General features: G+C 63.1%; 49 protein-coding genes and 1 pseudogene (1 of these 50 only partly in view). 12 read left to right on the forward strand and 38 right to left on the reverse strand.

Going from position 1 to position 49873, the window contains the following annotated elements:
- The 7 genes from QUH67_RS34565 to nifH all read right to left on the reverse strand — a co-directional run.
- Nucleotides 1-185, reverse strand: partial view of a NifX-associated nitrogen fixation protein gene (locus QUH67_RS34565; protein ID WP_300944561.1) — the beginning only. The gene continues 286 nt to the left of window position 1, outside the view; the window shows 185 of its 471 coding nt (coding positions 1-185); the start codon lies at nt 183-185; the stop codon falls past the left edge of the window.
- 8 nt (nt 186-193) lie between these two features.
- Nucleotides 194-589 (reverse strand): nitrogen fixation protein NifX, encoded by a 396-nt coding sequence (gene nifX / locus QUH67_RS34570; protein WP_300944563.1) that lies wholly within the window; start codon nt 587-589, stop codon nt 194-196.
- 26 nt (nt 590-615) lie between these two features.
- On the reverse strand, nt 616-2004 hold the full coding sequence (nifN, locus tag QUH67_RS34575) for a nitrogenase iron-molybdenum cofactor biosynthesis protein NifN (RefSeq protein WP_300944565.1): 1389 nt from the start codon (nt 2002-2004) through the stop codon (nt 616-618).
- Between the two features lie 9 nt (nt 2005-2013).
- The gene (gene nifE / locus QUH67_RS34580) at nt 2014-3699 is read right to left on the reverse strand and encodes a nitrogenase iron-molybdenum cofactor biosynthesis protein NifE (RefSeq protein WP_300944567.1); all 1686 of its coding nucleotides are present in this window, start codon (nt 3697-3699) and stop codon (nt 2014-2016) included.
- 127 nt (nt 3700-3826) lie between these two features.
- The gene (gene nifK, locus QUH67_RS34585) at nt 3827-5386 is read right to left on the reverse strand and encodes a nitrogenase molybdenum-iron protein subunit beta (RefSeq protein WP_300944569.1); all 1560 of its coding nucleotides are present in this window, start codon (nt 5384-5386) and stop codon (nt 3827-3829) included.
- 91 nt (nt 5387-5477) lie between these two features.
- Nucleotides 5478-6980 carry a nitrogenase molybdenum-iron protein alpha chain gene (gene nifD, locus QUH67_RS34590; RefSeq protein ID WP_300944571.1) on the reverse strand — a complete coding sequence of 501 codons (1503 nt, stop codon included), beginning with the start codon at nt 6978-6980 and terminating at the stop codon, nt 5478-5480.
- Nucleotides 6981-7062: 82 nt separating this feature from the next.
- The gene (gene nifH / locus QUH67_RS34595; protein WP_300944573.1) at nt 7063-7965 is read right to left on the reverse strand and encodes a nitrogenase iron protein; all 903 of its coding nucleotides are present in this window, start codon (nt 7963-7965) and stop codon (nt 7063-7065) included.
- 425 nt (nt 7966-8390) lie between these two features.
- Here nifH and QUH67_RS34600 point away from each other — a divergent pair, with 425 nt between their 5' ends.
- Together QUH67_RS34600 and QUH67_RS34605 are read left to right on the forward strand one after the other, a co-directional pair.
- Nucleotides 8391-8834: a response regulator gene (locus QUH67_RS34600; protein WP_300944575.1), complete on the forward strand. Its 444-nt coding sequence runs from the start codon at nt 8391-8393 to the stop codon at nt 8832-8834.
- 56 nt (nt 8835-8890) lie between these two features.
- Nucleotides 8891-9367, forward strand: coding sequence for a SufE family protein (locus QUH67_RS34605; RefSeq protein WP_300944577.1), 477 nt, complete (start codon nt 8891-8893; stop codon nt 9365-9367).
- Here the strand turns inward: QUH67_RS34605 and QUH67_RS34610 are convergent.
- The 8 genes from QUH67_RS34610 to QUH67_RS34645 form a co-directional block, all read right to left on the reverse strand.
- Nucleotides 9360-9698 carry a nitrogen fixation protein NifZ gene (locus tag QUH67_RS34610; RefSeq protein ID WP_300944579.1) on the reverse strand — a complete coding sequence of 113 codons (339 nt, stop codon included), beginning with the start codon at nt 9696-9698 and terminating at the stop codon, nt 9360-9362. The genes QUH67_RS34605 and QUH67_RS34610 overlap by 8 nt on opposite strands.
- Nucleotides 9695-10936, reverse strand: coding sequence for a cysteine desulfurase (locus QUH67_RS34615; RefSeq protein ID WP_300944582.1), 1242 nt, complete (start codon nt 10934-10936; stop codon nt 9695-9697). The genes QUH67_RS34610 and QUH67_RS34615 overlap by 4 nt, the downstream gene beginning before the upstream one ends.
- Before the next feature lie 4 nt (nt 10937-10940).
- Nucleotides 10941-12272 carry a Fe-S cluster assembly protein SufD gene (gene sufD / locus QUH67_RS34620; RefSeq protein WP_300944583.1) on the reverse strand — a complete coding sequence of 444 codons (1332 nt, stop codon included), beginning with the start codon at nt 12270-12272 and terminating at the stop codon, nt 10941-10943.
- Nucleotides 12273-12277: 5 nt separating this feature from the next.
- Nucleotides 12278-13036 (reverse strand): Fe-S cluster assembly ATPase SufC, encoded by a 759-nt coding sequence (gene sufC, locus QUH67_RS34625; protein ID WP_300944584.1) that lies wholly within the window; start codon nt 13034-13036, stop codon nt 12278-12280.
- 37 nt (nt 13037-13073) lie between these two features.
- Nucleotides 13074-14570, reverse strand: coding sequence for a Fe-S cluster assembly protein SufB (gene sufB / locus QUH67_RS34630; protein ID WP_300944585.1), 1497 nt, complete (start codon nt 14568-14570; stop codon nt 13074-13076).
- A gap of 219 nt (nt 14571-14789) precedes the next feature.
- Nucleotides 14790-14984, reverse strand: coding sequence for a 4Fe-4S binding protein (locus tag QUH67_RS34635; RefSeq protein WP_212423320.1), 195 nt, complete (start codon nt 14982-14984; stop codon nt 14790-14792).
- Nucleotides 14985-15137: 153 nt separating this feature from the next.
- Entirely contained in the window at nt 15138-16883 is a 1746-nt protein-coding gene (nifA, locus tag QUH67_RS34640) for a nif-specific transcriptional activator NifA (protein WP_300944586.1), read from the reverse strand.
- A gap of 307 nt (nt 16884-17190) precedes the next feature.
- On the reverse strand, nt 17191-17955 hold the full coding sequence (locus tag QUH67_RS34645) for an SDR family NAD(P)-dependent oxidoreductase (RefSeq protein ID WP_407080499.1): 765 nt from the start codon (nt 17953-17955) through the stop codon (nt 17191-17193).
- Nucleotides 17956-18395: 440 nt separating this feature from the next.
- On the opposite strand from QUH67_RS34645, the gene QUH67_RS34650 reads away from it, so the two are divergent.
- Nucleotides 18396-18623 carry an FmdB family zinc ribbon protein gene (locus QUH67_RS34650; protein ID WP_300944587.1) on the forward strand — a complete coding sequence of 76 codons (228 nt, stop codon included), beginning with the start codon at nt 18396-18398 and terminating at the stop codon, nt 18621-18623.
- 161 nt (nt 18624-18784) lie between these two features.
- Entirely contained in the window at nt 18785-19654 is an 870-nt protein-coding gene (locus tag QUH67_RS34655; RefSeq protein ID WP_300944588.1) for a formate/nitrite transporter family protein, read from the forward strand.
- 22 nt (nt 19655-19676) lie between these two features.
- Here the strand turns inward: QUH67_RS34655 and QUH67_RS34660 are convergent, their stop codons facing one another.
- The 3 genes from QUH67_RS34660 to QUH67_RS34670 all read right to left on the reverse strand — a co-directional run bounded on the left by QUH67_RS34660 (nt 19677) and on the right by QUH67_RS34670 (nt 22004).
- Nucleotides 19677-20510 (reverse strand): creatininase family protein, encoded by an 834-nt coding sequence (locus QUH67_RS34660; protein WP_300944589.1) that lies wholly within the window; start codon nt 20508-20510, stop codon nt 19677-19679.
- 300 nt (nt 20511-20810) lie between these two features.
- Nucleotides 20811-21020 (reverse strand): hypothetical protein, encoded by a 210-nt coding sequence (locus QUH67_RS34665; protein ID WP_300944590.1) that lies wholly within the window; start codon nt 21018-21020, stop codon nt 20811-20813.
- Between the two features lie 468 nt (nt 21021-21488).
- Entirely contained in the window at nt 21489-22004 is a 516-nt protein-coding gene (locus QUH67_RS34670; RefSeq protein WP_300944591.1) for a copper chaperone PCu(A)C, read from the reverse strand.
- 384 nt (nt 22005-22388) lie between these two features.
- On the opposite strand from QUH67_RS34670, the gene QUH67_RS34675 reads away from it, so the two are divergent.
- Both QUH67_RS34675 and QUH67_RS34680 read left to right on the forward strand, forming a co-directional pair.
- Entirely contained in the window at nt 22389-23498 is a 1110-nt protein-coding gene (locus QUH67_RS34675; RefSeq protein ID WP_300944592.1) for a transporter, read from the forward strand.
- A 201-nt stretch (nt 23499-23699) separates the two neighbouring features.
- Nucleotides 23700-24020: a hypothetical protein gene (locus tag QUH67_RS34680; RefSeq protein ID WP_300944593.1), complete on the forward strand. Its 321-nt coding sequence runs from the start codon at nt 23700-23702 to the stop codon at nt 24018-24020.
- Nucleotides 24021-24094: 74 nt separating this feature from the next.
- On the opposite strand, the gene QUH67_RS34685 is transcribed toward QUH67_RS34680, so the two are convergent.
- The 14 genes from QUH67_RS34685 to QUH67_RS34750 all read right to left on the reverse strand — a co-directional run bounded on the left by QUH67_RS34685 (nt 24095) and on the right by QUH67_RS34750 (nt 37338).
- Nucleotides 24095-24736 (reverse strand): aspartate/glutamate racemase family protein, encoded by a 642-nt coding sequence (locus QUH67_RS34685; RefSeq protein ID WP_300944594.1) that lies wholly within the window; start codon nt 24734-24736, stop codon nt 24095-24097.
- Between the two features lie 253 nt (nt 24737-24989).
- Nucleotides 24990-27113, reverse strand: a complete 2124-nt coding sequence (locus QUH67_RS34690) for a methyl-accepting chemotaxis protein (RefSeq protein ID WP_300944595.1) — start codon at nt 27111-27113, stop codon at nt 24990-24992.
- Nucleotides 27114-27143: 30 nt separating this feature from the next.
- A complete protein-coding gene (dctP, locus tag QUH67_RS34695; RefSeq protein WP_300944596.1) occupies nt 27144-28199 on the reverse strand; it encodes a TRAP transporter substrate-binding protein DctP in 1056 nt (351 codons plus the stop codon).
- A 287-nt stretch (nt 28200-28486) separates the two neighbouring features.
- Nucleotides 28487-29311, reverse strand: coding sequence for a phosphodiesterase (locus QUH67_RS34700; protein ID WP_300944597.1), 825 nt, complete (start codon nt 29309-29311; stop codon nt 28487-28489).
- On the reverse strand, nt 29308-30132 hold the full coding sequence (locus QUH67_RS34705; protein ID WP_300944598.1) for a phosphodiesterase: 825 nt from the start codon (nt 30130-30132) through the stop codon (nt 29308-29310). The genes QUH67_RS34700 and QUH67_RS34705 overlap by 4 nt, the downstream gene beginning before the upstream one ends.
- A gap of 74 nt (nt 30133-30206) precedes the next feature.
- Nucleotides 30207-31481 carry an ABC transporter substrate-binding protein gene (locus QUH67_RS34710; protein ID WP_300944599.1) on the reverse strand — a complete coding sequence of 425 codons (1275 nt, stop codon included), beginning with the start codon at nt 31479-31481 and terminating at the stop codon, nt 30207-30209.
- 29 nt (nt 31482-31510) lie between these two features.
- Nucleotides 31511-32347, reverse strand: coding sequence for a carbohydrate ABC transporter permease (locus QUH67_RS34715; protein WP_300944600.1), 837 nt, complete (start codon nt 32345-32347; stop codon nt 31511-31513).
- Nucleotides 32344-33288, reverse strand: coding sequence for a carbohydrate ABC transporter permease (locus QUH67_RS34720; RefSeq protein WP_300944601.1), 945 nt, complete (start codon nt 33286-33288; stop codon nt 32344-32346). Before QUH67_RS34720 ends, QUH67_RS34715 begins: the two co-directional genes overlap by 4 nt.
- Complete coding sequence (locus QUH67_RS34725; protein ID WP_300944602.1) at nt 33281-34438, reverse strand: ABC transporter ATP-binding protein; 1158 nt, start codon at nt 34436-34438, stop codon at nt 33281-33283. The genes QUH67_RS34720 and QUH67_RS34725 overlap by 8 nt, the downstream gene beginning before the upstream one ends.
- Before the next feature lie 132 nt (nt 34439-34570).
- Nucleotides 34571-34927: a DUF1428 domain-containing protein gene (locus QUH67_RS34730; RefSeq protein WP_300944603.1), complete on the reverse strand. Its 357-nt coding sequence runs from the start codon at nt 34925-34927 to the stop codon at nt 34571-34573.
- Between the two features lie 121 nt (nt 34928-35048).
- Nucleotides 35049-35390 carry an SRPBCC family protein gene (locus QUH67_RS34735; RefSeq protein ID WP_300944604.1) on the reverse strand — a complete coding sequence of 114 codons (342 nt, stop codon included), beginning with the start codon at nt 35388-35390 and terminating at the stop codon, nt 35049-35051.
- Entirely contained in the window at nt 35390-35872 is a 483-nt protein-coding gene (locus tag QUH67_RS34740) for an ArsR/SmtB family transcription factor (protein WP_300944605.1), read from the reverse strand. The genes QUH67_RS34735 and QUH67_RS34740 overlap by 1 nt, the downstream gene beginning before the upstream one ends.
- A gap of 139 nt (nt 35873-36011) precedes the next feature.
- Nucleotides 36012-36275, reverse strand: a complete 264-nt coding sequence (locus QUH67_RS34745; protein WP_407080386.1) for a DUF3551 domain-containing protein — start codon at nt 36273-36275, stop codon at nt 36012-36014.
- A gap of 85 nt (nt 36276-36360) precedes the next feature.
- On the reverse strand, nt 36361-37338 hold the full coding sequence (locus QUH67_RS34750; RefSeq protein ID WP_300944606.1) for a Bug family tripartite tricarboxylate transporter substrate binding protein: 978 nt from the start codon (nt 37336-37338) through the stop codon (nt 36361-36363).
- A gap of 150 nt (nt 37339-37488) precedes the next feature.
- Between QUH67_RS34750 and QUH67_RS34755 the strand changes: the two genes are divergently transcribed.
- Both QUH67_RS34755 and QUH67_RS34760 read left to right on the forward strand, forming a co-directional pair.
- Complete coding sequence (locus tag QUH67_RS34755) at nt 37489-37908, forward strand: VOC family protein (RefSeq protein ID WP_300944607.1); 420 nt, start codon at nt 37489-37491, stop codon at nt 37906-37908.
- Between the two features lie 203 nt (nt 37909-38111).
- Nucleotides 38112-39692 (forward strand): AMP-binding protein, encoded by a 1581-nt coding sequence (locus QUH67_RS34760; RefSeq protein WP_300944608.1) that lies wholly within the window; start codon nt 38112-38114, stop codon nt 39690-39692.
- A 107-nt stretch (nt 39693-39799) separates the two neighbouring features.
- Here the strand turns inward: QUH67_RS34760 and QUH67_RS34765 are convergent.
- Nucleotides 39800-41085: pseudogene (locus QUH67_RS34765) on the reverse strand (cytochrome P450).
- 149 nt (nt 41086-41234) lie between these two features.
- Nucleotides 41235-42332, reverse strand: coding sequence for an HD-GYP domain-containing protein (locus QUH67_RS34775; protein ID WP_300944611.1), 1098 nt, complete (start codon nt 42330-42332; stop codon nt 41235-41237).
- A gap of 326 nt (nt 42333-42658) precedes the next feature.
- On the opposite strand from QUH67_RS34775, the gene QUH67_RS34780 reads away from it, so the two are divergent.
- Genes QUH67_RS34780 through QUH67_RS34790 form a run of 3 tightly spaced genes read left to right on the forward strand, consistent with a single transcriptional unit; the run spans nt 42659 to nt 44516 of the window.
- Nucleotides 42659-43447 carry an alpha/beta fold hydrolase gene (locus QUH67_RS34780; protein WP_300944612.1) on the forward strand — a complete coding sequence of 263 codons (789 nt, stop codon included), beginning with the start codon at nt 42659-42661 and terminating at the stop codon, nt 43445-43447.
- Nucleotides 43441-43788 carry a hypothetical protein gene (locus tag QUH67_RS34785; RefSeq protein ID WP_407080500.1) on the forward strand — a complete coding sequence of 116 codons (348 nt, stop codon included), beginning with the start codon at nt 43441-43443 and terminating at the stop codon, nt 43786-43788. The genes QUH67_RS34780 and QUH67_RS34785 overlap by 7 nt, the downstream gene beginning before the upstream one ends.
- A 53-nt stretch (nt 43789-43841) precedes the next feature.
- On the forward strand, nt 43842-44516 hold the full coding sequence (locus tag QUH67_RS34790) for a dienelactone hydrolase family protein (RefSeq protein ID WP_300944614.1): 675 nt from the start codon (nt 43842-43844) through the stop codon (nt 44514-44516).
- Between the two features lie 140 nt (nt 44517-44656).
- Here the strand turns inward: QUH67_RS34790 and QUH67_RS34795 are convergent, their stop codons facing one another.
- The 4 genes from QUH67_RS34795 to QUH67_RS34810 all read right to left on the reverse strand — a co-directional run bounded on the left by QUH67_RS34795 (nt 44657) and on the right by QUH67_RS34810 (nt 48034).
- Nucleotides 44657-45661: a Bug family tripartite tricarboxylate transporter substrate binding protein gene (locus tag QUH67_RS34795; protein WP_300944615.1), complete on the reverse strand. Its 1005-nt coding sequence runs from the start codon at nt 45659-45661 to the stop codon at nt 44657-44659.
- Between the two features lie 392 nt (nt 45662-46053).
- Entirely contained in the window at nt 46054-46788 is a 735-nt protein-coding gene (locus tag QUH67_RS34800) for a polysaccharide biosynthesis/export family protein (protein ID WP_300948286.1), read from the reverse strand.
- Nucleotides 46789-46932: 144 nt separating this feature from the next.
- The gene (gene msrA / locus QUH67_RS34805; protein ID WP_300944616.1) at nt 46933-47589 is read right to left on the reverse strand and encodes a peptide-methionine (S)-S-oxide reductase MsrA; all 657 of its coding nucleotides are present in this window, start codon (nt 47587-47589) and stop codon (nt 46933-46935) included.
- A 127-nt stretch (nt 47590-47716) separates the two neighbouring features.
- Nucleotides 47717-48034 carry a hypothetical protein gene (locus QUH67_RS34810; protein ID WP_300944617.1) on the reverse strand — a complete coding sequence of 106 codons (318 nt, stop codon included), beginning with the start codon at nt 48032-48034 and terminating at the stop codon, nt 47717-47719.
- A 390-nt stretch (nt 48035-48424) separates the two neighbouring features.
- Here QUH67_RS34810 and rpsT point away from each other — a divergent pair, with 390 nt between their 5' ends.
- Nucleotides 48425-48691 carry a 30S ribosomal protein S20 gene (gene rpsT, locus QUH67_RS34815; RefSeq protein ID WP_300944618.1) on the forward strand — a complete coding sequence of 89 codons (267 nt, stop codon included), beginning with the start codon at nt 48425-48427 and terminating at the stop codon, nt 48689-48691.
- Nucleotides 48692-49873: the final 1182 nt, after the last annotated feature.

Here is a 49873-nt window from a genome sequence, read left to right on the forward strand (position 1 = left end):
TCGCCGATGATCGGCAGCGCCCGGCGGGCCTCCTTGTCCAGGATGTAGGGCTCGAGCAGCGTGAGGTCACTCTTGCCCTCCCAGGCACCGTGGGTGTCCTGGGCCCGCCATATCTTGATGAGTTCCTTGACAAACGGCGCCTCCGCCGCGGGCGTTGGTTCGAGCACTGCTGCAGCGTCTGACATGATGATTCCTATTCTTCAAAATCGAGGGTTCGTTCCTGGTCCTTCAACAGCGCCTTGCGTAACCAGGGCGGCGGCGTGCCTTTCAGCACGTCTTCGAGCTTGGCCAGGAGGTCGGTGATCTCTTCGGGTTGATTGACCTTCATCGGGTGGATGTTATTCGCCACCACCCTCGCCGCGCCGGAGCCGCCGATGGCGGCGACATAGAGAATGGCGCAGTCCTTGATCGCATCTATTTTGGGCGCGAGCTTGTCCTCATTGCCGTCTTCCTTGAGATCGCCCTCGAACTGAACGGCTTCGAGGAAGCGGTGCCCCTGCGGACCGATTTCATAGATCGCGATATTCTTCGCCCAGCCGAAATGAGCATCGACGCGCTTCAGGTCCTGGGTGGCGAATGCGATTTTCATGACGTCGTCCTTCTTTAATGCTGTCGTCAATGCAGCGAAGCTACGGGAGCCTCGCCATCGGCTCCTGTGTCCGCAATCCGCCAGGTATCGGGGGTCGGCTGGCGATGATCCTCGTGGTCGGCAATAACGAGGTTGGCGATGTTAAAGATCAGATCGCGGGTACCGCGATAGCCGACCGAGAGTTGATGTCCCGCGCCCACCCGGTCGAACATCGGAAACCCCGCGCGGTGGAACGGAATCTTCAACCGTTCCGCAGCCTGGCGGCCGTGCGAGTGGGTGATGAGCAGATCGCAGCCGCGGTCTTTGGCGAGGTTTTCGAGATCTTCGAGATCGCCGATCAGCACTTCCTCGATCTTGACCCGTTCCAGCACCGGCGACTGGGTTGTCGTCACCGCCACCGTCACCTTGGCCCCCATCTCGTGCAGCATGCTCGATAGATCGAACAGGAGATCCGGCTCCGCGCCGATCGCCAGCTTCCGGCCGCCGATATGGAAATGCGCATCGAGCATCGCGTCGGCCAGTTGTCCGCGCTGGCGCCGGTATTTCGACGGCACCGGCCGGCCGCTGATTTCGCTCAGAAACACGATGAACTCGTCATTGGGACCGAGGCCACAGAGGCGCTCAAAGACCCTGAACGGCGCTCCGGTCTTCTTCTCCATCGCTTCGGCGGCGGGCCGCATCTGCGCGCCGATCGCGATGGTCCAGGCCGCCTGGCCCATCGCCGCCACTTCGTCGACGCTGATGCCGCCGATCGTCGTCGGCACGAACTCGTCAGGAATATGCCCGTCGAGCGAACCGGCGAGATCGGGGAGGAACGAAGGTTCGAGCGCGAAATCCTCCATGATCGTCCTGATCTCATCGATGTCGCCCGGCGTGAGATGACAGCCGGGGAGCACATTGACGCGGCTGGGATCGCGGCGGGCAGCGGTCGTCGGCGCCTCCACCAGCACCTCCACCATGCGCGCCACCGTCTTCTCCCAGCCGTCCTGGAACGCATCCTTGAAATCGGGTGTCGCGACATAGACCATCGGGAGTGAGGCGAGCTCCGGATGCTTTTGCCGGATCAGCCTGATGTAACCCTCGACATCGTCCCCCTTGGTTTCCGTGACCCCGGTCGAGCAGATCCCGATAATCTCCGGCTTGGTCCGCTTGTGGATGTTGAGAATAGCCTGCTCGACATTCTCATAACCGCCGAGCACGGTCGCGACTTCACTCATCGCCGTCGTCTGCAGCGGCACGGCTTCCTTGAAATGCCGCACGAACAGGGTCAGTCCGAACGAAGTGCAACCTTGCGACCCGTGCAGCAGCGGCATCGATCCGCGCAGTCCGAGGAAAGCGAATGCCCCGCCGATCGGCTGGCTCATCTTGAGCGGGTTGACGGCGCAGGCCTTCTTTCCGACGGTGACGATCGCCATGGCGCGGCCCTACTCTGCGGCCTGCAGGACAGGCGCGACCGGTTCTGCCGCTGCCGTCGCCGCAGCCAGGATATCCTCGATCCGGACGGAGCACGCCCCGCAGCCGCCGGAAGCATTGGTGTGCTGCTTCACTCCCTCCGTCGTCGTCAAACCATGCGCGGCGATCGCATCCTCGATGGTCCCGAGGTCGACCGTCTTGCAATGGCAGATCTTCCTGGCGCGGCGGGCGTTTTCTGCAGCCACCGGATCGGCGGCCAGCGCGGCCGCCTCGGCGTCCATTTGCGCCATCGCCTTGGCCTGCCAGCTCTTCGCGCCAGTCTCCCAGGGCGCTGGTTGCCGGAGCTGCTCCCACACCGGATTATAAAGCGCCTTGTCGATTTCCTCGACCAGCTTCACCATGCCGACATAGCCCATATAGGCATGGCTGCGCTCCTGGTTGATATCGAGCCAGGGCATGCCTGCCTTCAGGGCGACGAATTGCGACTTGCCGCCCGAGAGCATGATGTCGGCCTTGGCATCCTTCATCATCTTGTACATTTCGCGCGGCGTCATATCGTCGATCATGTGGGCGTCCTGGCCCATCAGCTCCTTGATCCGCTCCTTGTCCTCCCTGGTCGATTTCTTGACGCTGGTCCCGACCAGTTCGAGCCCGGCTTCCTGCAAGGCTGCCACCACCGACCACGACTTGACGCCGCCGGTGATCAGCAGAACTTTCTTGCCCTTGAAGCGCGGCTTGTAGGGTTCGATGGCGGCCCAGGCCTTGGCCTCCTCGCGCGCGATCACCGCTTCCGTTCTCGCCATCAGCTCGTCAGGCGCACCGCGTTCGATCAGCATCCGCGCGATTTCCCGCAGCGAATCGCTGGAATCCTCGATGCCGTAGAACGAGCCTTCGAAGAACGGAATGCCGTAGCGCTCCTCCATCTTGCGGGCCACGTTGATCATGGCCTTGGAGCACACCATCATCGCCGCGCGCGCACGATGCGAATAGGCTACCTCGCGATATTTGCCATCGCCCGAGATGCAGGACAGGATCCGGATGCCGAGTTCATCGAGCAGCGGCTTCACCTGCCACAATTCGCCGGAAAGATTGTATTCGCCGATGATGTTGAGGTCATAGGGCGTGGTGAAATCCGGCTCCTGCGTGCCGATCACATGTTCGAGCAGGGCTTCGCCGGCCAGCTTGTTGCCGAGATTCTTCGGTCCGACGAAGCCGGGCGAATTGACCGGGATGACCGGCTTGCCGAATTTCTGGCTGGCCGCCTTGCAGACCGCGTTGATGTCATCGCCGATCATGGCGGGAACGCAGGTCTGATAGACAAAGACGGCCGGCGGATCGTACTTCTCGATGATTTCCTTGACCGCCTTGTAAAGCCGCTTCTCGCCGCCGAACACGACGTCGGTCTCGTTGATGTCGGTGGTGAATCCCGTGCGCCAGAGGTTGGAGCCGGACGACCTGGCGCCGCGGTTGTCCCAAGAGTTTCCTTCGCAGGCGATCGGGCCATGAACGAGATGGGCGACATCGGTCAGGGGCTGCAGCGCAATCTTGGCACCGTCAAAGGCGCAGCCGCCGGCGGCGCCGCCGGGCTGCAGCTGCTTGGTGCAGCCCTTCTTTCGTTCGGCCTCGGATTTATTGCCGTTCTTGCCGCAGCCCGGCTCGTTGAAGACATCCTGGATTGTTGCCGACAGCGAACTCATTTGTCTCTCCTTTTGACAGACCGACTTGCCCAAGGACCGAAAGCGACTCTTTGCCTTCGGTAGATCCACCCCGCCGCGCGTCCCGAGATCCGAAGTGCGGCGGCGAGGCAGTTGTTCCGACCATCCCTTAGCGGATGATGTCGAAGCTGAAGTCGGTCTTCGCAGGAACGTTGGTGTTGCGGTCGATTTCGTCGAAGATCTTGTCGAGGATCCACACCAGCACGTTCATCCCGCCCTGATAGCCCCAGACCGGATAGCGGTGATGATGATGGCGATCGAAAATCGGGAAGCCGATCCGGATCAGCGGCGTGCCGGTGTCGCGTTCCAGGTACTTGCCGTAGGTGTTGCCGATCACGAAGTCGACCGGCTCGGTGAACAGCAGCGAACGCATATGCCAGAGGTCCTTGCCCGGATAGACGTGGCAATTCTGGCCGAACGGCGAGCTGTCGAACACCGCCTGGACTTTTTCAGCCCATTGCTTGGTACCGTTGGTCGCCAGCACATGCGTAGGCTCGGCGCCGAGTTCGAGCAGGAATGCCGCGAGCCCGATGCAGAGGTCCGGATCGCCATAGATCGCGAACTTCTTGCCGTGAATATGCGCGCTCGAATCCGCCATGGCGTCGACCAGCCGGCCGCGTTCGCGCGCCAGTTCCTCCGGGATCGCCTTGCCGGAAATCCGAGACAGCGCCATGATGAATTCGTCGGTCGCCGTCACCCCGATCGGGTGATTGAACGACACCACTTCCTGGCCGTGGGCGGCGATCAGCGGCAGCGTCTTCTCGGTGGAATAATGCTGCATCGAGATCGTCGCCTTGGCGTGGATCGCGTTGGCCGCATCCTCCAGCGTAGTTCCGCCGTCATACATGCGGAATTCGCCATCGGTCGGCGTGTCGAACACGTCGCTGTTGTCGGCGAGAATGGTGTACTCGATCCCCATCGTCTCGAAGATGCGCTTGACCTCGCGGGTATTGCCGACGGTGTAGCCGTCGAATCCACCGATGAAGTTGATCTTCTCGTTCGGCTGCCGTTCCAGCTTGGGTGCCGTTCCGGCCTTGCCGTCCCAGAAATGCTCGATGATGCCCTTCAGGGCGTTATCGTAGCCGGTGACGTGGCTTCCGACGAAAGCGGGCGTATGCGCGAACGGGACGTCGTACTCATTGGGGACGGACCCCTTCTCCTTCGCCGTCTTGATGAAGGCGTTGAGGTCGTCGCCGATGACCTCCGCCATGCAGGTGGTGGAGACGGCGATCATCTTGGGCTTGTACATGCTGTAGGTGTTGGCGAGGCCATCGATCATGTTGTTGAGGCCGCCGAACACCGCGGCGTCCTCCGTCATCGACGACGACACGCAGGAGCTCGGCTCCTTGAAATGCCGCGACAAATGGCTGCGATAATAGGCGACGCAGCCCTGCGATCCGTGGACGAAGGGGATGGTGCCTTCGAAACCCACGGCGGCGAATACCGCGCCGAGCGGCTGGCAGGCCTTGGCGGGGTTCACGGTAAGCGCTTCCCGCGCAAAATTCTTCTCGCGATATTCGGGGGTCTTGGCCCACTCGCGAATGCGCTCCACTTCCGCGGGATCGCGCGGGTTCTCGAACATCTTCTTCTTGTTCGCCAGCATCTGCTGGTATTCCGGGCCTCGGAACAGCTCGAAGTGATCGAGCACGTGGTCTGCATTCTGCGTCATGGTGGCACCCTTTCCAAAATTCGTGTGTCGATCCTTGTGTCGATCCTTGGCTCGCCGGCTCTCCCGATCGGGGAGAGCCGGCGCAAGCCGGTTACTCCGCCGCCATCAGCGCGGGCTTCGGCGCGGCCTTCCAGGGCGGCGTGGCCTTCTTCCAGATCGGCGAGTTGATGGCCATGTCCATGTCACGGGCGAAGATCGCGAAGCCGTCATAGCCGTGGTAGGGGCCGGAGTAGTCCCAGGAGTGCATCTGCCGGAACGGCACTCCCATCTTCTGGAACACGTACTTCTCCTTGATGCCCGAACCAACCAGGTCCGGCTGCACCTTCTCGACGAACTTCTCGAACTCGTATCCGGTCACGTCGTCATAGATCAGCGTGCCGTCCTTGACGTAGTGCTGGGCGGTGCGCTGATAGTCGTCGTTGTGGCCGAACTCGTAGCCGGTGCCGACCACTTCCATGCCGAGGTCTTCGTAAGCGCCGATCACGTGGCGCGGCCGGAGTCCGCCGACGAACAGCATCACGGTCTTGCCTTCGAGGCGCGGCCGGTACCGTGCGATCACCGCATCCATCAGCGGCTGATACTTGGCGATGACGCGCTCGGCGCCTTCCTTGATCTTGTCGTCGAAGAAGCCGGCGATCTTGCGCAGCGACTCCGCGATCTTGCTTGGTCCGAAGAAGTTGTACTCGCACCACGGAATACCGTACTTCTCTTCCATGTGGCGCGAGATGTAGTTCATCGAGCGGTAGCAGTGCAGCACGTTGAGCTTGGCCTTCGGTGTCGCTTCCAGCTCGGCGAGCGAGCCGTCGCCGGACCACTGGGCGATCACGCGCAGGCCCATCTCCTCGAGCAGGATGCGGGACGACCAGGCGTCACCACCGATATTGTAATCGCCGATGATCGCCACGTCGTACGGCGTGGGCTCGAATTTCGGCGGCGCATCCGGCGCGATCTTGTCGAACACCCAGTCGCGGATCGAGTCGTTGGCGATGTGGTGGCCGAGCGATTGCGATACGCCGCGGAAGCCTTCGCAGCGGACCGGGACGATGGTCTTGCCTTCGTACTCCTTCGATTTCTGCTTGGACACCGCCTCGATGTCGTCGCCGATCAGTCCGATCGGGCATTCCGACTGCACGGTGATGCCGTTATTGAGCGGGAACAGCTCCTGGATTTCGTCCATGATCTTGGCGAGCTTCTTGTCGCCGCCGAACACGATGTCCTTTTCCTGGAAATCCGAGGTGAACTGCATGGTCACGAAGGTGTCGATCCCGGTCGTGCCGATGTAGTAGTTGCGGCGCGCCGCCCAGGAGTATTGGCCGCAACCCACCGGGCCGTGGCTGATATGGATCATGTCCTTGATCGGGCCCCACACCACGCCCTTGGAGCCGGCATAGGCGCAGCCGCGGATCGTCATCACGCCGGGAACCGACTTGATGTTCGACTTCACGCCGCAGTCCGATTTGCCGGCTTCATGCACGTTGAGATGCTTGGCGCGGCGCTTGGCGGTCTTCTCCGGATAGACCTTCAATACTTCTTCGATCAGTTCCTTGTTGCGAGCCTTGATCTCTGCAACGCTCTGCGTCTGGGCTAAACTCATTTCGGTTTTCCTCGCGTTGTCTGTTTGCGATGCTTGGGTCCGGTCCCTCGCAGGAGGGACAGGACAATGGCGATTGGCGAACTCAGGCCGCGGCGATCGCCGCTTCGGCGGCGAGTTCGGCGGCGGTCTTGCCGACGATGGCCTCGTCGACCGGCTTCATGATGCCGTGCTCCATCAGCATGTCTTCGAGTTCGTCCATGGTGATCGGCGTCGGGATGATGCCCTTGCCGCCATTGTTGTGGATCTTCTCGGCAAGGCTGCGGTAGTGACCGGCCTGCACCGAGTCCGGCGCGTATTCCAGCACCGTCATGCGGCGCAGCTCGGCGTGCTGCACGATGTTGTCGCGCGGCACGAAGTAGATCAGCTGGGTGCCGAGCTTCTTGGCCATCGCTTCCGCCAGCTCGAGTTCCTTGTCGGTCTGGCGCTCGTTGCAGACCAGGCCGCCGAGGCGCACGCCGCCGGAATTGGCGTATTTCAGAATGCCCTTGGAGATGTTGTTGGCGGCGTACATCGCCATCATCTCACCCGACATCACGATGTAGATTTCCTGCGCCTTGTTCTCGCGGATCGGCATCGCAAAGCCGCCGCAGACGACGTCGCCGAGCACGTCGTAGGAGACGTAGTCGATGTCTTCATAGGCGCCGTTTTCCTCGAGGAAGTTGATCGAGGTGATGACGCCGCGGCCGGCGCAGCCGACGCCCGGCTCCGGACCGCCGGACTCCACGCAGCGGATGTCGCGATAGCCGACCTTCATGACCTCTTCGATCTCGAGGTCTTCGACGCTGCCGGCGGCCGCCGCCAGGCTGAGGATCGTGTCCTGCGCCTTGGCGTGCAGGATCAGGCGGGTCGAGTCCGCCTTGGGATCGCAGCCGACGATCAGGATCCTGTGACCCATCTCGGCCAGCGCCGCGAGCGTATTCTGCGAGGTCGTCGACTTGCCGATGCCGCCTTTGCCGTAAAACGCGATCTGTCGTAGTGCAGCCATTTTGTTCTCCTCGGAACCTGATTGCCGTTTTGCCGATACACAAGCCGCGCAGCTCGATCTCGATAGATCCTCGTTGCGCGGCGCGGTTACGGACTTGGCACTTCCACTTTGGAGGGCGTGCAGTCAGCAACCATCGCCTTGCACAAGCATGGTTTGCAACGACTGTGCCAGCGCCCGTCGGCGACGGAATTTTCATTGATTCTAAATACATACCGGGGCCGCACAGGCGGCGGCAGACTTGTTGTAAACCCGACATCGCTGCGCTTCACCTGACGTCGGAAGCCGTGGCTGTCTCAAACGAAACAAGTATGCGGTCTGCCGGCACCGTAATGAGCGCCCCTCGCGCCAAAGCGGACGTCCGCACCATGCGGCACCGCGGTACGACGTTTGCTTGGGAGAACCAAACCAGGTCAGCGAGGACGAAGATGCCGATCGATTTGAAGCCTTTGCTCCCGGAGCAAGACGACATCATTTTCGTGGTGGAAGACGATGAGGTCATTCGCTCGGCGCTGCACTTCATCCTGGATGACCGGAACGAGACTCACTCATTTGCGAGCCTTGACCAGGCCATTGCCAAGGCCGCGAGCAGGAATCCGAATGCGATCCTGCTTGGGATCGGTATGGTGCAGCACAACGGAGAACGAGTTTTGGCCGAGATCGTCATGCGGTTGCCCGGCACAAGGATCCTGATCGTGGCCGATTCCGTCAATGACCCCATCGCCGTTGCGAGCCTGAAATGGGGGGCTCACGACGTGCTCGGAAAGCCCATCAGCTTCGATTCCGTCCGCCGCAAGGTCGATGCCTTGCTCGGACCTCAAGAGCTCTCACCGACCTTGCTGGGATTGCTGCCGTTGTCGGCTGCATGGTGAAAACGCACAGGCGCAGGCAAGGACGCAGTACGACAAACAACAGAGGTCGCGACCCCATGGACCACTCATCTACTGATATTCCGCCGATCGATGACATCATCGACAACTTCGCATTGCTGGACGAGTGGGACGACCGATATCGCTACGTCATCGAACTCGGCCGCGGCATGAGCCCGCTGCCCGAGCTCGACCGCACCGAGGCGAACAAGGTTCAGGGTTGCGCAAGCCAGGTATGGTTGGCAACGGCGATGGGTTTCGATGACGACCGACCTGTGCTCACCTTCCGCGGCGACAGCGATGCTCACATCGTCCGTGGACTGGTGGCGATCCTGCTCGCGACCGTCTCCGGCAGGCAGGCCACCGAGATCCTGGCGACTGACCCGATTGCCCTGTTCGATCGTCTGGGACTGCGCGAACACCTGACGCCGCAGCGTTCGAACGGGTTTCGGTCCATGGTCGAGCGCATCCGCGCCGACGCCCGGCAGGCGCTGTCAGATGCCCCTCCGGCCAATCGGCTTCGGGCGGTCAGCTGACCCCTCGCGGCGCGGCCCTCACCATCTCCCGGCCCCGCATGATGACGACGGCCGCACGGTTGAAAAATTCGACCGTGTAGTAGATTTCTCCCAGAAAGCTCCAGCTTTCGCGGACCATGCCGGTATCGCCCTGGTGGACCAATGTCTCGCCGATATCCCGGTGAGGATAGATGCCGTCATTTGTGATCTGCGTCAGCGAACGCACCGCGTCGCCGCGCTTGAATTCGTGTTTACCCGGAACGCCCGGGGCTCGGCCAACCTGTCGCCGGCGGGCGTCGTGGACGACACGGCCAATGGTGACAGGCCTTGAATGGGGAGTTGGGTGGTTCATGCGAAGAACTCCTGCGCCTTGGCGAGAGCACGCGCCAGAACATCGACCTCGTCGTGGGTGTTATAGAGAGCGAACGACGCCCGGCAGGTCGCCGTGACGCCGAAGCGTTCCAGCAGCGGCATGGCACAATGTGTCCCTGCCCGCACTGCAACGCCGGCGCGATCGATGACGGTCGCGAAATCATGCGCGTGAGCGCTCTTCATTTCAAACGATATAATGGCGCCCTTTTCGGCCGCCGTTCCGATGATGCGCAGCGAGTTGATCTCACGCAGTTTTTCTTGCGCATAGGACAGCAGCGAGGCTTCATGCGCCCTGATCCGGCTCTTGCCGATCGAATTGATATAGTCGATCGCCGCACCAAGCCCGATCGCCTGCACGATCGGCGGCGTTCCGGCCTCGAACCGGTGCGGCGGCGCGCCGTAGGTGACGTTATCCCGGTGGACCTCGCGGATCATCTCGCCGCCACCGTTGAATGGCGGCATGGTCGCCAGATGTTCGTGCTTGCCATAAAGCGCGCCGATGCCGGTCGGCCCGTACAGTTTGTGGCCGGTGACAACGTAGAAATCGCAATCGATATCCCGGACGTCGACATCCATGTGAACGGAAGACTGCGCGCCGTCGACGAGCACGGGAATTCCCCGTGCGTGCGCGATCCGCACCACTTCCTTGACCGGCACGACGGTGCCGAGCACATTCGACATCTGCGTGATCGCGACCATCTTGGTGCGTTCGGTCAGCAGCTTCTCGAATTCGTCAATCAGGAAATTGCCGTCGTCGTCCACCGGCGCCCATTTGATCACCGCACCCTGGCGTTCGCGCAAGAAATGCCAGGGAACGATGTTGGCATGGTGCTCCATGATGGAGAGTACGATTTCATCGCCCGGCCCGATGCGCGCGCGCCCGAATGTCTGGGCAACCAGGTTGATCGCCTCGGTCGCGCCCCGGGTGAAGACGATCTCGTCGCTACGACCGGCATTCAGGAATCCGGCAACCTTTTCCCGGGCACCTTCGTAACCTTCCGTTGCGGCGTTGGCGAGGTAATGCAGCCCGCGATGAACGTTTGAGTATTCGGATGTGTAGGCCTGGGTCAGCCGATCCAGAACGGCCCTCGGCTTCTGGGCCGAAGCGGCATTGTCGAAATAGACCAGCGGCTTGCCGTAGACCTGCATTCCGAGGATCGGGAAATCCTCGCGAACCCGGCCGACGTCATAGCTGCCATTGCTTACCGCCGGGTGCATCGCATCATCCCCGCTGGCCAAGCCAGGCCGCCGTGGCGTCTATCAGCGCATCACGGATGCCCTCATGCGCGACCGCCTCGACGACTTCGGCGGCGAACGCCTGAATCAGCAGCGCCTCCGCCTGCTTGTCGGGAATGCCGCGGGCCATGAGGTAAAATTTGAGCTGATCGTCGAGCGTGCCCGCCGTGGCGCCGTGGCCGCACTGGACATCGTCGGCGAAGATCTCCAGCTCGGGCTTGCAGTCGGCCTCCGCTCTGTCAGACAGCAGCAACGCACGAGACATCATCTTCGCATCCGTCTGCTGCGCCTGCGGCCGAACGGTGATCTTGCCCTGAAACACGGCGCGCGCCTTATCGTCGACCACCGCCTTGAAGACTTCGCGGCTCTGGCTGCCAGCGACAGCGTGATCGACGACAAGCGTGTTATCCGCATGTTCCCCGCCGGCCAGCAGGCTGAGGCCACGTAAATTGGCTTCGATGCCTTCCCCCGCCAGCAGCACGAACAGCTGGTTGCGGACGACAGCTCCACCTGCCGTGAAAGCCAGTTCATTGAATTTCGCTCGCGCGCCAATGTTGGCCAGGAGCGTTGCCAGGTGGATGGCGAGGTCCCCCTCGCGCGTCATCTTGATGTGATCGACCTGAGCTTCATCGCCAACCACGACCTGGAGCACCGTGTTGACCTGATAGTCCAGTTGATCGCGGCCCTCGTGGGTCTCGACGAGGATCGCGCGGGCGCCTCCGCCGACCACAACCAGCGACCGCGTGACCATGGCCGCCGGCATTGGTCCCGTATTGACGAAGACGAGGTGCACCGGCCGCTCGATCGTGGCACCAGGCGAAACCGTAATCACGACGCCATCGCCGGCCAGCGCCGTGTTGAGCGCCAGTGCCGGGTCGTCGGCAGGGACCGTCGTGCCAAGGCCTTGCGACAGCAAGGGTTCGTCCTCGGCCAACGCTTCGGCCATCGGCCGAATGGTGAGGCCTGGTTCGAGATTGGCGAGGTCGGACATATCCTTCGCAAACGAGCCGTTCAGAATGACCAGCCGCCTGAAGCCAAGTGCGGCGAACACGCCGCCCGCATCTCGCGCCATCGCCCTTGCCTTGACATCGGGCGGAGCCGCAAGCGGCTTGGCATCCCGCATCAATCGCCGCAGGTCGGTGTACCGCCAGGCCTCAACGCGCGGGTGCGGCAGCCCGGCCACTGCAAAATGATTGAAGGCTGCGGCACGCACCGCCGCGACATCGCTGCCGCCCGGCAAGCCCTGCCGGGAGGTGGTGTAAACATCGACCAGGCCAAGCTCGGCCTGAGTCCTGACGGGGCGAATTCCAGCGTTCATGATCGTCAGGCCGCTTCGTTCTGATATTGCGCGTAGCCGGTCGCTTCGAGCTCAAGCGCGAGCTCCTTGCCGCCGGTTCGCACGATGCGGCCGGCCGATAGCACATGGACGACGTCCGGCACGATATAGTCCAGCAGCCGCTGGTAATGCGTGATCACGATCATCCCGCGCTCGCTCGATCGAAGCTGGTTGACGCCGTTGGCAACGATCTTCAGCGCGTCGATGTCGAGGCCGGAATCGGTCTCATCGAGCACGCAGAGCAGCGGTTCCAGAAGCGCCATCTGCAGCGTCTCGTTTCGCTTCTTCTCGCCTCCGGAGAACCCGACGTTGAGCGGCCGGCGCAGCATCTCGGCGTCGATGCCGAGCTTCCGGGCAATCTCGCGGACGCGCTTGAGCAGTTCCGGCGAAGTCAACTCCTCTTCACCACGCTTGCGGCGTTGCGCGTTCAACGCGGTCCGCAGGAATGTGACGGTAGCGACACCCGGGATTTCCAATGGATACTGGAAGGCAAGAAAGACGCCCTTGGCGGCACGTTCGTCCGGGCTCATCGCGAGCAGGTCCTCGCCCCTGAACAGAACTTCGCCACCGGTAATCTCGTAGCCGGGCTTTCCCGCCAGCACGTAAGAGAGTGTCGATTTGCCGGCCCCGTTCGGGCCCATGATGGCGTGGACCTCGCCGGCATTCACGGCAAGATCGAGGCCGTTGAGGATCTTACGTCCGCCGATTTCGGCCTGCAGGTTGCGGATCTCGAGCAGTGGCGTCATCGCAAATTGCCTCCGTTGCCTGTTTGAACCGACACCATCACCCGACGCTGCCTTCCAGCGATATCGAGATCAGCTTCTGCGCTTCCACCGCAAACTCCATCGGCAGTTGCTGCAGCACATCTTTCACAAAGCCGTTGACGACGAGGCCGACGGCTTCTTCCTGGCTGAGACCGCGCTGGATGCAGTAGAACAGCACGTCCTCGGAGATCTTGGACGTCGTCGCCTCGTGCTCGAACTGCGCCGTCGAGTTCTTCGCCTCGACATAGGGCACGGTGTGCGCGCCGCACTTGTCGCCGATCAGCAGCGAGTCGCAGGCGGTGAAGTTGCGTGCGCCGGTCGCCTTGCGATGCGCGGTGACAAGGCCGCGATAGGTGTTTTGCGACACCCCCGCGGCGATGCCCTTGGAGATGATCCGGCTGGTCGTGTTCTTGCCGAGATGGATCATCTTGGTGCCGCTATCGACCTGCTGGTGACCGTTCGAGATCGCGATCGAGTAGAACTCGCCGCGCGAATTGTCGCCGCGCAAAATGCAGCTCGGATATTTCCAGGTGATCGCCGAACCGGTCTCGACCTGGGTCCAGGAGATCTTTGAATTGTTGCCGCGGCAGTCGCCACGCTTGGTGACGAAATTGTAGATGCCGCCGACGCCTTCGGAATTGCCGGGATACCAGTTCTGCACCGTCGAATACTTGATCTCGGCGTCGTCGAGCGTGACGAGTTCGACCACGGCAGCATGCAACTGATTCTCGTCGCGCTGCGGCGCGGTGCAGCCTTCGAGATAGCTGACATAGGCGCCCTTGTCGGCGATGATCAGCGTGCGCTCGAATTGTCCGGTGTTGCGCTCGTTGATGCGGAAATAGGTCGACAATTCCATCGGGCAGCGCACGCCCGGCGGCACGTAGACGAACGAGCCGTCGGAAAACACCGCCGAGTTCAACGTCGCGAAGTAATTGTCCGAGGTCGGCACGACCGTGCCGAGATACTTCTGCACCAGTTCGGGGTGCTCGCGGATGGCTTCCGAGATCGGCATGAAGATGACGCCGGCGGCCTTCAATTCCTTCTGGAACGTGGTGGCGACGGAAACGGAGTCGAACACGGCATCGACCGCGATGCGTCGTTCGCCAGGGGCGCCTTCGCCCTCCTTGCGCACCACGCCTTCCAGCATCTCGACCTCCCGCAGGGGGATGCCGAGCTTCTCATAGGTCTTGAGGATCTCCGGATCGATCTCGTCCAGCGAGCCGATCTGCTTCTTCGGCTTCGGTGCGGAGTAATAGTAGAGATCCTGGTAGTCGATCGCGGGATAGTTCACGCGGGCCCACGCCGGCTCGCTCATGGTCAGCCAGCGGCGATACGCCTCCAGCCGCCATTCCAGCATCCATGCCGGTTCGTTCTTTTTTGCGGAGATGAAGCGGACGGTGTCTTCCGACAGCCCCTTGGGAGCCTTGTCGGACTCAATGTCGGTAACGAACCCGTATTTGTATTGCTCAACGTCGACGCTCCGGACCCTTTCAACGGTCTCCTGTACGGCTGCCATTCGTCACTCCACTCGCGGATCGGCTGCCAGATCGGCATGCCAACGCGTCCTCAATTCCGAAGCATCAACCGGGCGCGCCCTCGCGACGACGCGCGCAATCACCTGCCGAACCCGCCGATCTTCACCCGCGACAAGCGCAAGCAGAAGCTCGCCCATGCGGGAAAATAACTCGCCGGTTGTCCTGGCAGTGCTGCCAATGTTTGCCATCGCTGCGGTCCTTTACGCGGGCACGCAGGTGTTTTCGACCGGGCACACCACGGCGCATTGCGGCGTGTCGAAATGCCCGACACATTCGGTGCATTTCTTCGGATCGATGATGTACATGTCGTTCTTGAGACGGATGGCGGCGTTGGGACACTCGAATTCACACGCGCCACATACCGTGCATTGTGAGGCAATGATCTTGTAGGCCATCTCGTGACTCCCGCGCGTCGATGCCGGACGAGATATCCCTTTCAAGCGCCGTGCCAGAAGTCAGTCCCTTGATTTACAACCGTTATTCGCAGTTGTAGGGGATCGCTGTCCTGTCGCTCCCACGACAGCCTGTCGCAACTGCGACAGTCACGTTTAGAGGTGCTTGACCTCGATGCCATGCTTCTTCAACGCATAGCCGATCTGGCGGGGCGTCAGGCCCAAGATGCGCGCGGCCTTGGCCTGAACCCAGCCGGATTTCTCCATCGCCGCGATGAAGCGATCGCGCTCGCTCATCTGTCCCCAATTCGCCTCCACCGAAGCGGCGGGCGCTGGCGCGGGGTCGGAGTCCGGCTGACTTGGCGGCGTGCTGGCGTTCGTCGCCCCGCCTTTGGGTACGGCCGGCAACACCGGCAGCGGGATCGCGGGCCGCAACCGCGCCGGCGCGACTTCCGAACTCCCCTTCCAGAGCATCGCAGACAGGCACTCGTTCCGGCGACAGGCAAAATCGTCCATCGCGATCGATGGACCATGCGCCAGCGTCGCGGTGCGCTGAACGCAGTTCTCCAGCTCGCGTACGTTGCCAGGAAAGCCGCAGCCCATGAGCACTTCCAGCGCGGTCGCGTCGAAGGTCAGGGTTCGGCCATTCTCGCCGTTGAAGCGCTTGAGGAATTCACCGGCAAGCTGCGGGATATCGCTACGCCGCTCACGCAGCGGCGGCATCAAAATCGGCACGACGCTGATACGATAATAGAGGTCGGCGCGAAACTCCTTGCGAGCCACCGCTTCCTCGAGATTCCGGTTGGTCGCCGCAACGACCCGCACGTCGACCTTGATCGTATGGTTGCCGCCGACACGTTCGAATTCCTGCTCCTGAAGTACGCGCAGAAGCTTGGCCTGGAAGGCGGGAGAAATTTCGCCGATCTCATCGAGGAACAGCGTACCCTTGTCGGCGAGTTCGAAGCGTCCCTTGCGCGCGTTGAGCGCGCCGGTAAATGCTCCCTTTTCGTGGCCGAACAGCTCGGACTCGAGGACGGATTCCGGCAATGCGGCACAGTTGATCTTGATGAAAGGACCCTTGGCGCGCGGCGACAACTCGTGAATCGCCTTGGCAATCAGCTCCTTGCCGGTGCCGGATTCGCCGCGCACCAACACGGTCGAATTGGATTTGGCGACGATCGTAATCTGCTCGAGCAGCGAACGGAGAGCAGGACTGTCTCCGACGATCCCCTTGATGTGGACTCTCTTGCGCTCCCGCGCCGGCTTCAGCTCCGACAGCTCCTTCTGCAGACGGTAGCTCTCGGCCATCAGGCGGTCGCGGTCGCGCGAGACGACGCGGTAAAGCTGAACGGTCTGTCCGATCAGATTGGCTATCATGGTGAGAAAGCGCACGTCGGTATCGAGCCTGAACACCGACCGGCCGTCCCAGATGCGATCGATGGTCAACGTCCCGACGACCTTCGCGCCGATCCGGATCGGCACGCCGATGAACGAGACCCTGACATCACCGTCAGCTCCGAGCGCAGTCGCGTCCGTCTTGAACAGCGGATGGGTAAGGACGTCCTCGGCGACCAGCGGAACGGCGGTCGCGACAATCTGACCGATCGCCGTTTCCGGCAAGCGAGCCCGGTAGCGCTCGTCGGCTCCCTCGTGCCAGCCAACGCCGACGGTGACATCCGGCACATCGTCATCGGCCAGCAGTGAGATGACGCCATGGCGCATCTGCAGGAAGGACGATAGAACGTTGAGGACGTTCGATAGCGTGGTTTCCAGTCTGTTTGGCGCGTTAAGTAGCTTGGAAATCTCGTAGATTCCAGTGAGCGCGATGTCACTCAGGGGAATCAGCGGCGGCTTGGGCTGCGCCTCTAAGCCTTCAACAACGGACGCATCGGCATGGGCCATGATGATCTCTCCATCGTCCTGGACTTCCCCCGCCGACTTTTCTGAAGGTTTGCTGATATCCTGTCCCATCTTCGTTCAATTGTCGTGCTCAAGTTCAACGCACCGGCGCGGAACTTATCGGCGCGAGTTGCACACTTTTTTCCCGCCACGGGCCTGCGGCCCATCCCCCGCAGTTGCCGGCGACCGGGCGGTCGCGGCCGTTGTTGCAGCACCTGCACTGATCTGCATCAGACCGGCAAGGCTAAGCTGACGACACCGCGGCGTCCCGGCACGCCGCTTTTTGAAGCCCGAGGACGCACCCGAGGGATCAGACGTGCTGTCCGCCATTAATCTTGATTTCCTCACCGGTGACGTAGCTGGCCGCGTCCGAGCACAGAAAGAAGATCACCTTGGCGACCTCGTCGGGCGATCCGATCCGGCCCATGGGTATGACAGGGGCAAGCCGAGCCTCGGTCTCCGGTGACAGAATGTCAGTCCTGATTTCGCCTGGTGCGATGGCGTTCACCCGGACGCCGTGCGGCGCGAAATCGTGTGCCATCTCCCTAGTGAGGCAGGCAAGGGCCGCTTTCGAAGTTGCATAAGCCGTCCCGGCAAAGGGATGCACACGCGAACCGACGATCGAGGTGACATTGACGACGGTGCCGGAGCCGTCCTTCAACTCGTCGAACAGACCGCGGGCGAGCAGGATCGGCGCCAGAAAGTTGACATGGAAGACATTCATCCAGGTATCAACGGGGGTCGTCAGCGACGTGAGACGGCCACCCTCGACGTTCTTCGGGGAAAGGGCCGCATTGTTGACCAGTGCATGCAGCGGCATCCCGCCGAGACGCGCCTTGATCTCGGCGAGTGCCTGCGGCATGGCGCGGTGATTGCCGAGGTCAACCTCAACGTGATCGTTCGACCCCGCATCCCATGGGCACCGGTTGCCGTCGAACGGCTGACGCGAGCAGGTGATGATCCGCCAGCCCGCTTCCGAGAACAACTTCACTGTTGCGTGTCCGATACCGCGCGAGGCGCCGGTCAGAACCATGGTCTTTTGCCCGGCGGAAGGCCGCACGATTTCCGAAGGCATGCCGGGAAAAGGACAGAGCACAGCGTTCTCCAGCGCCTGTCCTATTCGGATCGTCGTACAGGCTCGATATTTCTCGGGTCAGTCGTCACAGCAAGGCCGCGCCAATCGTAGCGTAGCGTCGACTGTTCTCCGACACTTGCGGGGTTTGCACGATCCGGGCCAACCGATCGAGATCGGACTTCCGAAGGCGAAGTCGCCCGATCGGATCGGGGCACGAACCAATTTTACGGACCGAAGCCGGTGAATGTCGATCTTCCGACAAACCTGTCATGTTCGATACAAGCCGAGCCAGCATCAGACGCATCAACCGTCGCTGATATGCGCAACCGGATTGGTCCGGTTCCTGCACTGTCGCCTTCAACGAAAGTTCCAGACGAACATGCACTGGGCGAGCCGATCACGTCATTGACCAGACCGGTCCGCTGAACGGAAGCACCGCGATGCCGCTGTATGGTTACCATTGCGCAAAGTGCGATGAGGATATCGAATTGCTGATCGGCGCTTCCGAAACACCCGTCTGCCCAACGTGCGGCGGCGTGGACCTGGCGCGGCTGGTGTCGCGCACCGCCCCGGAACCCAAGAGCCGCAGGCTCGCAACGTCGGCGCGGGCGCGGGCGGCGCGCGAGGGGCACCTGAGCAATTACAGTCGCTCCGAACGCGGACGCTGATGGTCGCGGGCTTCCGCCGGCTTGACCCGAATCAAGTCGCGCCGCCGAGGCCGCCTTATCATGATCGGCGTCGACCACACGGAAGGGGCAATCATGGCTGGGGCCGCACCCAAACTGACCGTCGAAAACGCTTCTGACGAACCGGCCGTCACACCCTGGATATGACACGGACGCGCGAGGATTCGCCGAAGACGCCTGACCTTGCCACGCCGCTGCCGCCGGAGATGGCGTTGGCCTGTGAGGCCGCCGGCGCCGCCAAGGCCGGACGAGATGCCATCGGCCTCGTCATATTGGGATTGCTCGCGGGCGCCTTCATCGCCCTCGGCGCGGTCTTCATGACCGTGGTGTTGACGGGCGCCGGCGATTTGCCATGGGGGATTGCGCGTCTGGCGGCCGGACTGGTCTTCTCGCTCGGTCTGGTGCTGGTGATCGTCGGCGGGGCGGAGTTGTTCACCGGCGATTCCCTGATGATCGTTGCCTTTGCCAGCCGACGAATCACGCTTCGTGCCCTGCTTCGCGCGTGGTCATTGGTCTATATCGGGAATATCGCCGGCGCGATCGGCACCGTCGCGCTGGTGTTCCTCGCCGGGCATCACGAATTTGCCAGCGGCGCGGTCGGCAAGACGGCACTTGCGATCGCAACCGCCAAAGCAGCGCTGCCCACGGTTCAGCTGTTCTTCCTCGCCGTGCTGTGCAACGTGCTGGTCTGCCTCGCGGTATGGATGTCATTCGGCGCGCGCAGCGTGGCCGACAAGGTGTTGGTCATCGTCCCGCCGATCACGGCCTTCGTTGCCGCCGGGTTCGAACACTCCATCGCGAATCTCTATCTGCTGCCTTACGGCCTTGCCATCAAGGCATGGGCCGGCGCAGCGTTCTGGACATCGATCGGGCAGACACCGGCGGCGTTTCCGGGGCTCGGCGTCGCGGCGGTGCTGCACAACATTGCCGTAGCCACCATCGGCAATCTGGTCGGCGGCAGCCTCATGGTGGGCGGTGTTTACTGGTTCGTCTACCTGCGGCCCCGTCGATAGCGCGTACGCACGCGCCGCGCCGTCATTCCGCCTTGCCTGCCGTGGTCTCCTGCCCGCGGCCCGCCCGCCAGACCGGATCGGGGCGCGACCACAGCACCGGGTCGCGGATCGCTTCGGCCAAGGCCTCGGCCTGCACGGCCAGGAAGCGCGCGCCTTTTTCGGCCGTGGCGGTGCGCGGGTCACCCCAGGTGCCGGTGACCGGCGCGCGTTCGGAGAACGAGTAGAAGCGGGAGAAGCCCGCCGGCGCATGGACTGGCGCCGGCGCCTGCTGCATCGCCTCGTCGAGCTTGTGCGACTTCACGATGTCGTTCGCGATCGCCATCATGACCGAGGTCTCGCCCTCGCAGGCATGTTTTGGCGCGGTGTCGGACTCGAAGATCGCGGCGATCTTTGCCGGCGACAGGAACCACGGCGTCGTCGCGACGATCGGAAGATCATAGGCCACCGCGAGTTCGCGCGACGCCACGGCGAGCGGATCGATGTTGCCGCCATGGCCGTTGACGATCAGCAGGCGGGCAAAGCCCAGCGCGCGCAGCGAGCGGACGATGCTTTCAAGGATGGCGCGATAGGCGGCGTAATCGACGCTGATGGTGCCGCCGAACGGCAGATGATGCTCGCTCAAGCCGAGCCACAGGCCGGGCAGTACGGCGACCGGCACGGCATCCGGCCCCTCGGCCACCAGCCGGGCGGCCGCAATCGACGCCGCGCTGGCGCTGGCGGTATCGGTGATGACGGGCAGATGCGGGCCATGCTGCTCCAGCGATCCCGCGGGCAGGATCGCCAGCGCCCCCTTCCGCGCAGCGATCTCGCGCAGGTCCGGCGCGGTCATCCGTGCCCATTCGACTTCAATGCCCATGACGATCTCCCGAACCGATTGGATGGAGAACGTTTAGCATAGGCCGCCGCGGCGCACGGATGCGCCCGGATACAAAATATCGAAAACAACCCCATGCAAAGTAGAAAAGAGCACAGCCAGAACTTGCTCTCATAGGTTGAGCTTGGCGATGCTAGACGGTCCGTCATCACGGACCAGACGGGCCCCATCGGGCTGGCGACCCTGCAGGCGAAGGCGCGCAGATGGACCGTTGGTCCCGTCCTGCGCCGCCATGCTTAACAAGCTGTTGGTGCCTCCGTTTCCGGCGGCACCGCCATGACTTCACGCGGCGCAGCCAGCCCCGTTGCCGGAAGCGGCAGAACGGAAACCTTCAAAATAGGCTTCCAGTTCGGCCACGGCGCGATGCTCCCACTCCCTGGCTTGCGCCAGCAGCGAGTTACTGGAAACCGGCCGGAAGGCCGCGGTCTGGCGATACAGCGACGCAATGGTGCGGTAGCGGCGGACGTTTTCCATGATGGCCAAGCTGCTCATGTTCGAAATCTCCCCATTTCTTTTCCCGGGAGCGAACTTGCGTCAGAACGATTTTCGATTCGTTAGCGGAGCCGGGAGAGCGAACGTGTGGTTTCCGAACCCTTGACGGCGCCACCTCCGCGAGCGGACACGGCGCTGCGCTTCTTCTTAGGCGAAGCCGCTCCAATCAATCGCCGGTGCGCGCGGCCTGCGGCGAAGCCGGAGCATTCCCGCTTGAGCAGACGATGCTCGACGGGAAAAACTCTCCATCGAGCGCCCAGGCGGGAAGCATCGTGCGGGCGCCAAACGCCAAGGCGATCCCCAGAAGCGATGCGCATGCCAGCGTGGCCGCGAACGGCCACGACGCTCGCCGCTGTTGCGAAGAAGATGGCAGGCCGGCTGCCGCGATCGCTGACGTCTGGGTCGAGTTGGTCACTGGTCAGGATTCCGGCTGGAGAATGATGCATGCGAGCATGGCAACCGCCGGCCTTAGTGATGCTTGTGCGCGCCGGCCACACCGCTGACCGCCGCGCCGGGATTTTCCTCGACGTTGTAAACGACCTCGACCGGTCCAGCCTTCTCGAACACCAGCGTGCCCTTGATCTTCTGGCCGAGCTGCAGCGGCTGCTTGAGGCCGAGCATCACGATACGAAGCGCGCCGGGCTTGAGTTCGATCGTCTTGCCGGGCTTGATCTCGATGCCGTTCGCGACCGGACGCGTCTTGGCCATGCCGTCGACTTCGACGATCTCGTGGATCTCGATCTGGCCGGCCGCCTGCGATGTGCCGCTGATCAGGCGATCGGCGGTCTTGCCCTTGTTGGTGATGGTGAGGTAGCCGCCGGCGATGTTGGCGTCCGCCGGGGTCGGGCGCGACCAGGGGTGGCCGATGTCGATAGCGCCTGCCTTGAACTCGTGCGCACCGGCACCGGTGGTAATGAGCACGGCGACTGCGACAAAAATGGCCGCCGTAATAAACACAAAGATATCTCTGGCGATGGTTGTCATATTTGTCCTACTCCGACACACGCTGGACAGTCAGCTATGTAGAGAAACAATCGGACGCGATTACGGCCGGCCGTCGCCGCGATTGCGGCTGGCGCCGGACCTGATTGCGGCCGAGACCCCCAGCGTGAGCGGCGCCGGTCGCGCAACCTCAAATCGCTGCTACGCCGCCCTTGCCACTCGCTCACCACGCGCCGGCCACATCGTCGCCGCGCTCGCAAGGACGGCTTCGCTTTTTCGCTTTGCTTCCGTCGCGAGCGGGCCGCGCTTCTCGCACGATCCAGTCAATCTCGCGCCTGATTGCGATGGCTAATCGTCAAGCTTAATCGAATGGGGGCGTATGTGCGTGCGTATCTGAAGCGGCCCGCGGCCGGCATTTTTTCTTCCATGATTGTTCTTCTGGCGATGCCTGCGAAAGCGCATCACCCCGGCGGCGGCGGCAATACCGGCAGCGGCGGCCCCATCAACACCATCTCGGCCGACACGCTTGCCGAAGGCATGGTGGCGGCCTCGATCCGCTACGAATTCATCCGCCTCGGCCAGCTCAACGACACCGATCTGCTCGCCGCGGCGAACCGCGGCGTGCATGCGCATTCGATGCGCTCGATCGAAGCCGCCTCGCTTTCGGTGGCCTATGGCGTCACTAACGACTTCACCGTCGGCGTGCGCGCCGCCGGCATCCGCCGCTCCGACATTCGCGAGCCCGGCGGCATGGATGACATGCTGAGCGGCGGCCACATGGGCATGATGAGCTCGAACGACATGAGCGGGCTGATGAGCCCCGACGGCATCAACCGCCGCGGCAATTCGGCGGGCTTCGGCGACGTCACCATGCTCGGGCAATACCGCTTCCACAACAACGCGCAGAACGGAACGTCGGCCGCCGTGCTGTTCGGCTTCAAGGCCCCGACCGGCTCTACCAGTCAGCGCGACGCCTTCGGCAATTTGTTCAACGCCGAATTCCAGCCGGGCTCGGGCTCGTGGGACGGCCTGCTCGGCGCCGCCTTCACCAAGCGCACCGGCCGCTGGTCGTTCGACGTGAGCGCCCTGTATTACCTGATCACCAACGGCACCCAGAACACCAATCTCGGCGACCGCCTCCTGTTCGGCGCCGCGGTGTCGTATCGCCTGGTCGGCGCCATCGGCTCGGCGAAAGAGATCGAACTGCACGAATACTGCATGCAGCCGCGCAACCAGTTGCAAGAGCACTGCCTTTATCACGCCAACCACGACCACAGCGACATGAAGAAGACGCCCTATACGCTCGACCTGGTGCTCGAGCTTAACGGCGAGTGGCACGACAAACAGCGGATCGCCGGCATTCCCGATCCGAACTCAGGCGGCACCACGGTCTATCTGTCGCCCGGCGTCCGCGTCGGCTTCGATCGCTTTTCGGGCTTTGTCTCCGTCGGCGTTCCCGTGCTCAACGAGCACAACGGCGTTCAGTCCAAGCCGGATTTTCGCGTGCTGACGGGGATCGGCGCCCGGCTGAACTGAGGGCGGCATCCGTCGTCCGTCCGGAGGGACCGGCTTTGCCGGTCCCGTCATTGACGCATGGTTGGTCTTGCTAACCTTAGCAAACAATGGCGCTTGAAATGGCCGCGCCGCGACGACACAATGGCGTTTGTCTTTCAAACATGACGCGCCGATGATCCCCCGCACCGTACGGATGGCATGGTGCGGTAAGAGTGATCCATTATGGCTGAAGCCGATCTCGACGTCGTCATCCGACAAATCGCAAAAGCGCAGAACAAGACCCTGATGGCCGCGGTCAAGAAGCGGCGCGACCAGATCATGGCCCGCGCGGCCAAGGCCAAGGACAAGGAGGCCCGCGACCAGTTCCGGCTGATCGCCAGGAGCACCATGGAGCTCGGCTCGGCAGCGGCCAAGCGGCTACATAACTCGGCGCAAAACACCGCCGATAGTTACCTCCGGGCGATGCGGAATGCGGCGGAGGAAGCGGCGGCGGCGGCGAAGAGGAAGCCGGTCAAGAAGGCCGCAAAGACCAAAGAAACGTAGCTTGCGTCATGCTCTCCCGATCCGTCGAGCTTTGATGACGATCGCGCACGCGGCGAACCAGCGAAGTAACTAGACTAGGCGCTCGCAACCCCCAGCAACCTCATCAGCTTCTGCACCGCGCTGTCGGGCGTGGTGAGGACCGGTCGTCCGGTCGCCGCGGCGACCGCTTCCGCCGCCGGGGCCAGGCTGTACTGGGCGAGCGCGATGAGGTCGCAGCCGCGCAGATCCTTTGACGCTTCCACCACCAGGCGGTCGTGCGTGGCGCGGTCGCCGCGGTCGAGTGCGGCCATCGCGCCTTCCGCCAGTTTCGGCACAAGTTCTATTCCCGGCGGGAACTCCGGCGGCATCGAGGCCAGCGTCGGCGCGAAGGTCGACAGCAGGCCGATCTTGCCGCCGCGGGCGGCGGCCTGCTCGATCATCGCCTCGTTGGGCTTGAGCACCGGCATCGGCGCGTGGGCGCGCGCGACCGCCTCGATGCACGGGCCGAAAGCCGAACAGGTGAACAGGATCGCATCCGCCCCGGTGCCGGCCGCGTAGCGGCCGAGCTGAAGGAAACGCCCGGTCATGGCGTCGGTCAGCCTGCCGTCGCGCGCGAGATCGGCCGACAGGCTGTCATCAACCAGGTTCATCAGGCGGGCCTGCGGCCAGAGCCGGGCAAAGGAGGTTTCGATCGGAGCAATCGAATGTTTCAGGGCGTGGATCAGGGCAATGCGCATGCGCGCGACAGTCTCGCCATGGCGCGGCGGTGTCAACCCGGCGCGCCCCGCGACCCGCCGGCACCGCAGACGGCGGCATAGTACCCGGAATCACAGATCTGTATTGCGGCCATCCTTCGAGACGGCCGCTTGGCGGCCTCCTCAGGATGAGGTCTGACTCGTTGAAACACAACAACCTCATGCTGAGCAGCGAGCAACGCGAGCGTCTCGAAGCATGGGCAGCAAGCGACTCACGCATCTCCCATAGCCGGTACTACGCCGCCTTGATGCGCGCCAGGAAGCGGCCGACTTCGTTGCTGAGCGCTTCCGACTCCGCCGCGAGACCGTCCGACGATTGCAGCACGTCGGAGGCGGTTTCGCCGGTCTCGTTGGCTGCGCTGGAGACGCCGACGATGTTGTTGGAGACGTTCTGCGTGCCGGAGGCCGCCTGCTGGATGTTGCGCGCGATCTCCGCGGTCGCAGCGCCCTGCTGCTCGACCGCCGACGCCACCGTGGTGGCGATCTCCGACATCTTGTCGATGATCTGGCCGATGCCCTTGATGGTGTCGACGGCCTCCTGGGTCGAGCCCTGGATGGCGGACACCTGCGCGGTGATGCCCTCGGTGGCGCGCGCAGTCTGCGTGGCGAGGTTCTTGACCTCGGAGGCGACAACGGCAAAGCCCCTGCCTGCCTCGCCCGCGCGGGCGGCTTCGATGGTCGCGTTCAGCGCCAGCAAGTTGGTCTGCGCCGCGATGGTGTTGATCAGCCCGACCACCTCGCCGATGCGGTTCGCCGCATTGGCCAGCTCGGTGACCGTGACTTCGCTCTTCGCCACCTGCTCCACCGCCTGCGCGGCGATGCGGGTGGATTCGCCGACCTGACGGGAAATTTCCGAGATCGAGCCCGAAAGCTCTTCGGTCGCAGCCGCAACGGTCTGCACGTTGGCGGCGGCCTGTTCGGACGCCGACGCGACGGCGCCGGTCTGTTCCTTGGCCTGCGCTGCTACCCGCGTCATCTTCTCGGCCGAACCCTTCATGCGCGAGGCGGCGGTCGACACGGCAGCAAGCGCACTGGTCGCGCCATCGTTGAACTCGCTCGTCAACTGGTCGATCAGCGCGGCCTGCCGCTGCTTGGCCTCCTGCTCGGCGGCCTTATCGGCCGCGGCGGCATTGGCCTGCACGATGCCTTCGCGGAATACTGACAGTGCCTTCGCCATCTCGCCGATCTCGTCGCCGCCGCGCCGTGTGTCGACCTCGGCGGAGAGGTCGCCGGAAGCGAGCCGCGTCATGGTATTCTCGAGGCCGACCAGCCGCGCCACCAGATTGCGGCCGATATAGAACCAGACGAACAGCGCGGCGCCGGCGACGCTGATCGCCGCGATCATCAACATCACGAACGTGCCGAAGCTGATCGCCTCGTCGGAACGGTCGGTGGCTTCCTTGGTCTTGTTGGTGACCGACTTCACTTGTCCTTCGACTTCCTTGGCGAGTTCGTCGGTCAGGCCGCGCGTCTCGTCGAGCAACTTTTGCCCGGACTGGCTGGCGGCGAGCTCCTTGCGGCGGGTCTCGAAAATCGTCTCGCCCGAGCCGAGCTTCAGCCAGGCTTCGCCTGCCTTGGGCAGGCCCTCGGTCGGCTGCAGCGTGTTGACGATATCAAGCTTCTCCTCGACCTTGGCCGCCATCGCCTTGAAATTTTTCTCCAGCGCCGCGACGCTTTCCGCATTGGGAGCGACCGCCGCGCGATCCAGCAGGCTCGACGCCAGATTGACGTAGCCGACCAGGTCGGCGAAGCCCTGCGACACCGGCACCTGGGTGGAAACCAGTTTCAGCAGCGTCATCATGGTCTGGTTGGCGTCGCCGCCCAGTGTCATCGAAACCATGGTGATGTCGGCCGCAGCCTTTTCGCCGGCCGGAAGCAGCACGTCGTTGAGCTTGGTCTGGGTGGTCTGGGCCGCCTTGACGATCTCTTCGCCGCGGGCGCTGAGCTTGAGGCGTTCGTCGACCGCGCCATCGAGTGCGCCGAGCTTGCCGTTCATCGCCCCGATCAGCTTCTTCAGCCGGTCGATCGCGTCGCGATCGGTCTGGTTGCGGGCGACCTCGTCGAGCCGCTTGGCGACGCCATCCTGGCGCGTCTTCAGCGCGGCCAATTCCTGCTGGCGCTGGGCTTGCGATTTCGCCGCCAGCAAGGTCGGCGCCGAACCCGCCAGCGCCTGGGTATCCGTCTGCAGGCCGAGCGTGTCGACGATCTCCGGAATATTGCGGCCGGCGACGCCGTGGAAGAGATCGCGTACCTGCGAGAACATCAGCCAGGCGGCGGCGCCCGCGATTACGGTGGTTCCCGATACCGCGGCGAACGCGAAGAAAAGCTTGGCCCGAATGCCGAGTTTGCTGGATGTCACGGTCTGTTCCTCAATTCCTGAGCGCGGCAATTATTTTGCGGCAACCTTGTACTGCTGGATCAATTCCCTGGCGCGCGCGTAAAGCTTCTCGCCGTCAATGCCGAGCTTCGCCATGTTGGCTTTCCACTCCGCCACAGCCGGCGCGGTGACCTGCTGCAATTCGGCGCGCTGCTGATCATTGAACGACAGTGCGGTGAATCGCGGATCGTTCAGCAGCTTCTTCTTGGTGACCGCTTCCTGCGCTTCGCGGATGCGCGCGCTGCCCATCGAGAGCTCGGCGGCGTGTTTCTCGACGATCTTCTTCAGGTCGGCGGGCATCGAGTCCCAGGTCGCGCGGTTCATCACGATCATCAGCGACGGCGCCGCCAGCCGCGCATCGATCACGACCTTGAGCTGATCGGCGAGTGTCTTGCCGGCGACGCCCTTGGTCGTCGTGGTCGAATCCCAGCCATAGGCGATGGCATCGACATAGCCGGAAGCGATGGTGTCACCGATCATGTTGAGGGGAATGCCGAGCGGTACCGCGCCGAGTTTCGCCAGGGCCACGCCGACCGTGGTGCTCGGCGTGCGCATGCGCAGGCCGCGGAAATCCTTGACCGACTGGATCTTCTTGCCGGTCGTGAAGATCGGATAGGGCGGCAGCACGTAGAGGCCAAGCACCTTGACCGAGGCGTAATCCTTGTCGAGCAGGCCTTCCTTGTGGAGCTGCAGCATAGCCGAAGTGCCCGCGATCGAGTTCTCGAACATGAAGGGCAGCTCCATCACCGAGGACTGCGGGAAGCGGCCGGGATGATAGCCCTGCACGCTGGCCGCCATCTCGATCGTGCCCTTCTCGACCATGGGGAAGAGTTCAGCCGGCTTGCCGTAGCCGCCGAGCGGCTTGAGCTGGACTTCGATGCGGCCTTCGGATTCTTCCTCGACGGCCTTCGCGAATGGCAGCAAAACCTGATCGTAAGGCGCGGTGTTCTCGGTGTTGATCGAACCGAAGCGCAGCACTATGTCCGCCGCCGACGCAGGCGTGGAGAAAAGCGCGGCGAGACCAAGCAAGGTCGCCGCCGCGGATGGCATCCTGGTGCGGAAGAACATTCTGTTTCCTTCATCACCGTCAGTCGAGTGTCAGCTCGCAGCACCTGACGGTCGCATGGGCGGTCCTTGACAGCCTCGACCCTAACTTTGTGCAATTAATCGCAGGTAAACCCTGCCTGACGCGGGGTCCGTGATACTACGGAGCCACTCCCGCGAAGCGGAATGATGAGCATCATTCTAAATGAAGCACGGCGGACGCGTCGGACATCGACACGAACGCGTTCGCGCAAGGCGAGCACCTTGATTCCGCGATGCCATATGCGCCGTGTATCGCCAGCGCCGGGGTATTACCGATCGATCCATTCCAGCGCGTTGCGGTCCTGCAACGAGAACCGCGGGCCGTCGTAGAGGAACGAGCACTGATGGATGACGACCTGACCGGCGTCGACGGTCACGTGGGAGTAATCCGGCTGTTCATGCGATCCGGGAATGTGATCGGCGGTCACAAGATCGAACGCGACCTGATGCGCCAGCGCGCGCTGGATATGAAAGGGAATGCCGCGCCACAGGCCCGAGATCGGCCGATGCAGATGGCCCATGAACAGGTAGTCCGGCTTACGCGTGCGCGCGATCACGTCCCATTCGGCCTCGGGATTGGCGAGCCTGATGCCGTCCATGTAGCGCAGCCCGGTATCGAATGGCGGGTGGTGCTGGAACAGCAGCAGCGGGCGATCAGCAGGCGCTGAGGCCAGCGCGTGTTCGAGGAAAGCCAGCCGCGCCTCGCACAGCAGCCCGGCGTGATCGGGGGCGGCCTCGTTCAGCGTATCGAGCGTGACGACGGTCGCCGCGTCGAAGGCGTGGATGCCCTGCACGAAGCCGGAGGAATCGCGGGTAACGCCGGGGAAATGGCGGCCGAACGGATCGCGCTTGTCGTGGTTGCCCATCAGCAGGATCGTGGGTGCGTTCAACCGCGCGAGCACCGAGGCGAGGTTTTCGTAAGCGCCGTCTTCGCCCCAATGCGCGAGGTCGCCGGTGACGATGACGAAGGCAATATCGGGATGGTCGCGGTTGATCCGGTCGACGGCTGCCGTCAGCCGCTCGGCGGGATCAAGGCCGTAGATCTGGCGGCCGCGGGGGACAAAGTGGGTGTCGGTGAGAATGACGAACTTCATCGCACCATGGTCTCCCGGTCCCACGCCTTGTAATCGGTCGATCCCTCAATCCGGATCGGGCCGGCATAACCGAACTCGACCATGTGAACGGTGACGTAATCCCCGCCAAGGAACACCACACCATAGGCTTCCGGCAGGTCGGAAGCGCTCAACAGCTCGGTTTCGGCGAACACCGGAAAACTCGCATGGTTGGTGCCACGCAGCGAGGACGCCGGCACGCCGGCCACCGATCCCGCCAGCGGCAGATGGCAGTGGCCGAAGAAGATGTGACGGATCTTGTCGCGATGTCGGCCGACGATGTCGCGGAAGGCAGCATCATCAAGCAGCCTTATCCGGTCCATCGGCCTGAGATGGGTCGGCATCGGATTGTGGTGCATGAACAGAAGAAACGGCCCGGGGTGCTCAGACAACCGCGCCCCGAGCCATTGCTGGCGGACCTCGCAGAATTGGCCGGCATGGCTCTCGGGCAGCACCGTATCGAGAAACAGGCAGCGACCGGCCGCGGTGTCGTGCACGCCATGGGCAAAGCCACCTGGCCCGGCATGGTCCGGGAAGACGCCCAGAAAGCTTTCGCGCCGGTCGTGATTGCCGATGCACAACCGCACCGGCACGGGAAACGATTCGAGCCGTGCCTTGAGCCATTCATAGTCATCGCGATCACCCCAGTCGGAGAGATCGCCGGTGATGACCAGAAGCTCGGCGTCGTGGTGACATTTGAGGATATCGGTCAGCGCCCGCTCGAAATTGAGCCGGGGATCGCGCCCGCCGATGGTCTTGCCGGGCGCTGTGAGATGGATATCGCTCATGTGGATGAGCTTCATGGGCGGGCTCCGATGTGATGCGATCGCGACCGCTGCGGCGTGACGCACCGCAGCGGTCATTGAGGCCTCTGTCGTCAGCGCGACGAACCGACCGTCTTCGGCAGCAACTTCTGCACATCGGCGGTCATGTCTGACAGTACCGCGTCCGGCTCCTTGGCGCGGGCGCCGGTGACGATGCTGTTGAGGTGGTCCTTGATGACGTCGGTGATCTTGAGGCCGTTGTCGCCGGGGAACGCGTACCATTTGGTCAGCAGCGCGAGCTGGCTGACCGCGGTAAAATTGTTCGGATTCTTGACGTAGAAATCCTTCAGGTAGACGTCGTTGGCGACCTTGTTCGGCGGCATGTAGCCGGTGGTTTCCGCCATGATCGCCGCGCCCTTCGGACCGGTCCAGAATTTCACCACTTCCCAGGCCGCGTCGCGCTTGGCCTTGTCCTTGGCGAGGATCAGCACGACGTTGCCGCCCGCCGGCAGGCGGCCGTTCGGCGACACCACATCGGGAAACGTGTGGGTCTTCAGCTCGAACTTGCCGCCGATCATCTGGGTGGTCTTGTTGAGGTCGGAGGTGGACGTGATGTGGATGCCGGTCTTGCCGGCCGCAAACGTCGCACGCATGGCCGGCTGGTCGAGATTCGGCATGCCACCCTCGGTGACCAGGCGGGCCAGCGTCCGAATCGCGAACTGTCCCTCGGGCCCGTTGAACGCCACCTTGGTCTCGTCGGCGTTCAGCATGGTGCCGCCGCGCGAAAACACCGGGGCCTGCCACAGCCAGTTGCCGGTGATGTCCCAGGCGTAGGTGATGCCGTTGATGTCGGGGCCGAGCGCCTTGATCTTCTTCGCCAGATCGATCAGCCCGTCCCAGGTCTTCGGCAGGTTCGTCGGATCGGCGCCGGCCTTCTTCGCCAGGTCGACGTTGACATAGACGATCGGAAGCGAGATCGCGAACGGCAATGCGTAGACCTTGCCGCTGGCGGTGCCGATGTCGTACATCGCCTGGTGAAAGCCCTGCTTGTCAAAGTCCTTCTCGGCGGCGATGTAGCCGTCGAGTTCGGCCGGAATGTTCTTGTCGACCAGCACGCGGACGCGGTTGAGGCCCTGGAAGGTCACGTCGGGCATCTGGTTGGTCACCGCTTCGCGCAGCACCTTCTGGGTGCCTTCCTCGTAGGAATCGTAGGGCGCGCGCAGCGTGACCTTGATGTCCGGCCGCACTTTTGCGAACTCCTCGGCGATGCGCTTGTGGGTGCCTTCGAACAGTTCGGGATAGGGATATTGCATGACGACTTCGGTGTCGGCATGCGCAAGGCCTGCGGCGAGCGATAGGGCGGTAGCGGCAATCCATGTTCTGAACATTGTCGTCTCCTGCGGTTTAAAAATTCGGGTTATTTGATGCCGGTCAGCGTGATGCCTTCGATGAAGCGGCGTTGGGCGAACATGAAGGCGATCACCAGCGGCGCGATGATGACGATGGCGGCCGCCATCAGCGGACCGTAATTGGTGCCGGCCTCGTTGTTGCGGAATTGCGCGACCGCCAGCGGCGGCGTCTGCAGATGCTCGCTGTTCAACACGATCAGCGGCCAGAAATAGTCGTTCCAGTGCGCGACCACCGAGAAGATGCCGAACGCGGTCACCGCCGGAATCGCCGTCGGCAGCATCACGCGCCAGACGATGCCGAACTCGGAAATCCCGTCCATCCGCGCCGCGTCGATCAAATCATCCGGCACCGTCTTGAAGAACTGACGCATCAGGAATATGCCGAACGCCGAGATCGTGAACGGCAGCACCAGCGCCGCATAAGTGTCGAGCACGCCGAGTTTGTGCAGCAGCAGGAACACCGGAATCGCGGTGGCCTGCGGCGGGATCAGGATGCAGAACACCACGAGCGCGAACAGCACGTCGCGGCCGAGGAAGCGCAGCTTGGCGAGCGCATAGGCCGCCGGCAGCGCCACCAGCACCTGCAGGCTGAAGATCGAAATCGTGACGATCAGCCCGTTGAGCAGATAGCGCCACAGATTGGCCTTGGCGAAGGCGGTCTGAAGATTGTCCCAGAGCGCGAAATGGTGCGGAATGAGATGCAGCTCGGAGGAGAAGATTTCGGTTTGCGGCTTCGATGCCGTCGACAGCATCCAGATGAAGGGCGCCAGCATGACAAGCGCACCTGCCAGCAGCAGGGTATGCCGCGTCGCTGGCCAGAGGTATGTGTGAACCCGCGACGTCATGCGTAATGCACCTCGCGGTTGCCGAGTGCGGATTTGAGCAGCGTGAGCAGCAGCACGAAGACCAGGAACACGACGGTGATCGCGGCGCCATAGCCGGAGCGGAAGAACTCGAAACCCTCGGCGTACATCGTGTAGATCAGCACTTCCGACGATTTCGACGGACCGCCCTTGGTCAACACCTGCACGGTGTCGAACACCTGGAACGAGCGGATCGCCGAGATCGTCACCACGAACAGCGTGACCGGGCCGAGCATCGGCCATGTCACCAGACGAAAGCGCGACCAGGCGCTTTCGGCGCCGTCGATCTCGGCCGCGTCGTAAAGGTGTTTCGGGATCGAGACGAGGCCGGCGAGGAACAGCACCATGTTGAAGCCGGTGGCCTGCCAGATGCCGATCGCGCACAGCGAATAGAGCGCGGTGCCGCGTTCCTGCAGCCAGCTATGGCCCTGTAGGCCGGCGGCGTGCAGCAGGCCGTTCACCAGTCCGAACTGCGGGTGCAGCATGAACTCCCAGACGATCGCCATCGCGATCAGCGTCGCCATCACAGGCAGGAAATAAATCGTGCGATAGAGGCTGCGGAGGCCGGCGCCGCTCTGGATCAGCAGCGCCGTGCCGAGCCCGAGCGCCACCGCGCCCGGCACCACGATCGCGACGTAGGTCAATGTGTTCTTCAGCGATATCCAGAACACCCGGTCGGCGAACATCTCGTGGTAGTTCGACAGGCCGGTCCAGGCGAACGACGGCGCGCCGAGCTGGTAGTCCGTGAAGGATAGCGCGAGCACGCCGGCCAGCGGGCCGATCAGCATCATCAGCATCAGCATGGAGGCCGGCGCGGCCAATGCGTAGGCGGATCGCGCGGTCGAACCGGATCCGGCAAACACCGGCAGGCGATCCCGCGCGGTTGCGGCCACCGGCGGCAGCGTAGCGGCGACGTCAGACAACGGCCATCCCCCGCGGCCGCTCGACGCGCGAGGCGATCTCGGTTGCGATGCGCTGGCCATTGCCGTCGAAGGCGCGAACCGCGTCCGGCACAAAGCCATAGCCGACTGAGGCCCCGATCGTCGGCAAAAGGCTGGGATCGTTGACACGCGCCACCACCGGCGCGCCCATGCCTTCACTTGCGACATGGACGAAGGCTTCAGAGCCCAGATTTTCCAGATGCACGACCGTGCCCGAAAAGACGCCGGACCCGGTCAGATCGATCCGCTCCGGCCGAACGCACACGCGACACTCTCCCGCCGGCGCCGGCGTCGCCGCATGAAGGACATGACCAAGTACTTCCAGCCGGCCGTCGCCGCGAACGCGACCGGGAAACACATTGATTTTCGGCGTGCCGATGAATTCCGCGACACGAATATCGCGCGGGTCTTCATAGATCGCCGATGGCGTGCCAACCTGAATCAGCTCGCCGCCGATCATGACCGCAATCCGCCCCGACATGGTCATGGCCTCGGCCTGGTCATGGGTGACGTAGATGAACGTGGTTTTGAGCTGGCGGTGCAGTTGGGCGATCTCGGCGCGCATATGCACGCGCAGCTTGGCGTCCAGATTCGACAGCGGCTCGTCGAACAGGAACGCGCGGGGCTGGCGCACGATGGCGCGGCCGACCGCGACGCGCTGGCGCTGGCCGCCGGACAATTGTCCGGGCTTGCGCTTCAAGAGCGGCGAAATCTCGAGCTGCTCGGCGACGCGCTCGACATCCGCGCGGATGCCGCGCTCGGCGGCGCGGCGGCCCGGCATCAGCCGGCCGAGAATCGGCAACCGCGCCAGCGCCGACAGCCGTTTCATCCGCAGCGGCACCGCGATGTTGTCGAATACGCTGAGATGCGGGTACAGCGCGTAGGACTGGAACACCATCGCCAGATTGCGCGCGCTCGGCCTGACGCCGTCGGCGCGGACACCATCGATCCGGATCTCGCCGGACGATTGCGGTTCGAGGCCGGCAATGACCCGCAGCAATGTCGACTTGCCGCAGCCGGAAGGGCCGACCAGAGAGATGAATTCCCCGTCCTCGATCGTGAGGTCGACGCCCTTCAGAACCTGGGTGCCGTCGAAGGCCTTGCGAAGGCCCCGAATTTCGATCTCGGCCATGTCAATCCGTTATCCGCGTGACGCGATACCGGATTTCCTAAAGGTCTTGTTTGACAGTTATATCACAAGGCCGCGGCAGCCGGGATTAAGCCCCAACTTTCGAAGCGCCGCGACAGGGAGACGCGGTGCTGCCTATACCTTCACCAGGCTTTCGAAGCCGCCATAGATCAGCCGCTTGCCGTCGAACGGCGGCTTGCCCTCGGTCATCGCCTTCAGCCGCGGGTCGTTCATCACCTTGGCGTTGATCTTGTCGCGCTGCGCACGCGACTTGTAGGTAATCCAGGCGAACACGACGGTTTCGCCCGGCTTCAGCTTGACGCTGCGCGGGAACGACGTGAGCTTGCCGACCTTGACGTCGTCGGCGACCCATTCGCGATAATCCAGCGCGCCGTATTCACGCCAGACCTTGCCGCACTTCTTCGAAAGGCGGACGTAAGCATCGAGATTTTTCTTCGGCACGGCGACGATGAAGCCATCGACGTAGGACATGTTGGTTTCCTCTTGCTTTCCGGCGCTATCGCGCGCCGCATTTCGTCATCCAGCAACTTGCCTGAACTGGCATCGGCGCGCATCCGTTATGGTGCCGCAGCCACAGCAGACACCGCTCCGTTCAAGCGAGATAGCTTTCGAGCTTGGCCAGCAATTCCGTCCATCCACGCGCGTGATTGTCGCGTGCGGTCTCGTCGGCGAATTGTTCGTGCAGGAAAGTCAGCAGCGTGCCGCTGCCTTCCGGCTTGATCGAGATCGTCACCAGCGATTCCCGTTCCGGCGTGGAATGCCACGCCCAGCTGAACACCAGAAGCCGGCTCGGAACGACTTCGCGATAGACGCCGCCCACTTCGTTGTAGGCACCCCTGGCGTTGAAGCTGATCCGATAGCGGCCGCCGACGCGCAGGTCGATGTCGGCCTTGACCGAACCCTCCTCGACGCCGCCGGGCGCGAACCATTGCACTAGCTTTTGCGGGTCGGCCCACGCGGCGTAGACTTTTTCGGGCGCCGCGGCGAACCGGCGCGAGAGCGTGAGGCTGGGGCGCGCGGCGGGATCGGCGGCGCGGCTGTCGGGCTTTGCAGTGCTGGATTTGGCAGCGCTGGATTGGGTGGCCATGGGTCTTCCTCCACAAAAGCGGCAAGGCGGTCGAGCGCGTCGGACCAGAAGCGCTGATAGCGATTGAGCCACGCCATCGCCTGCTCCATCGGCTGGGCGGTCAGCCGACACGCGACCGTGCGGCCGGTCTTTTCGCGCACGATCAGGCCGGCGTCCGACAGCACATCGAGATGCTTCATGACCGCGGGCAATGACATCGAAAACGGCTGCGCCAGCTCGCTCACCGACAGGCTGTCGCGGCTGCCGAGCCGCGCCAGCAGGGCGCGCCGCGTCGGGTCGGACAGCGCCGCGAAGGTGCGGTCCAGCACCTCTTCCTGAGACTTAACCATAAGGTTAAGCATATACGCTGGGAAAACGCCGTCAAGCCGGCGTCTGCATCACGTCATTGCGATGTGGGTAGATGAACGGCCGAACCGTTCAGCGCAAAGATCGCGCCCCGGTTCGGCCGAACTCTCTGGCAACATTCGATCAATAGTCGCGATAGACCCGCATCCGCCGCGACGGCTGCTGCTGTCCAAAGGCTACGCGCGGATTAACGTTGCAGTACAGCGCGCGGCCGGACGCCGACGCCTGGCACTGCTCATAGCTGGCGTACGAGCAATCTCCGGGGATGCCGATTCCCCGGCCCTGGAGGCAGTAGGGGTAGTCATAGGCCGCGGCGGGCGAGCTGCCCGCCACCGAGGCGACGGTGGCGGCCGAAAGGGCCAATATCGCCAGCATTGCATTGCGCATCTTCGATCTCCTTCACGTGACACAAGAACCGCGTCGCCACTCCTCGTAAAACACCACGATCGGTCCAATGTTCCTGTGAGCTAGATCACTGTACTTTTTCCACCTTGGCTTCCTCGATGACCTTCTTCCACTTGTCGGTTTCGGCCACAATCATGGCGCCGAATGCTTCCGGCGGGCCGATCAGCGGTTCGCCGCCGAGGTCGATCAGCTTGGCTTTGATCGCGGGCTCCGCGAGCACCTCGTTGATCTCCTTGTTCAGCCTGGCGATGATTTCCTTCGGGGTATTCTTCGGGACGCCCATGCCGAACAGCGCGCTCGCCTCGTAGCCCGGAATGGTATCGGCAAGCACCGGCACGTCAGGCAACAGCGACGATTTCGTCGTACTGGTAACCGCCAGCGCCCGTGCCGAGCCGGCGCGGACGTGCTGGAGGATGGAAGGCATGTTGTCGAAGATCACCTGGACCTGGCCGCCCAGCAGATCGGTGATCGCCGGCGCCGCGCCGCGATAGGGCACGTGCTGCATCTTGGCGCCCGACATCGCCATGAACATTTCGCCGGACAGATGCACCGAGGTGCCGTTGCCCGACGAAGCGAGGTTCACCTTGCCGGGATTGGCCTTCACATAGGCGATGAACTCGGCAACCGTCTTCACCGGCACGTCCTTGTTGACCGTCATCACGTTCGGCACGCGGTTGAACGCCGCGACCGGCGCGATGTCGCGAACGACGTTGAATTTCAGGTTGGCGTACAGCGAGGCATTGATGTAGTTCGCCGGATTGACCAGCAGCACGGTGTAGCCGTCCGGCTCGGCGTTGATCACGGATTCCGTGGCGATGTTGTTGCCGGCGCCGGGCTTGTTCTCGATCACGAATTGCTGGCCGAGCCGCTCCGAAAGGCGTTGGCCGATCAGCCGCGCGATGATGTCGGTCGCGCCGCCCGGCGGATATCCGACGACCCATTTGACCGACCGGGTCGGATAGTCCGCGGCCGAGGCGCCGCCCATCGACATGGCAGCGGAAAGACCGACGACGGCCAGGCAAATTGCAGAACGGCGTGAAATCATCAAATTTTCTCCCTTGAGGGCCGGGTTCCTTCCCGGTCCGATTCATTGTGCGGCGGCCATATTGGACCGAACGCCGCTTGCGTTGTAACAAACAAACCCCGATGCGGCCAGTCCGCGACGCCGCTTCGGACCGCGACCAAAGGATGAGACATGCCCGTCAGAGTTAATGCACTCGATCATATTGTCATCAACGTCGCCGACGTGGCGCGTTCCGCCGAGTGGTATCGAAAGATCCTCGGCATGGAGGTGAACGTATTCGATCCTGGCCCCGGCAAGACGCCGCGCACCTCGCTGGTGTTCGGGAACCAGAAGATCAACGTGCGACCGCGCGAGGCCGACACGATCGAGTGGTTCACGGCGGATCACGTCGCCGCAGGCAGCGACGATCTCTGCTTCCTGACATCGAGCACGCCGGATGAGGTGGTGGCGCATCTGAAGGCAAACGGCGTGGCGATCGAGGAAGGCCCGGTGGCCAAGCAAGGCGCCCGCGGCACGCTGCGGTCGGTCTATTGCCGGGATCCGGATGGGAGCCTGATCGAGATTTCGTCGTACGAGGATGGGGCCGGTTAGGGCGCACCGCACCCTCCCCGTCATTGCAAGCGCAGCGAAGCAATCGATAGCTCAGCAAGCGGAGAAATGGATTGCTTCGCTGCGCTTGCAATGACGCTGAGGCAGCACGGAATTCAATTACCTATTTGCCCATCGCGCCTTCCGATGGCAGAACTACTCCCAAGCAAAATCAAGGCAGCCGATAAAGCTGCGCGGGAGGACCAATGACCAATTCACAGGCAGCACCCGGCATTGTCGGCCCCTTCGCCGGCCTCGACGTACCCTGGCTGCTGCGGATGCGCGCCGAGAGCCGCCGCAATCATCCGTTCCTGATCTGGGCGCCGTTCGAGGGGCCTGCTCGGAAATGGTCCTACGGCGAATTTCACGACCGCGTCGGCGCGCTTTCCGCAGGGCTCGTCAAACGCGGCATCAAGCCCGGCGAATATGTGCTGATCCATCTCGACAATTGCATCGAGGCGATGCTCGCCTGGTTCGCCTGCGTCGAACTCGGCGCCATCGCGGTTACCACCAACACCCGCTCGGCGGCGGCGGAAATCGAATATTTCGCCGGCCATTGCGGCGCGGTCGCCGCCATCACCCAGCCGGCCTACGCCGAGCTGATTTCGGCCAATTGCCGGGACCTGCGCTGGATCGCCGTGATCTCCCACGATGCCGGCAGCAGGCCGGCGCAGGCTGCACCCCGCGGCGACAGTTTTGATTCGCTCTTCGCAGACAGCACCGACCGGCCGCGTCGCGCCACCGATCCCTTCGCGCCGTGCAGCGTGCAATACACCTCCGGCACCACGTCGCGGCCGAAGGCAGTGCTATGGACGCACGCGAACGCGCTGTGGGGCGCCAAGATCAACGCCGCCCATGAAGATCTGCACGCCAATGATGTGCACCAGACCTATCTGCCGCTGTTTCACACCAACGCGCTGGCCTATTCGATGCTGGCGTCGCTGTGGGTAGGTGCTTCCTGCGTCATCCAGCCGCGGTTTTCCGCCAGCCGGTTCTGGAATGTCGCGCTGGAGCACAACAGCACCTGGACCTCGACGATCCCGTTCTGCATGAAGGCGCTGTTGGAACACGAGATTCCCAAGCACCACAAGTTTCGGCTTTGGGGCACCGCGATATCCGAGCCGCCGCCCTTTGCCGCCTTCGGCGTCAAGATGATCGGCTGGTGGGGCATGACCGAGACCATCACCCACGGCATCGTCGGCGAGGTCGACCAACCCAACATTCCGATGTCGATCGGCCGCGCCGCGCCGGAGTATCAGATCCGCATCGTCGAGGACGACGGCGCGCCGACGGAAGTCGGGGGCACCGGCAATCTCCTGATCAAGGGCATTCCCGGCCTGTCGCTGTTTGCGGAATATCTCCACAACGAAAAGGCGACGCGCGAGAGCTTTGACGAGCACGGCTATTTCATCACCGGCGACCGCGTCACGCTGCTGGAAAACGGCTTCATCCGGTTCGGCGACCGCACCAAGGACATGCTCAAGGTCGGCGGCGAAAACGTCGCCGCCTCCGAGATCGAACAGGTGATCGCGGTGGTGCCGGGCGTGCGCGAAGCCGCCGTCGTGGCGAAGAAGCATGCCATGCTCGATGAAGTGCCCGTCGTCTTCATCATCCCGCAGGCCGGCGTCGAGGGTGCACCCGCCGACCTGCACGACACCGTGATGGCCGCGTGCCGCACGTCGCTCGCCGACTTCAAGGTACCGCGGGAGATTCACTTCGTCGACGACATGCCGCGCTCGACGCTGGAGAAGGTGGCAAAGGCGGAGCTGCGAAAGATGCTGGGGTGAAAATCTTGCAGGGTGGGCTGAGCGAAGCGAACCTACCCTCTTTCAGCGGGCTCGTTGGTAGATGGTGGGCACGTCGCTAGCGCTCCTTTGCCCACCCTACGCGACCCTCAATTCACCTCGAACCTGATCGGCAGTTTCTTCGGGCCGTTGACGAAATAGGCCTGCGTCATCTTGACTTCGCCGTCGATTGCGATCGACTTCAGGCGCGGCAACAATTCCTCGAACAGGATGCGCATTTCGAGTTTGGCGAGATACTGCCCGAGGCAGAGATGCGCGCCGTAGCCGAACGCGACGTGGCGGTTCGGCTTGCGGTCACAGCGGAATGTATACGGCTCCTCGAACACGTCCTCGTCGCGGTTGCCTGAGGCATAGCACAGCATCAGCCAGTCGCCCTTTGCGATCTTGCGCCCGCCGAGTTCGGTGTCGGCCGTGGCCGAGCGCATGAAATGCTTGACCGGCGTCATCCAGCGGATCGCTTCGTCGACCAGACCCGGGATCAGGTCCGGATTGGCCTTCACCTTCTCGAACTGTGCCGGGTCTTCCGCCAGCGCCCAGATCGCGCCGGCAGTCGAGGACGAGGTGGTGTCGTGGCCGGCGGTGGCCACGATCATGTAGTAGCTGGTCGCATCGTGATCCGGCATGTAGGCACCGCCGATTTTCGCATTCGCAATGACGGTGGCGAGATCGTCGCGCGGATGGCGGCGGCGGTCCTCGGTGATGCCGCGAAAATAAGCGCCGAAATCGGCGACCACCGCCTGCATCATCGCGGAGAACTGTTCCGCAGTGAGCTGTTCCCTGATGCGCGCCGTATCGGGATCCTGCGGGCCGAACAGCTCCTGCGTCAGCTTGAGCATGCGCGGCTCGTCCTGTTCGGGCACGCCGAGAATTTCCATGATGACGTGCAGCGGATAGCCCAGCGCGACGTCTTCAACGAAATCGCAAGCGCCGCTCTTGTCGAGCATGCGCTGCACCGTGGCGCGGGCGATTTCGCGGACGCGGCCCTCGAACTTTCCGAGATTGGCCGGCATGAACCAGCCCTGGGTCAATGCGCGGTATTTCGGGTGATCGGCGCATCCATCTGCACCAGCGAGCGCACCAGATTAGGCCCGCCGGTGATCTTGCGCACGCGTTTCTCCACCGCCTGGCTGGTCAGCGTGGTCGGACGGTCGGCGTTGTGGAACAGTTCGTTCTGGCGGCTGATCGCCTGAATATGCGCGTGCTTCGTCACCACCCAAAACGGATCGAACGTCTCGGGCCGGGCGATGCCGAGCGGATTGTTGGCGCGCAGCCAGCGGTAGCTGTCATGGATGCGATGGTCGGCATAGGCGGCCGGATTGACCAGGGTGGCCGCGAGGTCGGCAGGGATGTCGAGATCGGAGGTCGCCGTTTCCATGGAGTTCCTGCCATCGATCATTGGTCAACGGCGTCGGATGCCGAAGATCGCAGATAACTAGCGGGCAGCAAAGTCACATGCTTGCGTTGAGCGGCTGGGACCCCCCCGTTCCGGGCGATGCGTGGCACCGAACCCGCAATGTCGGGAAATCAATAATGCCCGAACGCCACCGGCCGGAACGCGTTCAGCAGGTGCTGGTCGAGCTTGTCGCCCATCTCTTCCATCATGGCGAAAGCGCGGGCATGGGTGAACTGCAGCCGGTAGGCGCGCTTCTCGACCAGGGCGGCATAGATGTCCACGATCGTGGTCAGCCGAACGATGTCGCTGATCTGCTTGCCATTGAGGCCGTCGGGATAGCCGGTGCCGTCGAGGAACTCGTGGTGATGCAGCACCACGTCGAGCATTTCGGGCGGAAAGCCGCCTTGCGCGGACAGCGCCTCATGACCGCGGCGCGGATGCTGACGCATCTCTTCCATCTCCTCCAGCGTCAGCGGGCCCGGCTTGTCGAGGATCGCGACGGGGATGAAGGCCTTGCCGACGTCGTGCAGCAGGGCGGCGCGCGCCAGGCGGCGCTGGTCGTCATCGCGCATGCCGAGGTGCTGCGCGTAGGAGACCGCAAAGCCGGTGACGAACAGGCAGTGGCGGTAGCTGCCGGTATGGTGGCAGCCGACCGTGGTCAGCCACTCACGCAGCGACGAATGCTTGATCGCCTTGAGGATCTTGTTCTCGGCTTCGACGATGTCGCTGAATTTCAGGGGAACGCCGGCCGGGAGCCCTTCAAAAATCTTGACCATCACGGCGTGCGCCGCCTCGACACCGCGGTTCAGCACCTTGCCGCGATCGGTCTCGTCAAAGCCGTCGCTATCGGGGAATGCGGCGCGAATCCGTTGCAGGATGCCTTGCGCGTCGAACGGCCGGGCGATGGTGTCGGTGGCGCCGAGCGCCCAGGCCTGCATCGAGCCGTGATGCAGCGCGTCGGCCAACACGAACAGCCGCGGCATCTCGCGATAGGCTTCGGTGCGCAGCTTGTTGCGCACCAATTGCACGCTCTCGGCAGAACGCAGGTTGATGTCGACCACGATACCGGCGAGGTCGCGCTCCGGTGCATCGGGAATGTCGGACGTGGCGATGGTGTCGACCTGGCCTACCGATCGCAGAATGCTGGCGAGCTCACTGCTCTGATCGCTCCGATCCGAAGCCAGCAGCAGCCGGCGCTTGATCGAAGTCTTGTTGGCTGCCGATGTCATGAAACCCCAAAACCCCTCGCGGTGACGATTTGCATTCGACGCTAGCGGAGAATGCGTTCCCCGGGCCTTAAGAGGGACCGTGAACATAGGCTTCCGAGAAAGCTAAAATTTTAGGGATAGCATTGATGATGCGCTGCATTGCATACTCGCCTTTGCAAGCGGCTTTGGCTTGTGCGCTGCGGCGTGGCTTCACAGGGCTGCCTGTCGCGCACGGGCGGCAGATGCATACTCCGTTTCCGCATTTCCTGTTCCCGGACGGATCGCGGTAGGATGCGGCAGCTGGGACGGCGACGCCGGAATTTCACATCCATTTGGGGAGAGCGGAGATGCCGACGATCGATCGCGACGGGGTCAAGATCTACTATGAGGTGCACGGCTCCGGTCCACCTCTCTTGCTGACCCACGGCTATTCCTCGACCAGCGGGATGTGGCAGGGCCAGATCGCGGCGCTCTCGAAACATCACACGCTCATCCTGTGGGACATGAGGGGTCATGGCCAGTCCGATTATCCCGAAAATGTCGCGGCCTACAGCGAGGCGCTGACGGTGGCCGACATGGCGGCCCTGCTCGATGCGGTCGGCGCCCAACGGGCGATCGTCGGCGGGCTGTCGCTGGGCGGCTACATGTCGCTGGCATTCTACCGCGCCCATCCCGAGCGGGTCCGCGCGCTGCTGATCATCGACACCGGCCCCGGGTTCAAGAAGGACGAGGCGCGCGAGGTCTGGAACAAGCGGGCGCACGACACCGGCGACCGGTTCGAGCGCGAGGGGCTGGAGGTTCTGAAATCGGCAAGCCGCGAGCGCTCCAGCGTCACCCACCGCGACGCGTCCGGACTGGCGCGCGCCGCGCGCGGCATGCTGACCCAGCGCGATGCCCGCGTGATCGAGTCCCTGCCCGAAATCAAGGCGCCGTCGCTGATCGTGGTAGGCGCCGACGATACGCCGTTCCTTGCGGCCTCCGACTACATGGCGGCCAAGATTCCCGGCGCGCAGAAGGTGGTGATCCCGGCCGCCGGCCACGCCGTCAACATCGACCAGCCGCAGGCCTTCATCGACGCCGTGCTGCCGTTCCTCGACAGCCTCGATGCAGGGGCAAGGCAGAAGGCCGCATCGTGAAGGCCGCCGCGCTCGCCCTCGTCCTGATCACCGGCGGCTCCGCGCCAGCGTCCGCGCAGCACTTGCCGCCGATCGGCGGCCCCTACCCGCCGCCATTTACCGAGACCTTGTCCAACAATATCCCGCTGGTATTCGGCATGGGGGCCGACGAAGCCGCCCAAGCACTCGGCGTGCCGCTCAATCACGTCCGCGGCCGGCCGGGCGAGGAAATCTTCCTCGCGTTCCGCAACGTCGGCGGCAGCGGATTGTTCGTCAAGCAGGACCGGCTGTTCCTGCAGTTCCGCAAGGGCAGGCTGGCCGGCTGGAAGGGCGACTGGGGCCACAACTGGATGTGGCAATAAGCGGCTTCAGCCGACTCACCTACTCATGCAACCCAGAACAGGAAGGAATGACCGTGGGACAGGATATCAAACTGACGGCTTCGGACGGCTTCAACCTCGGCGGCTATCGCGCCGACCCTGCGGGCAAGCCGAAGGCGGCCATCGTGGTGATCCAGGAAATTTTTGGCGTCAATCACCATATCCGCTCGGTGTGCGACCGGCTCGCGGCCGATGGCTACGTCGCGATCGCGCCGGCGATCTTCGATCGCATCCAGCCGGATTTTCAATGCGGCTATTCGCCGGACGAGGTCGCGAACGCCCGCAAATTCATCGCCAGTCCGGATTGGACGGCGATGCTGCGCGATACGCAGGCCGCGATCGATGCGGTGAAGGATGTCGGCGCGGTCGGCATCATCGGCTTCTGCCTCGGCGGCAGTATCGCCTATGCCGCCGCGACCAAGCTGAACGGCCTTTCGGCCGCGGTGGGCTATTACGGCGGCGCCGTCGTCCGCTTCGTCGACGACAAGCCCCAGGTGCCGACGCAACTGCATTTCGGTGAAAAAGATGCGGGCATTCCGCTGACCGACGTCGAGACCATCAAGTCCAAGCGGCCCGAGGTCGAGGTCCATATATATCCCGGCGCGCAGCACGGTTTCCACTGCGACGAGCGGGCGAGCTACGACAAGGCCAGTGCCGATATCGCCTGGCCGCGCAGCTTGGCGTTCTTTGCCAAGCATTTGAAGAAATAAGGGGCGCGATCTCTCTCGTCCGTCATTCCGGGGCGTGCGCAGCACGAACCCGGAATCCAACTAACCACGCGCAAGTCGCGAATTGGGTTCCGGGCTCTCGCTACGCGAGCCCCGGAACGACGGCACAGGGCTACTCCGCCTTACTCGCCCTTGACGCCGGTTTGCTTCACGACGTCGGCCCATTTATCGAGGTCGCGGCGCAGCGCCTTGTCGAAGTCTTCGGGCGATCCGCCAACCGGAACGAGGCTCAGCGTCTCGATACCTGCGATGCCTTCGGGCGAGGCAACGATCCGGGCGAGCTCATCGGAAAGCTTCTTCACGATGTCCTTGGGCGTGGCAGCGGGTACGAACACGCCGAGCCAGCCTTCGATCTCGAAGCCGGGATAGCCGAGTTCGCCCATCGTCGGCACGTCGGGCATCGCCTTCCTGCGCTGTTCACCGCCCACCGCCAGCGCCCGGAACTTGCCGGCCTTGATCTGCGCGTGCGCCGTGGTCAGGTCCTGGAACGCCGTGATCACGGTGTTGTTGAGCAAATCATTCGTCAGCGGAGCCGAGCCGCGATAGGGAATGTGGGTCATGTCGATATTGGCGACCTTCTTGAGCAGTTCGCCATAGAGATGCGACGTCGTGGCATTGCCAAAGGTGCCATAGGGCTTGCCGGGATTGGCCTTGGCATAGTCGACCAGTTCCTTCACCGACTTGAACGGCTGCTGCTCGGGAACCACTAGAACGATCGTCGACAGCGCCACCTGGGTGACCGGCGTGAGATCCTTGAAGACGTCGTAGGGCAGCTTCGGAACGAGGCTGGGCGCCTGGATGATCTGGGTGATGGCGAGCAGCACGGTGTAGCCGTCGGGCTGCGCTTTGGCGACGAAATCGTTGCCGACCACGCCGCCGCCGCCCGACTTGTTCTCCACGACCACGGTCGTCTTCCACGACTCCGAGAGCTTGTTGGCAAGCAGACGGCCCAGCACGTCGGTGGCACCGCCCGCGGGATAAGGGATCACCAACGTAATGCGGCGACTCGGATAGGCATCCGCCGCGACCGCTTGCGAAGCGCCGAACACGGCAGTCATGGCGATGGAAGCCAGCAATGCTGCTGCGGTCACCGCGCGCGTCACGCTGACCGGCAAAAGATAGTTCATGGTCACACTCCGGATTGCAGGCACTCAACGGACAAACCGGCGCGCCTCGTTTCGACGATGCACTGTCTACAATGCTGCAGCGCAACTGGAAACACCGTTTCGAGTGCTGCCAACACATAGCGCTGATTTATCGCAACCGATGCTCATGCGCGGTAGAACAGAGCCCGCAGAAAAGCGCAAACTTTCATTCACGCTACCCTGAGTTTAACGCTCGCGCGCAGGCGATTCTGCAATCCGATGCGAACGCTGCTCATGCAGGCGCAAGCGGAACACAGATTGCCTAGCGATCCAGCCGCGAGGCATTTGCCCAAGCATCTTGCTCAACAAAACGGCCAGATCGCGATGAGGATTTGATGAAAATGCGTCGCGAGCGAATGGATTTTCGAAAGACTCTAGAACCAGCGCTCGCCAACGAGCACGGTGTCACCGGGGCTGACCGCGCTGCCGGGCGGAACGACGTAGCGCGCCGTGCCCGACGCGTCGGTATGGGTGACCGTGACGCGGTCGCGCCGCGCGCGCGGCGAAAACCCACCGGCGATCGCCACGGCGCTCTCGACCGTCATGTTCGGAACATACGGATACTGCCCGGGCGCGGCGACCTCGCCGAGAATGAAGAACGGCCGGTAGGCCTCGACCTCCACCGCGACCGAAGGCTCCCGGATGAAGCCGGCGCGCAGCTTCGCCGCGATCTCCCCCGCCAGTCCGGCCGTGGTGCGGCCGCGTGCTGCCACCGAGCCGATCAGCGGCATTGTGATCGAACCGCCGGCGCTGACCGCATAGGTGTTGGTGAGACCCTCCTGGCCATAGACGACGACGCGCAGCTTGTCGCCGGCATCAAGATGATAAGGGGTGTCATGCCGCACGGCCACGGGTTCGGCATAGGCAGGCACGGCAACGGGGGCAGCTGCTGCGCGCGGCGCCGCGGCGAACGCGGCGCGAACCGCACCGACAGCACCGCTGCCGGAACTGGTGGCGACCGCCGGCGGCGGCGCACCGGTCGGCTGGCCATAGGCCAATGAATCGAGATCGTCTTGCGGCGCGAGCGCAACAGGTCCAGTCGTGCGCATGCAGCCCGACAGTGCGAGCGCGGTGATGATCGCAGTGATCGGAATTCGAAACGCGCGCACAACCCGCACCGGAGCCATCCCTTGAAGCGAGACAGCTCCAGTCATGCATCGGCTATGGTTAATAAAGGGTATTTTGCGATCAGAGGTAGCGCAATATTGAAGCATCGCCCCGGACTTGCAGGGCGAGGACAGTGGAGGCCTCTCTCAGGCCATGACGCCGACACCGATCGGGCACGACACGCCGGTGCCGCCCAGCCCGCAATAGCCCGCCGGGTTCTTGGCGAGATACTGCTGATGATAGTCCTCGGCGAAATAGAATTCGCCCGACGGCGCGATCTCGGTGGTGATGGCACCGAGCCCCTTCGCCGCCAGCGCCTTCTGGTACGTCGCCTTCGACGCCTCGGCAGCCTGCCGCTGCGCGTCGCCAAAGGTATAGATCGCCGAGCGATACTGGGTGCCGACATCGTTGCCCTGGCGCATGCCCTGCGTCGGGTTGTGGTTTTCCCAGAACGTCTTCAGCAACTGCGCGTAGGAGATCTTCTTCGGATCGAACACGACCAGCACCACTTCGGTATGACCGGTGCGGCCCGAGCAGACCTCTTCATAGGTCGGGTTGGGCGTGTGTCCGCCGGCATAGCCTGCGGCGGTGGCATGGATCCCGTCGCCGAGTTGCCAGAACTTGCGCTCGGCGCCCCAGAAACAGCCGAGCCCGAATACCGCCTGCGCGAGGCCTGCGGGATAAGGCGGCTGCAGCTTGCGGCCGTTGACGAAATGCGTGGTGGCGGTCGGCATCGGGGTGGCGCGGCCGGGCAACGCTTCGGCGGCGCTCGGCAACGCGGTGGTCTTGCGCATGAACAACATGGCGTACCTCCAGGCGGGACATCGGCCTGGCGCGGCTTCGCCGGTGGCCGGTTGGACTCCCATATATGTCTCGACGCCGGATACCGCAGCCCTGTTGCGCCGCACGACGCCAGGAACGCCTGCCGGGTCAATCCCTGGAGTAGCCGATCAACGGCTTGCTCGGCCGGAACAGGATCATCAGCAGGATGCCGATCACGCCCAGCACGGCAAAAACCGGCTGTTCCAGCAGCACGCGGACGACGCTGGTCCAGAGCCAGGGTGCGACACCCTCGACCCAGGTCCGAAATGCCAGCTGGCTGGACTGATGGATGTCGTTCCAGAACTGCCCGAACCGGGTGAACCGCAGGGTCTGGTCGGCGACGAAGCGGGCGCCGTCATAGACCATGAAGATGAATCCGCCGGCCAGAAGCAGCAGGCCGATAAGCCGAAAAAAACCGCGGATCATGCCTCACCTTAATATATGTCGCCCGCCAAGGCCGTCAGCCAATACCGGGCCCCCCCTGGAAATTCAACCTCATCAGCACCTTAACCCGCCATTTCCGGCCCGCGTTCCGGCCTTTCGGGAAGCCGGAAAGCGTTGACGGTGCGGGAGGCGCCCTCTATAAGACCTCCAATGGCGGCGGGCGCAATCCCGCCGCCGCTGTTCTTTGAGCCGCGCCGCTTTCGGGAGCACTTTTACTTCCGTCCATGGCAGCCTCAAGAATGGCTTAGCTTAAGAACACCCTGTAAAACGCACCAGCTGGAAAGTACCGCCAGCTTCGATCATGCAATTTGAACGGCCGGCGCGCTCAAGCCCGACCACCCGAGCGATGACAGCCGAAGGATAGTTGAGAACATGGCCAATACCTCTTCCGCCAAAAAGGCGACCCGCAAGATTGCCCGCCGCACCATCATCAACAAGTCGCGCCGCACCCAGATGCGCGGCGCGGTCCGGACCGTCGAGGAAGCGATCAAGAGCGGCGATCGCAATGCGGCCCTGGAAGCGATGAAGCGCGCGGAACCGGAACTGATGCAGGCGGCGCAGCGCAACATCGTTCACAAGAACAATGCGAGCCGGAAGGTGTCGCGCCTGACGCACGCGATCGCCAAGCTCGCGAAGTGAACTGACAGAAATTGACAGTCGTCAAAGCCCGGCCTCGCGCCGGGCTTTTTGTTTTCCGACTCCTGCCCGCGCACACGCATGGCTCAAACTTCTTTCGCCAAGGCGCGCACAGCATGTTGCATTTCGGGCGCACGTTGAAAGGCGGCGCAATTGTCACGTTGCCGGGCATGGCCTGGCGTGTCACATTTGTAACGCCCGTGATTTTACGTGGTGCAGTTATCGCGCCAGCGTTTTCGTGCGCATATGCGAGAAGCGCGAGCGCACATTGTCAACCAATCCATCGCCAGCTTCTTCTTTCGCGCCTTCTCGCCGCGCGGGTTACCCTGAAAAACAATTCCGAAAAACGCCGACTCGCTAATCACTTATCCACATAGCGAGGGTAAGCGTTTTGAAAATTGGTCCCGGTAACCACGATTGTAACGGTTTGTTAAAAATTTTTGCGAGTGCAGCGAAAACTGTCACACGTCCCGACGCCGCGGGATTCTATGCGCTGATTCAAAAACTTGGTGTGGAGTTTCGCAACTGCAGTGTTGCAACTAAGCCGGAGAGTCGGGTCGCGACGTCGAATCACGGATTGTCAGAAATCACCCGTGGTGTATTTGTAACTCGTTCGCGACGCTCGAGGCTCTCCTGACCAGCGCGGTTTGAGACCCAAGAGCGGACGTGCAAATCGGCGGCGGTGTGCGCGTTAGCGACGCTTTCCAAGCGAAGCTGAGTTGGTAGCTCATAGCAATATGAGAGCGGTTGTTCTGTGTCTGAATTTCCTGGTGTGGCGCTCGTGTTCAGCGCGCGCCGGACAGGGAAACAAGACGAGGGGGAATGGAACGCTGACCGGCGATGCCATGATTGGGAACGCGGAGTTCGGGAACGTGTTGAAGACGACAGACTGGGATACGCGGCGGCGCGGCAATCGAACAAGCGGATGTTCGGTAGCGGCAGACTGGCTTTGAACACTTGTGATCTGATTGCTCGCTGCGTGCTCTCGCAGCGAGAGGGGGAGGTACTATGCTTTACGGAATCAACGCGACACTTGGCACCACCATTTCCATCGAGACCGCTTCTGAATCCCTGAACGACGCTACCAGCCGTCCACGCGCGCAAACTCCGGGCAGACCGTCGAGTACGCGCTGACCTCGCGGCAGCTTCTCTCTCCATCCAGCCTTTGATCTGACAACGGCGGCT

Source organism: Bradyrhizobium roseum (assembly GCF_030413175.1).
GTDB lineage: Bacteria > Pseudomonadota > Alphaproteobacteria > Rhizobiales > Xanthobacteraceae > Bradyrhizobium > Bradyrhizobium roseum.

Bases quoted from the DNA above. Each gene is read 5' to 3' on its own strand.
- nifX (WP_300944563.1), bottom strand. From the start codon at position 589: ATGAAAATCGCATTCGCCACCCAGGACCTGAAGCGCGTCGATGCTCAT.
- nifN (WP_300944565.1), bottom strand. From the start codon at position 2,004: ATGGCGATCGTCACCGTCGGAAAGAAGGCCTGCGCCGTCAACCCGCTC.
- nifE (WP_300944567.1), bottom strand. From the start codon at position 3,699: ATGAGTTCGCTGTCGGCAACAATCCAGGATGTCTTCAACGAGCCGGGC.
- nifK (WP_300944569.1), bottom strand. From the start codon at position 5,386: ATGACGCAGAATGCAGACCACGTGCTCGATCACTTCGAGCTGTTCCGA.
- nifD (WP_300944571.1), bottom strand. From the start codon at position 6,980: ATGAGTTTAGCCCAGACGCAGAGCGTTGCAGAGATCAAGGCTCGCAAC.
- nifH (WP_300944573.1), bottom strand. From the start codon at position 7,965: ATGGCTGCACTACGACAGATCGCGTTTTACGGCAAAGGCGGCATCGGC.
- QUH67_RS34600 (WP_300944575.1), top strand. From the start codon at position 8,391: ATGCCGATCGATTTGAAGCCTTTGCTCCCGGAGCAAGACGACATCATT.
- QUH67_RS34605 (WP_300944577.1), top strand. From the start codon at position 8,891: ATGGACCACTCATCTACTGATATTCCGCCGATCGATGACATCATCGAC.
- QUH67_RS34610 (WP_300944579.1), bottom strand. From the start codon at position 9,698: ATGAACCACCCAACTCCCCATTCAAGGCCTGTCACCATTGGCCGTGTC.
- QUH67_RS34615 (WP_300944582.1), bottom strand. From the start codon at position 10,936: ATGCACCCGGCGGTAAGCAATGGCAGCTATGACGTCGGCCGGGTTCGC.
- sufD (WP_300944583.1), bottom strand. From the start codon at position 12,272: ATGAACGCTGGAATTCGCCCCGTCAGGACTCAGGCCGAGCTTGGCCTG.
- sufC (WP_300944584.1), bottom strand. From the start codon at position 13,036: ATGACGCCACTGCTCGAGATCCGCAACCTGCAGGCCGAAATCGGCGGA.
- sufB (WP_300944585.1), bottom strand. From the start codon at position 14,570: ATGGCAGCCGTACAGGAGACCGTTGAAAGGGTCCGGAGCGTCGACGTT.
- QUH67_RS34635 (WP_212423320.1), bottom strand. From the start codon at position 14,984: ATGGCCTACAAGATCATTGCCTCACAATGCACGGTATGTGGCGCGTGT.
- nifA (WP_300944586.1), bottom strand. From the start codon at position 16,883: ATGGCCCATGCCGATGCGTCCGTTGTTGAAGGCTTAGAGGCGCAGCCC.
- QUH67_RS34645 (WP_407080499.1), bottom strand. From the start codon at position 17,955: ATGCCTTCGGAAATCGTGCGGCCTTCCGCCGGGCAAAAGACCATGGTT.
- QUH67_RS34650 (WP_300944587.1), top strand. From the start codon at position 18,396: ATGCCGCTGTATGGTTACCATTGCGCAAAGTGCGATGAGGATATCGAA.
- QUH67_RS34655 (WP_300944588.1), top strand. From the start codon at position 18,785: ATGACACGGACGCGCGAGGATTCGCCGAAGACGCCTGACCTTGCCACG.
- QUH67_RS34660 (WP_300944589.1), bottom strand. From the start codon at position 20,510: ATGGGCATTGAAGTCGAATGGGCACGGATGACCGCGCCGGACCTGCGC.
- QUH67_RS34665 (WP_300944590.1), bottom strand. From the start codon at position 21,020: ATGAGCAGCTTGGCCATCATGGAAAACGTCCGCCGCTACCGCACCATT.
- QUH67_RS34670 (WP_300944591.1), bottom strand. From the start codon at position 22,004: ATGACAACCATCGCCAGAGATATCTTTGTGTTTATTACGGCGGCCATT.
- QUH67_RS34675 (WP_300944592.1), top strand. From the start codon at position 22,389: ATGATTGTTCTTCTGGCGATGCCTGCGAAAGCGCATCACCCCGGCGGC.
- QUH67_RS34680 (WP_300944593.1), top strand. From the start codon at position 23,700: ATGGCTGAAGCCGATCTCGACGTCGTCATCCGACAAATCGCAAAAGCG.
- QUH67_RS34685 (WP_300944594.1), bottom strand. From the start codon at position 24,736: ATGCGCATTGCCCTGATCCACGCCCTGAAACATTCGATTGCTCCGATC.
- dctP (WP_300944596.1), bottom strand. From the start codon at position 28,199: ATGTTCTTCCGCACCAGGATGCCATCCGCGGCGGCGACCTTGCTTGGT.
- QUH67_RS34700 (WP_300944597.1), bottom strand. From the start codon at position 29,311: ATGAAGTTCGTCATTCTCACCGACACCCACTTTGTCCCCCGCGGCCGC.
- QUH67_RS34705 (WP_300944598.1), bottom strand. From the start codon at position 30,132: ATGAAGCTCATCCACATGAGCGATATCCATCTCACAGCGCCCGGCAAG.
- QUH67_RS34710 (WP_300944599.1), bottom strand. From the start codon at position 31,481: ATGTTCAGAACATGGATTGCCGCTACCGCCCTATCGCTCGCCGCAGGC.
- QUH67_RS34715 (WP_300944600.1), bottom strand. From the start codon at position 32,347: ATGACGTCGCGGGTTCACACATACCTCTGGCCAGCGACGCGGCATACC.
- QUH67_RS34725 (WP_300944602.1), bottom strand. From the start codon at position 34,438: ATGGCCGAGATCGAAATTCGGGGCCTTCGCAAGGCCTTCGACGGCACC.
- QUH67_RS34730 (WP_300944603.1), bottom strand. From the start codon at position 34,927: ATGTCCTACGTCGATGGCTTCATCGTCGCCGTGCCGAAGAAAAATCTC.
- QUH67_RS34740 (WP_300944605.1), bottom strand. From the start codon at position 35,872: ATGGTTAAGTCTCAGGAAGAGGTGCTGGACCGCACCTTCGCGGCGCTG.
- QUH67_RS34745 (WP_407080386.1), bottom strand. From the start codon at position 36,275: ATGCGCAATGCAATGCTGGCGATATTGGCCCTTTCGGCCGCCACCGTC.
- QUH67_RS34750 (WP_300944606.1), bottom strand. From the start codon at position 37,338: ATGATTTCACGCCGTTCTGCAATTTGCCTGGCCGTCGTCGGTCTTTCC.
- QUH67_RS34755 (WP_300944607.1), top strand. From the start codon at position 37,489: ATGCCCGTCAGAGTTAATGCACTCGATCATATTGTCATCAACGTCGCC.
- QUH67_RS34760 (WP_300944608.1), top strand. From the start codon at position 38,112: ATGACCAATTCACAGGCAGCACCCGGCATTGTCGGCCCCTTCGCCGGC.
- QUH67_RS34775 (WP_300944611.1), bottom strand. From the start codon at position 42,332: ATGACATCGGCAGCCAACAAGACTTCGATCAAGCGCCGGCTGCTGCTG.
- QUH67_RS34780 (WP_300944612.1), top strand. From the start codon at position 42,659: ATGCCGACGATCGATCGCGACGGGGTCAAGATCTACTATGAGGTGCAC.
- QUH67_RS34795 (WP_300944615.1), bottom strand. From the start codon at position 45,661: ATGAACTATCTTTTGCCGGTCAGCGTGACGCGCGCGGTGACCGCAGCA.
- msrA (WP_300944616.1), bottom strand. From the start codon at position 47,589: ATGTTGTTCATGCGCAAGACCACCGCGTTGCCGAGCGCCGCCGAAGCG.
- QUH67_RS34810 (WP_300944617.1), bottom strand. From the start codon at position 48,034: ATGATCCGCGGTTTTTTTCGGCTTATCGGCCTGCTGCTTCTGGCCGGC.
- rpsT (WP_300944618.1), top strand. From the start codon at position 48,425: ATGGCCAATACCTCTTCCGCCAAAAAGGCGACCCGCAAGATTGCCCGC.